A 42,887-nucleotide genomic window follows, 5' to 3' on the forward strand; every position below is an offset into this window, starting at 1 on the left:
CTGGCCTTCGAAGGCGTGATATTTCCTGCGCACCTCGCGGAAGTACGCCGCGATGTTCTCAAGCTTCAGGATATCCAGCCCGGTGTCATGTTTTGTGCCTGCCAGCGTCGCCACCAGGGCCTCGGTGGCCGGGTGGCCGTAGGTAGCGCTCATGGAAGAGATGGCGGTATCGACGCCGTCGACGCCGGCCTCGATGGCCTTCAGCAGGGCCATCTCCGCCATCCCGGTGGTGGCATGAGCATGCAGGTGCAGCCTGACGTCATAGCGTTTTTTGATTTCGCTCACCAGCTCGAAGGCCGCCATCGGGGTGAGAATGCCGGACATGTCCTTAATCGCGATGGAATCGACGCCGGTCTCCAGCAGCTGTTCGGTCAGGTCGAGCCAGGTCTGCAGGGTGTGGGCCGGACTGGTGGTGTAGGAGAGCGTGCCCTGGGCGTGGGCGCCGTGGCTGCGCACCGCCTGCAGGGCGGCCTGCATATTGCGCGGGTCGTTCATGGCGTCGAAGACGCGGAACACGTCCATGCCGTTTTTGACGGCGCGCTCGACGAAGCGCTGCACCACGTCATCGGCGTAGTGGCGGTAGCCGAGCAGGTTCTGGCCGCGGAGCAGCATCTGCAGCGGGGTCTTCGGCATGGCCTTTTTGAGCTCGCGCAGGCGGACCCAGGGGTCCTCGCCGAGGAAGCGGATGCAGGCGTCAAAGGTGGCGCCGCCCCAGCATTCAAGGGACCAGTAGCCCGCGTCATCGAGGGCGGCCGCAACGGGGAGCATATCGTCGAGGCGCAGGCGGGTGGCGAAAAGGGACTGGTGGGCGTCGCGCAGGACGACATCGGTAATGGCAACGGTCATGGATTCCTCCGTGAATTAAGGGTTAAGTCGGCGATGGTGGTGGATAGCGGCGGCAATCACCGGCGCCAGGCGGGCGAAGTCGTCAGCGGGCGCGGCGGCGGGTGCGGCCTTCGGCGCGGTAGCCGGTTCGGGGAAGAAGCGGTTGACGGCGGCGGACATGCCGCGGATGGCGAAAATCAGCAGAAACAGAAACGCCAGCACGAACCCCATGCCGAGAAACATCAGGGTGAAGCCTTCACCTAATAGCAGTGCTGCATCAGTCATAAAATAGCCTTCGGGCAGGAGGCACGATAATGATGTTATTTATCCCCGTCATCTTTCAAATTGCTTCTTTGTTGGCCAGCTTCGTTCCCCCCAGTCACTTACTTGCGTAAGCTCCCGGGGATGTAATGAGGGACATCCATGTCCCTCACCAGAGGCAGCCTTTGGCTGTTCAAATTCGTTCCAGACGAATTTGTCTCTCCCTTGCCGCCTCAAAGCAACTCGAAATCTTTTGGGTATATAACGAAAATAATAAGGGTGGATTTCCCTGGACCGCCCGGTCAGAGCCCTTGTTTATTATCGTCATAAACATCACGCCATCATTATCGTGCGAATGATATCATCCAGATTATTTGATAAAGCTTACGTTCTGGCATATTTCATCAGCGACTATCTCTTTACGCTGATTGAAAATAACTTTGTTCTGTTCAAACAGGTTATTACCATGAGTATCAATAGAAACAATTAACGGGCCAAACTCTTTCACCCGACATACCCACAGCGTTTCCGGCATACCGAGATCGCGCCACTGCGCATCTTCAATTTCTTCCACGCACACCGCGGCCACTACCGCGCAGCCGGCCGGGAATACGCAGTGCAGCGCTTTATGCTCCGCGCAGCCCTCTTCAGTGCCCTTGCCCATACCGCCTTTACCAACAATTAATTTCACGCCGGTCTTTGCAATAAATTCTTTTTCGAATTTTTCCATGCGCATGCTGGTCGTTGGTCCGACGGAGACCATTTCAAACTTATCGTCTTCGCCTTTAATCGGACGGACAATAGGCCCGGCGTGTAAAATAGCGCCGCCGCTAACATCAACGGGTAATTCGCGGCCACCTTCAATTAAGCGACGGTGCGCCACATCACGACAGGTAACAATATGGCCATTGAGATAAATAATATCGCCAGCCTTAATATCGGCTAAATCTTCATCTTTAATTGGCGTAGTAAGGATTTTTTTCGTCATCAGAAATTCACTCCGCTGTGAGACATAATGGTGTAGTTCAAGTCTTTATCAAAAACGATATGCCCTTTCCGGTGTGACCAGCAGCCCACGTTCACCGCCACCCCAATGGTAGAAGGATGACGCGCGGTGTTTTCAATATTCACGCCCATAACGGAGGTATTACCGGACATCCCCTGCGGCCCAAGGCCAATTTTGTTAATACCGTCTTCCAGCATTTTTTCCAGCGAGGCCGCACGTTCATTTTCATTATGCGAACCGATCGGACGCATCAGCGCTTTTTTCGACAACAGCGCCGCCGTTTCAACGGAGGTCGCCACGCCCACGCCGACCAGCAGCGGCGGACACGCGTTCAAACCGTAGCTGGTCATCACGTCGAGAACAAAGCGGGTAACGCCTTCATAACCCGCGCCCGGCATCAGCACCATCGCTTTCCCCGGCAGGGAACAGCCGCCGCCAGCCATATAGGTATAAATGCTGCACTGGTCAGAATTGGGGACAATCTCCCAGAACACCGTCGGCGTGCCTTTACCCACGTTTTTGCCGGTATTGTATTCATCAAAAGTCTCAACGCTGTTGTGGCGCAGCGGGGAATCCACGGTCGCTTTAATCACCGCTTCACGCAGCAGCGCTTCCAGCTCGCCGATCAGCGGGAAGTTCGCCCCGCACTCCACCAGAAACTGAATCACGCCGGTATCCTGGCAGGAAGGGCGATCCAGCTCCTTTGCCAGACGCTGGTTCTCAATCATGGTCATAAAGATGACGTCAGCCAGTTTACTGGTCTCTTTTTTATGCAAATCTTCCAGTTTTGCAGTGACGTCATCAGGTAAGACTTTGCCGGTATACCCCACAAATTTGGCCATCACATTGGTCATATGGGATATCTGTTCACTTTTGCTCATACAGGCTCCTTAGTCAGGACAGCTTCCGTTCATTACGGATGAAAAGGGAAAAGGATTGGCAGCAGAATCAGGCTGACAATGGTGGAAACGATAATCAGAGGGATGCCGGATTTGGCGTAGTCGACAAACTTATAGCCACCTGCCGACAGCACCATCATGTTGGCTGGCATACCGATTGGCGTAGCGTAGGCGCAAGAACTGCCGATAACCGTCGCCATTAGCACCGCACGAGGATCGGCGCCCATGCCCGCGGCAATCGACAGGCTCACCGGTACTAACAGCGCGACGGTCGCGGTGTTGGACATGAAGTTAGTCATAATGATGGACAGCGCAAAGACCACCACCAGCAGCATAAACGGCGAAGAGTTTTGTCCCAGCATGCCAATCACGTGATCCGCCACCAGTTTTCCCGCCCCGGTCATTTCCAGTGCTTTCGCCAGCGCCAGCGTGCCGCCGAAGATAAAAATGGTCTGAGAATCAATGGCTTTATAGGCCTGCTTTTCTGTAAGTACGCCGGTAACCACCAGCACCAGCGCGCCGATACAGCCTGCTACCGCCAGACTCACACCGGTCTGCTTTTCGAAAATCATGCCGAGGATCGTGGCGATCAGAACAACCAAAGAGAGGATCTGCTTCCAGCGCGGAACGTGGCTGTAATCGCGCTGTTCACCGATGCTGCCAACTGCACCGCTGTTCGGGTGATTGGGCAGGAATTTATAGCCGATGGTCAGGAAGTAAATAACGCCGCAAATCAGCATCGGTAAACCGACTTTGGCATATTCAAAAAAGCCAAAACCGCTACCAATATTCTGCAAAGCTGACTGCGCAATCAGGTTGCCCGGCGCGCCAATCAACGACAGGTTACCGCCGAGCGCGGCGGCAAAAACCAGCGGCATCAGCAACCGGGAACGGGCAAAGCCTGATTTCGCCGCCACGCCGATAACGACCGGGATCAGTACGGCTGCGGTACCGGTATTGGAGAGAAAACCGGACATCACGCCAACCACGACCATAATGGTAAAAATCAGCTGTTTTTCCGTTTTCGCGAAGCGCGTAATCACGCCCCCCACCTTATTCGCCATCCCGGTTTCAAATAGCGCCCCGCCGACGATAAACATGGCGACGAAGAGAATAACGTTGGTGTCGATAAAGCCGGCGAAAGCCTGCTTGAGATTGAGCACGCCGGTAAGCACCAGCGCGACGCAAACCACCATAGATGTGACCGCGAGGGGGATTTTTTCCCACACGAACATGGCGATAGCAAACACCAGCAAACATAGGGTAATGGTAATCGGTTCCATATTTATAGTTATCCCATCAATGATATATGATATTGTATCCAATATTGACGGGGGGGAAATTATTCCCATACAAAGAGTAAGTCAACGCGTTTTTTTCGAAAGCTTCAGGATTGAGATCTTTATCAAAATCTTGCGAAAGCAGTCACTTATCGAAACTTATTTATGAAATGAATAAGTAAGGCGCCTGCAGCGGTCCTACAGGCGATGCGATCAAGCGGAAGGTTCTTCGACGTAGCGCGTTAGCATGTTCTCCATCGAACGGATGATATGCTCGCGCATTCGCTGGCGCGCCAGCGCTTCATTATGCTGCTCCAGGGCCTGTAAAATCCCCTTGTGCTCGCGGATGGAAATGATCGCGTACTCTTCCTCAGTGACCTTATGCCCCATCGAAAGCCCGTTCCACATATTGCTGAGCAGCAGCTTCATTTTGCCATTTCCCGCCGCGTTCCATATCTCCATATGAAACGCCTGGTTCAGGTCTGAATATTCAGCTGAGTTATTTTCCGCCAGCGCTTTTTCCGCAGAGTAATGCACTTCGGCAATGCGCGAAATGTCCGTCCCGGGACGACACGCTTTAGCGACTGCTTCACTCTCCAGCAGCGCGCGAATCTCATAATGCTCGCGGATCGTTTGTTCGTTAATTCCCAGCACGACCGCCCCTTTATTGGGCCGGACTTTAATCAGCCCATCCGCAGCCAGTATCTGAAACGCTTCACGCACGGGCATACTGGACACGCCGACCATGGTGGCGATCCCTTCAAGGGTAATTTCTTGCCCTTCAACTAAATCTCGCGACAGTATAGCTTTACGTAATACTGCCGCGACCTGCTCTTTCGCTGAAAGAAGCTTAATTTTCCCTAATCGAGGCTTCTGCACTTTCCCAATCCTTCATGTGTTGACGCATTATTTCTGCCAGAGAGAGGAAATAACGCTGCGTTTCCTGCGCGATCTCGGCGCGATCGCCCTGACGAATAGCCTCCATCAGAGAGCTGAGTATTTGCGCCGACTCCTGATTATCCTCTTTCAGATACAGAATGACATAACCGATATAACCATCCAAAAACTGCTGATAAATCTTTTCCAGATAGCGATTATCAATATAAGAAATGAGCGTCTCGTGGAACGCCAGCTCTCGCGCTCGCTCACCGGAATGCCCCAGCGCGCGGGCGCTGGCCGCCAGCGATTCGCCCGCCGCTGCGGGTACCAATGAAAAAAGCTCCGTTGCCATCACCGCAATGGCCCGGAAAATATGGCTGACGTGGTCAGGCGCCAGCCTGGCGACCTGCATATGGCGGTTTGGCAAACGCACCAGAAACCCTTCCTGCTCAAGGGCCTGTAGCGCTTCCCGAACCGGCATACGAGAAAGCCCCAGCTGTTCGGCAATACTCTCCTGCGCGAGCTCATCCCCCGGTTTCATGCTACCGGAAAGGATCTCGTAACGGAGCATTTGCGTAATGTGGTCCCTGGTCTGCTTTCTTTCGATTTTTTTCACAACGTCCTCGTTTGTTACCGCTCAAGACGCGGGGAGTTTAGCAGATTTACCAGCAGGTTGAGTCATTCAGGGGTGGGCGAAAGCCATAAAAAAAGCCGGAACCCAGGCTCCGGCTTTTCTTTTCATGAAACGTTATTTATTCACAAAGTCTTCGCCAAGGGCGATATCTTTCTTCAACGTATCCAGCATCCCCTCCAGCGCCTGCTGCTCAAACGCGCTCAGCGTGCCGATAGACTGACGCTGCTCTACGCCATTTTTGCCTAACAGCAGCGGCTGTGAGAAGAAACGGGCATATTGACCATCACCTTCAACGTAGGCGCATTCCACTACCCCTTTCTCTCCCTGCATGGCGCGAACTAAGGAGAGACCGAATCGCGCGGCGGCCTGTCCCATCGAGAGCGTTGCTGAGCCGCCACCGGCTTTTGCTTCCACAACTTCAGTACCGGCGTTTTGAATGCGCTTAGTCAAATCGGCCACTTCCTGCTCGCTGAAGCTGACGCCCGGAATTTGTGACAATAAAGGAAGGATAGTCACGCCGGAGTGGCCGCCAATCACCGGAACCTCAACATCTAATGAAGATTTGCCTTTCAGTTCGGCAACAAAGGTATTCGAGCGGATAATATCCAGCGTTGTGACGCCAAAGAGCTTGTTCTTATCGTAAACACCGGCTTTTTTCAGCACTTCTGCGGCAATCGCCACGGTGGTGTTCACCGGGTTGGTAATCACCCCGACGCAGGCCTGCGGACAGGTTTTGGCGATTTGCTGTACCAGATTTTTCACAATACCGGCATTAACATTGAATAAATCGGAGCGATCCATGCCGGGCTTACGCGCTACGCCCGCGGATATCAGCACCACATCAGCGCCTTCCAGCGCAGGGGTGGCGTCTTCGCCGGAAAAACCTTTGATTTTTACATCGGTAGGGATATGGCTTAGATCAACCGCCACGCCCGGGGTTACCGGAGCAATGTCGTACAACGAGAGTTCTGAACCTGAAGGCAGTTGGGTCTTAAGTAGTAGGGCAAGCGCCTGGCCAATTCCACCAGCGGCGCCGAGGACTGCAACTTTCATCCTAAACTCCTTATTATGGTTAAAATAGTCTTTCGTTACTCCGTCGCCTGGACCTTAATTCACAAGATGAACAATTACAATAATTATGGCTGAAGAATGCGTGGTCGTGCGCAGCGATGCAGCAGCTTCGCATTTTCCTCCCTGAGACTGACCATCCAGCAAAGCGTAGTACCGGATCGACTGTTGGTTACAATACACCCAGCGCATTGAGCAGAACAACATCATTTAATAACATTTCATTTACTTTTGTGGCAATTTGCGCGCCGTGACGAAAGCATGTTCCTTATTAGGGTTTTTTGCTAAAATATGCGCCCTTCATAACATTATTTACGCTTCTCCCCTGCGGATTATTTGCATAAAAATGCATGTTTATGCATAATGATGTTGTTTTTACCACCATAATTGGGTGACTTATGCGTAGTTCGGCAAAACAAGAAGAACTGGTTAAAGCGTTTAAAGCGCTGCTTAAAGAAGAGAAATTCAGCTCTCAAGGTGAAATCGTTCAGGCCCTGCAAGAGGAAGGCTTCGATAATATCAACCAATCGAAAGTCTCACGTATGCTCACCAAGTTTGGCGCCGTACGCACGCGTAACGCCAAAATGGAAATGGTTTACTGCCTGCCCGCCGAGCTTGGCGTCCCGACGACCTCCAGCCCGCTAAAAAACCTGGTGCTGGATATCGATTATAACGATTCGGTCGTGGTTATTCATACCAGCCCAGGCGCAGCGCAGCTGATCGCCCGGCTTCTGGACTCCCTTGGCAAAGCCGAAGGGATTCTCGGCAGCATTGCGGGTGATGACACTATCTTTACCACCCCGGCCAGAGGTTTTACCGTTAAAGAGCTGCATGACGCCATTCTCGTCCTGTTTGAGCAGGAACTCTGATGCCCTTCCCTCTGGTTAGCGCCGGAGGGTATCCCTTCAAAAAATTATCATTTCTTTAACATTTTGTGTGTTTTTCCGCTTCTATACATTCATTTACGTGATGAAACCGGCTTAAGCGCACAAAAGATCAAATTCACCTATCCTTATGATTTTATTAGCCATAATGACCAAGCATGGCGAAGAAAAGACATTTCTAATTCTTATATGTTATAAAAAAGACATTTCTTTGTAATTATTTACATGAAAAACAATTAGCAAGGTATTAATATTTTCAGTGATTAGTGTATACTTGATTTTGTGATGAGGGTCACGAAACAAAGACCCCCAACAAAAAGATTCGACGAGGTGAATATCATGAAAATCAAAACCACTGTAGCAGCATTAAGCATCCTTTCCGTTCTGTCTTTCGGCGCCTTCGCCGCTGACTCTATCAACAGCGAACAGGCTCAAGGCCGTCAGGCAATCGGCACCGTTTCCGTCGGCGCGGTAAGTTCTTCCCCGATGGATATGCACGAAATGCTGAACAAAAAAGCACAAGAAGAAGGTGCTTCTTCATACCGCATTATTGAAGCACGTACCGGTGACCACTGGCACGCAACGGCTGAACTTTATAAATAAGATTTAACGATTGTCGGTCATTAACTGAAACAGAATCTCTCCAGCGGCCCCAGGTTCATTAAGCCTCCCGCCGCTGCAAATATTAAGGTTGGAGAAAAAATTATGAAAAGCGCAATTATCATCGCATCCCTGGGTCTGGCTTCCGTTCTCTCTTTCGGCGCAAACGCCGCCGTTAATCAAGTGAACGCCGAACAGGCGCAAAATCTGCAGTCCATGGGCACCGTTTCCGTTTCTCAGGTAGGCAGCGCGCCGATGGATATGCGTCAGGAACTGGCGGCTAAAGCTGAGAAAGAAGGCGCCAGCAGCTACCGTATTATTGAAGCCCGTACCGGCGATAACTGGCACGCTACGGCTGAGCTGTACAAATAAACCCTCGTCGTCTTATCCGACGACTTGCCCCCGCTCCGTCGGGGGCTTTTTTATGACTGCCGCACATTAAAACGCAGCTCCCCTTCCAGCTCCTCTTCCGCCTCATCAAAGAGCAGAATTAACGCGCCGAAACGCCGGCGCTGATTATCGCTTAAATGAATAAACTCAATCTCCAGCGGTAAGGGTAACAGCCCGGCGGTCACGGCTTCCCACAGAGAATCCAGGTTATTCACTTTCTCACGCGCTAAAGCAAAGGTACGAGAAAACTCACGATAAAAATCCTGCTGCTCAGCTATTTCATCAAAATCAAAGGTATAGGTAGTCATTGCCCGCATCCCGTCCACACCTGCAACTTTTCATAGCCCGGTCATCCCGGCGTGTAGTTCCACTCTGACGGCGGAATTCATACTCTGAGCGTTAAGTATAGCGATAAAAAAACCGACGCTTCGGCGTCGGTTCTGGCGGCTAGCTGTTGGTTAACACATGCTGGTACTTATGCAGCATCTCCACCAGCCTTCGTACCGGCTCGGTCACCTGTGGAGAGGCTTCCCAGTGCTGTAATTTTTGCTGGTAGATATCCAGTTCATCAAGCAAGCGGGCAAAATAGTAGCGGCGTTTATCATCACTACTGGCTGAAATGACGCGATCCGCGGTACGTCGCAGCTGCCGGTGAAAGGCCGACAGATCGTCATTTATCGGTACCGGCGCATCGCGCAGACGCTGATGCGCGATAATCAGGGTCAGCGCCAGACGAAAGCGGGCGATATCGCCAGGGAATTTATTCAGCAACAAAAAGAGCTGACGATACAGGGCCGGCAAGTGGTTCTCTTTACGTCGCGCCATATTGGTGGTCAGCGATGATACCGCCGCCGAGACAAACTGGTTGAGCAGCACGCGGCCGGTGCGGGCCTGCGAATTATCACGCACCAGCAGGATCACCATCAGCGCAAGGAAGCATCCGACAATCTGGCCCAGGGCACTATCAAGAAACTGGTTGAATTCAAACTTCATCGGATTGTCGAGCACCAGAATATTAATGGTGCTGGCCAGCGCCCCCAGCGAACCGAGCCGCCGCTTTTGTACCTCGATGCCGATAAAAAAGGCCATCACCGCCAGGCTGATACACAGCAGCAGCATACTTTGCTGCGTCGCGGGCATAATCACGAGGAAAAACAGCGCCCCCAGCGGTAACGCCGCCAGCGTGCCGTAGAGGAAATCGATAGCTACCATCCGCGGATTAGGTAAACGCATCGCTAAGGCCGTGACAACCGCAATCATGACCATCGCCCCGCTTCCTGAAGTCCAGCCGGTCCACAGCCAGAACAGCGTACCGAGGATACAGGAGATAGACGTACGCCAAAAGTTGACCATCGCATGGTGCCGCTCGGCGGATTCCGCCTTCACCACCACTTCGCCTTGCAGCACTTCCTCTTCAATACGGCTGATTTTGGTATTGCCGACCACGCCCCGCTTCAAAAGCAGATAGCGCGTCGCAGCGCCTACCCAGCTGTAGATCGTCACCGGCGTATTGTGCTCTCCCTTCCAGGTCAAGAAGCGGCGCATCCGCTTTAGCTGGCGGTGCACGTCCTGCACGGTCTCGACCGGTTCAGCAAACAGCTCGCGGTAATCATCCGTCACCATCTCAGGCCGGGTATTCTGAATCAAATAGGTTTCACAGGCCTGAGTAATTAAGGTCAGAGAGAGGGTATTGATCGCCTTCAGCCGCTGATTCACTTTTGCCCAGCGCGAGGACTCCATGATCAAGTTGCCGCGCATCCCTTCAAGCCCGTTGGTACGACGCACCAGCGCGCTCCATGCCTTATCGACGTCATCTTTATCACCATGCGCCACGCAAAGCTGCATCAGGCGATAGTGATCGATCAGCAGATTATCCAGTTCAAGGTCGATCTCTTTTTTAATCGAACGCGGAGAAAACAGCAGGTCGGCCACAATGGCGCTGACGATACCGATGACAATCTCACTGCATCGCTCAACGGCGAACTGCGGCGCCAGCATCGGCTCTTCATGAATAGTGATAATAATGATAAGCGCGGTATAGCCCGCCAGGCCCCAGGCATAGGAGTTCTCAACCCGCACCAGCGAGGAGATCCAGGTGCAGAATCCGGCCCACAGGCAGCATACCAGCACCATCAGCAGCGGGGCGCGGATCATCAGGATGATGATCGCCAGCGCGGCGATACAGCCGATAAAGGTGCCGGCGATACGCAGCATCCCGCGATAGCGGATCGCCCCGGAGTAAGGCTCCCCGCCTGCGGCAAACGCCGGGCCGGCAGCAACGATGGCGGCGGTAAGCACCGCCCAGCGCGGCGTTTCCAGCTGAAAATGAAAACCGACGAATAACGCCAGCACCACCGCGCAGGCTAACTTAACGGCGAAGCGGAGATGCCGGAGTTCGATGGTGAAGATCCCCATGGCGATTAACCGAACTCACGCAGGCGCATCGCCAGTTTCTGGAAGAAGTTTGCCTGGCGAGTATCGCGATCCTCTTTACCTGTAATCACCACCGTCGCGGTGGTACCCGCAGGCCAGAGATTGCCCTGCTGTTGATCGAGGCGAATACGTACCGGCACCCGCTGTGCCAGACGTACCCATTCAAGGTTAGAATCAATAGAGGCTAGCCCTTTTGAATCGCTGCTGCTGCTGGCATTGGTGACGCCTGCAGCAATGCTGTCGACGGTGCCCCTGAGGGTGTGTACGCTTCCCAGCGGGGTAATTTCAGCACGAAAACCGGGGCGCACGCCCTCAAGCTTGGTCTCTTCAAGATAGGCCATAACGTAGAAGGTATTCTGCTTCACCAGCGCAACCGCGGTGGAGCCTCGGGTGATAAACTCGCCGCGGTAAACGTTCAGGTTGGTCACCCAACCGTCGGCCGGGGCGCGAATCACCGTACGTTCAAGGTCAAGCTTCGCCAGGTCGCGACTTGCCGTCGCTTTGGCTAATTGATGCTCAACGGTTTGCAGAACGTTATTCGCCTGGTCTATCTCTTCCCGGGACATGGCCTGGACGCCAAGGCGGTTACGACGGCCGGCTTCGACGCGTTTCTCCTGCGCCAGAGTCTGATAGTAGGAGACATCGGCTTCAGCCTCGGCTAACGCCTTCTGGTAACGCGGCTGGTCAATGACGAACAAAACCTGGTCTTTCTTAACCAGTTGGTTATCCTTGATATTCACCTGCGAAATCAGGCCGGAGACATCGGGAGCGATGGCCACAATATCCGCACTAAAACGCGCATCGCGCGTCCAGGGCGAGGCGGTGTAATACACCCATGCGCGAAAAATCGCCATAAATGCAAGGATAACCAGTATCACAGTGATTGCGGTACGGAGGATATTTCTTGTTAGTGTTTTCACATCAACCTCAAACGAACAAACGTGATATCAGATAAAACAGGCAGCAATATAGCGCGGTATTAAACAGTGCCGGGTGCCAGACAAAATCATAGATGCCCGTTGGAACCAGCAGGCGGTGCACCAGCCAGAAGATGGCTAGCGACAATAGCAATTCAAAGAAGATCGGCGGAAACGACAAGCCGAAAATCACAATGACAGGAAACAGACTCATGATGACCTTGATAAGAAGCGTACAGGTGATATGCGCGATGCGTTTATTATTAAGCTAACTATATAGTAACGTAACAATTGCGGTCTTATCTATAATGTGTGATCTAAATCACTTTTAAGCCAGAGTGAATAATGGAACGATTAAAACGCATGTCCGTTTTTGCCAGAGTGGTCGAATTAGGTTCATTCACCGCCGCGGCCCGCCAGCTCCAGATGAGCGTTTCTTCCATCAGCCAGACGGTAGCCAAACTGGAAGATGAACTGCAGGTTAAGCTACTCAACCGCAGTACGCGCAGCCTTGGCTTAACAGAAGCGGGAAAAATATATTATCAAGGCTGTCGGCGAATGCTGTTCGAAGTCCAGGATGTCCATGAGCAGCTGTACGCGTTTAACAATACGCCCATCGGTACGCTGCGCATCGGCTGTTCTTCAACTATGGCACAGAATGTCCTGGCTCGCATAACCGCCGATATGCTCAAAGAGCACCCGGGTCTCTCAATCAATCTGGTCACAGGCATTCCCGCGCCGGACCTGATTGCGGACGGCCTGGATGTGGTTATTCGCGTGGGAGCGCTGCAGGATTCCAGCCTCTTTTCCCGCCGCCTGGGCTCCATGCCGATGGTGCTCTGCGCGGCAAAAAGCTACCTTCAGCACGCCGGATGTCCGGAAAAACCGGCGGATCTCGCCAGCCACTCGTGGCTGGAATACAGCGTCCGGCCGGATAACGAATTTGAAATCATCGCTCCGGAAGGGATTTCAACCAAGCTGATCCCTCAGGGCAGATTCGTCACCAACGATCCGATGACGCTGGTGCGCTGGCTGACGGCAGGCGTCGGCGTGGCTTACGTTCCGCTGATGTGGGCGATCGAAGAGATCAACCGCGGCGAACTGGAGATCCTGCTGCCGAGCTACCAGTCCGATCCGCGACCGGTATACGCGCTGTATACCGAGAAAGATAAGCTGCCGCTTAAGGTACAGGTATGCATTAATTACCTGACTGAGTATTTCGTCGGGGTGGCGAAGATTTACCAGGGGATGCACGGCCGGGGGATTGCCCGCTAGCGGCCCGAGCCCGCCACAGAGGGTAAGAACAGATTATCGGGCCCGGCATCGGAAATAATCTGCGTTACGTCGCGGAGATTGCCGATACGCACCTCGCCGGAACGATCAAATTTGCTTTTGTCGATTAATAATAGCGACTGTGCCGCCCGTTTCAGAAGCAGCGATTTGTAGGCGGCATTATTGGCGCTGGAATCCCAGAGTACGCCATCGTTATCGATCCCCTCGCAGGAAAAAATAAACAGATCGATCTCCAGCGATTTGACCTGAGAGAACAGCGCCGGATTAACGTAATAACCATACTGACGCAGGAGCTGCCCCCCGGCGCTGATCAGCTGGATCCGCTCACGGCGGCCCAGCTCTACGCAGACCGGATGGCTATTGGTAAACACCGTCAGGGTCATATTCGGTAGCTGACGCGCCAGAAACCAGCAGGTTGAGCTGGCATCCAGGGCGATCGTCATTCCTTCATCAATCCACGCCAGCGCCGTACGCGCGATATCAGATTTATGGGCATAATGGCTTTTCACGCGGCTATGAAAAGGCTTCTCGCCGTTGTGATTGTTACGCTGGAGAACGCGCGCCTGCCCGTGGCTACGCTGAAGACGCCCCTGCTTCTGCAGCTCGCTCAAATCGCGACGAATGGTCTCGATACTGACCTGCAGCAGATGGGACAACGCTTCGGTGGTTAAGGTGTGATGCTGGTTGAGTAGTTCGACTATCTGCTGCTGACGCGCGGCTTTCATCGCGACTCCGCGGAGGTGATTTGCGCTTTCGCCGCGGGCGAAAGCGCCTTGAGAAGTATCAGGCGGTACCGCCGACGGTGAGTTTATCCACTTTGAGCGTTGGCTGACCGACGCCAACCGGTACGCTCTGGCCCTCTTTGCCGCAAACGCCGACGCCGCTGTCCAGCTTCAGATCGTTCCCCACCATCGAAATCTGCTGCATCGCTTCGATACCTGAACCGATAAGCGTCGCGCCCTTCACCGCTTTGGTCACTTTACCTTTTTCAATCAGGTAGGCTTCAGACGTGGAGAAGACAAATTTCCCGGAGGTGATATCCACCTGACCGCCGCCGAAGTTCGGCGCGTAGATGCCGTAATCGACCGATTCGATAATCTCCTGCGGCGTAGATTTCCCCGCCAGCATGTAGGTGTTGGTCATACGCGGCATAGGCAGGTGCGCGTAGGATTCGCGACGACCGTTACCGGTTGGCGCCACGCCCATCAGCCTGGCGTTGAGCTTGTCCTGCATATAGCCTTTGAGAATGCCGTTTTCGATCAAAACGTTATACTGGCCCGGCGTGCCTTCATCATCAATGGCAAGGGAGCCGCGACGGTGAGCAATGGTGCCATCATCCACTACGGTGCACAGCTCAGAGGCCACCAGTTCGCCCATATGGCCGCTGAATACCGACGTCCCGCGACGGTTAAAGTCACCTTCCAGGCCGTGACCGACGGCTTCATGCAGCAGGACGCCAGGCCAGCCCGCGCCCAGCACAACCGGCAGCATCCCGGCAGGCGCCGCGACGGCGGTCAGGTTGACCAGCGCCATACGCACGGCTTCTCTCGCCCAAACATCCGCGCGAACGTCGCCATCCTGCGAGTCCAGGAAATAGTCGTAGCCAAAGCGGCCGCCGCCGCCGCTGGCGCCGCGCTCGCGTTTGCCATCCTCTTCCACCAGCACGCTGACGGAAAGGCGAACCAGCGGGCGAACGTCCGCCGCCAGCGTGCCGTCGGTGGCGGCGACAAGAATTAACTCGTAGACGCCGGTCAGGCTGGCGGAAACTTCCTGCACCCGCTTATCGGCCGCGCGGGCGGTTTTATCTACCCGGCGCAGAATATCCAGCTTATCTTCCCGGCTCATACTTTGCAGCGGATCGATGCTGGTATAGAGGGAACGATGTTCCACCCCACCAAGGGTATGCACTTTACCATCCCCATGGTCGCGTACAATGGTGCGGGCCGCCTGTGCGCTCTGTTCCAGCGCCAGTCGACTAATCTGGTCAGCATAGGCAAAGCCGGTTTTTTCCCCGCTCACCGCGCGGACGCCAACGCCCTGGTCGATATTGTACGAACCATCTTTAATGATGCTGTCTTCAAGAACCCAGGACTCGTGATAGCTCGACTGAAAATAGAGATCGCCGTAATCCAGACGGCGCTCGGCCAGCTGGCCAAGAATGGTAAACAGATCCTGATGATTCAGGCCGTTTGCCGACAGTAATTGTTCACTTACCAGGTTCAGACTCATCGTTTTGCTACTCGTTTGTTGCCGCCTCAGGGGCGGAAATAAAAAAGGCTATCTATTGAGAGTGCGGTAATTACGCACAATCGTCAAATCATTGCTTTTTGTCGCTCCGCGCCTGGCGCAGCACTTCGTTAATTTGCGGCTGATCGATAGGACCGGTGATGCGATAGCGCAAAATAGAGACCTTGTTCCACAGCGGCCCCAGTACCTTACTGGCCGCAAAGACCGCGGCGCCGATAATCGGGTTAACGGCAAAGGCCGCGGCGACGCCCACGGTCGCAGAAATCTCCGGCGCGACCACGGCCTGCATATCCAGCTGACGACGCACGAGATCCACCGACCCCTTCATGGCGATATCCGCTTCCAGACCATCGACCAGCGTATCGTCGGTATGCAGAACGCCGTCTTTAATCCACGCCGTACTGCGAATGGAATCAAAGTAGAACCCTTCGCTGAACGTATCGCTAAAGTCGAAGCGCAGCTTGCGCAGCAGCGCGTCAACGCTCAACAAACGCAGAAGCTGGCCGGCATGACCGGTGCTGAGGTCGGTAAATTCGCCTTTTCCAAGACGGCTTTTGAGGATCCCGTTAAGCGAGGCAACGTCGGGCTGCCACGGCGGCGCACGCCAGTGCAGGTCATAATCAATATCAAACGACGAACCTTTTACCGGCGTGGAGACGCCGAAGAAGTTCACGAAATCGTCGGTTTTATTGCCGTGCAGCTTACCTTTCAAAGAGGTTCGTACGCCCGCCGGCGCGCTCACCCATACGCCATCGGTCGTCAGACGGCCAAAACCGGTATCGACCAGTCCGTTCGCCAGCGTCAGGGTATCGCCGCGAATATCAAAATCCCCTTCGATACGGCCATATTTTTGCCCCCACAGCCAGCACTCGGCGCAGCGAAGCTGAAGGTCCGGCCAGCCGTGGAAATCAATGTTGGTATCGGCCAGCGGGGCGCTGCTTTTTTCTGTACCGCGGCTTTTCGCCGCCGTTGGGTTGTAGTAGAGATAGCGAACGGCCGCCAGCCACGGGGCGTTCTTCCGCATCGTCAGGGTTGCGTTGACTTCACGCCCCTGGGCTTCGATCTTCGTTCCCCCGGCATCGGGCCGGGAGACAAGGCTAACGTTATTCCAGCTCTGCCCCGCCATCGTTAACGCTGGCGTTCGCAGCGTGACCTGCTCCGGGAAGACGAGATTACTGCTGACGTCATTCGCCGCTCCGCCCTGGAACAGCGCCAGCCACTGCGCGCCATCCATCGGTGGCATATTCAGCTCCACGCCCGGCTGCTCGGGAAGCGGAGAAACGGCTTTACTGTCCGTGGTTAAAATAGCGCGGTCCAGGGTCAGCTTATGACCCAGCAGCCAGCGGCTATTAATATGATTCTTCGCCCCCATGGACCCGGCCAGATTAAAACTGCTTAAGCCGCCATCGACCTTAATTTTTACCGGCAACGGCTCCCCGGCCTGCTTATCTAACGGCGCAGGTAAGTGACTACTTACACTCTTCAGGTCAGCGTTGAGGTCAACCTTATAGGCCGCGCTACCGCGATACGGAAGCTCAATCGCGACTTTTCCGTCCCAGGGCACGCTGCCGCTCAGGGTGCCGTCCAGGGATTTCGGCAATAAACCGGTACGCGCAGGCTGCCAGCTGGCGTTCATCCCGACGTTCACGAGAAATGCTTTCGCGCCTTCGGTGGTCGAGAAATCAAGATTCAGCGGCTGATTAAACCAGCTCGCGCTCATCGGCTCGCTTTTCAGGTCGCCGTTTACAAAGCTGAATTTACCGCTCAGGTTCTGCAATGTGGTATCGATAGGCTTGATAAACAAGCTGTTATTGTTCAACCGGACATCACCTTTAGCGGTGGTCATCTCGCCATCCAGGGGGATATCAAGATGTAAGCGAGCGCTAACATTACCGTCCAGCTGGAGCTCATCCAGCGCCGCGCCCAGCGTCTCTTTCAGCGGCGTCTCGTTAAAATAAGGGCCAACCTCTTTACCCGGGCCGTTAACGTCGGCATCAATCAGCAGCTTTTCTCGCGAATAGTCGGGAATCACCGCATCGAGATTGCTGGCGGTCACATTGCCGAGCATCGCCTTATCGGCCTTCATCCATAGCCCATCATTGATAAAGTTAAGGTCGATATTAAGCCCGGTAAGCGCGGGCCAGTCAGGCTGAAAGGCAAAGGTGGCGTTCTTGAGCGGCACCGTGACCTGGAATTGCCCCTCATTATGCTTGTACGGGAAAAGATGCGGGTTACCGCCATAAGCCAGCGTAGCATCGGTGGCCTGACCGCCTTTAATGGCTCCGCTGAGGTAATCCACCAGCGCTTTGCCCATCAGATTTTCCGGGAAGTAGCGCCAGGCCTGTCCGCCATCGTTGGTACTGATACCGGCCAGAATACCGAGCCAGGGTTCGTCGCCCTGCGGCTGCAGATAGCGGAACCCACCGCGAGCGCGAACGCCGGTAGCCTGTACGTCAATATCGCGACCATCGAGCATAAAACCCTTGTCATTCTTCACCCAACTGAGGGTCGCATCGCCTTTGGCGATCTCCAGCGGCGCACGAAAGACCGTTTCATAGGGCATTTTCGCCTGCGTCATGCTGGCATGCAGAGTACCGTTTTCTACGCTCCCGGCAATGTTGCCGGAGAAATGCTCAGCCCCTGGCAGCAGCTTCCACTGCTTCCAGGACATGTCGCTCCAGTCCGCCCGGAAGCGCGTTTTTTCCGCCATTTGCAGCGGAATATCCAGCGCCAGAAGATTGATTTTGCCGTCCGGCTGCGTCGTACGCCAGATTTCGCCCAGCGACGGAGCCAGTTTATCCGCCATCGGCTGCAGCCCGGTCAGACCGCTAAGGTTAAGGTTGCTGGCGCGAATGCGCAGCTCATCGCTGCGTTGACCATTTTTTCCGCCCACATCCTGAGCCGGGATCCACGCCATCGACAGCGCGCCGCGCGGCCAGGGTTTGTCATCCATCGAGATGCGCGTATCAGGGATGTGAAAGCCCCAGCTTTGATTATCGCGATAGATGTGCGCCGTCAGATTATCAACCGACAGATGGTGCTTCTCTTTATCGCCCTGCCAGCTGGCGCCGCCTTTTTTAAGCCATACATCGCCGCTGGCGACATCGCCTTTGTCGATAGTCATCCAGCCTTCCAGGCTAAACCGCGCGCTCTGCAGGGCGATGTTGTCCTGCATCCAGCGCCCAAGCCACGGCTTAACGTCGATATCATCCGCCTGAAGCCAGACGCGCCCCTTATTGAGCAGGCCGTCTTCATCGCGCAGGTCCATTCGCACCTGCATCACGCCGTGCTGGCCGGTCAGGCTGCTGAGGCTAAGCTGCCCCTCCGCGCGATGGCGATTTTTACCGTTCAGCCAGGTAAGCTGCGGAATGGTGAGCTCCGCACGCTGGCCGGAGATGGTCAGAAAGCTCAGATGGCTATCGCGAAGAATAAAGTGATCGAACTGGCGGAGGAAAAGATCGCTGATACGGTCGGTTTTCAGCCCTTCACCGCTATTATTCGTTTGAATGGGGGTATTGGTATGAACCTGCAGCTGCCAGAAGGTCAGATCGCGAAACTGCCAGCGCATATGCAGCAGGCTTTGCCAGACGTCGAGCGCCAGGGTGACGCGTTTAGCGGAAAGCTCGCCGCCATCATTCAGGCCGGCCTTAACATCGCGGACATCAAGCGTCGGGCCAAAAGTCTGCCAGCTGGCGACAATATTTGAAGCATCGACCGGTACGCCGGCCATCGCGGAGACTTTTTCCAGCACCTGCGGACGCCAGCTGTTTAACTGCGGCAGAACGAGACGCAGACCGCTCACCAGCAGTGCGACGACAACAATCAATGTTGCCACGGTGAGCAGTAATATCCCGGGCAGTCGCCTCACGCATCTCTCCTTGTCAGCCTGTTACGCGTCATCCTTTTGCCCGCCTCTTTATCCCGACATCAGCAAGCAAAACGGATGATTACATCATTACTACATCAAACTGCTCTTGATTATAGAGCGGTTCAATTTGCACTTTGACCTGCTTACCGACAAAGATCTCGACTTCTGCCAGCGCGTGCGACTCTTCCCCTTTCAGCGTTTCCGCTACCGCAGGAGAAGCATAGACCAGGAACCGGTCGGAATCGTAGGCATGGTGCACGCGCACGATTTCGCGCATGATTTCATAGCACACCGTTTCCACCGTTTTCACCGTACCGCGACCGTGGCAGGTAGGGCACTCATTACACAGCACATGCTCCACGCTTTCGCGAGTACGCTTGCGGGTCATCTCTACCAGCCCAAGCTGGGAGAAGCCGTTGATGCTGGTTTTAACCCGGTCTTTGCTCAGCGCCTGCTCAAGAGAGTGCAGCACCCGACGGCGGTGATCTTCATTGTTCATATCAATGAAATCGATGATGATAATCCCACCGAGATTGCGCAGCCGCAGCTGGCGGGCAATCGCCTGGGTCGCCTCAATATTGGTATTAAAGATAGTATCGTCAAGATTACGGTGACCGACGAATGCCCCGGTGTTGATATCAACGGTGGTCATCGCTTCCGTTTGGTCAATGATCAGATAGCCGCCTGATTTCAGTTCAACTTTGCGTTCCAGAGCGCGCTGGATTTCATTTTCCACGTCAAAGAGATCGAAAATCGGCTGACGGCCGCTGTAGTGCTCCAGCTTGCTGGTCATCTCCGGAATATATTCGGCGGTAAACTCCAGCAGCGATTCGTAAGTCAGACGAGAGTCAACGCGAATCCGGTCAAGATGCGCATCGGCGAAATCACGCAGCACGCGCTGCGCCAGCGCCAGTTCGCCGTACATTTGATATCGGGTCTGCTGGCGCTTTTTGCGTTCCATCACTTTTGTCCAGACGCGCTTGAGATAGGCGGCATCTGCTGCCATCTCCTGCTCATGAACGCCTTCCGCCGCGGTACGGATAATGAATCCGCCCTGCTCGTCACAGTATTCAGAGACCACTTTTTTCAGGCGTTCACGTTCCGCTTCGCTTTCAATACGCTGAGAGACGCCGACGTGCGAAGCGCCGGGCATAAAGACCAGATAGCGAGAGGGAATGGTGATATCGGTGGTCAGGCGGGCGCCTTTGGTACCGAGGGGGTCTTTCACCACCTGCACCATTAAATCCTGCCCCTGGCGCACCAGCTCGGAGATATCGCGGACGGCGAACTGTTTTTGCTCTTCGCCCGCCACGCACTCGGTGTGCGGCATAATATCGGAAGCGTGCAGAAACGCGGCCTTATCCAGGCCAATATCTACAAAAGCCGCCTGCATTCCCGGCAGCACCCGACTGACACGACCCTTGTAGATATTGCCTACTATTCCGCGTCGCGCTTCACGCTCAATATGAATTTCCTGAAGTATACCGCCATCAATATAAGCGACGCGCGTTTCTGATGGCGTTACGTTAACTAATAATTCAGCAGTCATCTTTATCCCTTTTCTTCACGCAGTGAGTTAAAGTTACTTAGCAACTCATACGTTTCCACCAGCGGTAAGCCAACGACGGCGTGATAGCTGCCATTTATCTTCCTGACGAAACAGCCACCCAACCCCTGAATACCGTATGCACCTGCTTTATCTAAAGGTTCGCCGCTGGCGACATAATCGGCGATATCCTGCCCTGAGAGCACGCGGAAAGTGACCTCCGTGACCACCAGGCAATCCAGCGTCTGCCGCTTATCAGCCAGCGCCACGGCGGTCATCACCTGATGAGTCTTTCCGGAAAGCATGCGTAGCATCTCGGCGGCGTGCCCGCCATCGCGCGGTTTTTCCAGCACTTCACCGTTAAGGATGACAATGGTATCCGCGCCTAAAACCGGGAGATCGCGCGGTGCCAGCGCGACGCCAGCCTGGGCCTTTTCGCGCGCCAGCCGGACCACATACTGCTGGGCGCTCTCCTGCGGGCGGCGCTGTTCCTCAATACCGGGAACCACGCGCTCAAAAGCGAGGCCAAGCTGTGTCAGCAGTTCCTGCCGACGCGGAGAACCTGAAGCAAGATACAGAGTCGTCATATCAACCTTATTGCACCGCAAACTGCTGGCGCACTTTACGCATCAGCAGGAAAATCCATGGCCAGAGCACACCGTTTACTACACTACTCCAGAACACTTCCGGACGGAAAGAGACGTTGATCACTAAAAACTCTGCCCAGAAAACAATGATATCCACGGAGAGGGATAACATGACCACCACCAGCGCCTGTTGCCAAAGCGCCAGGTTGCGGAACAGTTGATACTTCAGCGCAACCAGATAAGCCACAATACTTAATGATAGTGCGCGAACGCCAAGCGTCGACCCGCTGATGAGATCGAGGATCGCGCCCATCACAAAGCCTGTGCCAACGTTAACCCGGTGGGGTAGCGCGAGGATCCAGTACAACAGGATAAGCAATACCCAGTTTGGCCGGTAGACGCTAATGTCCGCCGGCCAGGGCATAATCTGCAGCAATAGTGCGATAAGAAACGAGAGCCAGATAACCCAGCGTCCCTGGCTACGGTAACTTGCCACTATTGCCCTCCTGCTGGCAGAGGCTGCTGTGGCATACCGGTTGCCGGCGCGGGCATCTGCGGCCCCATCGCATCCGGCGCAGGCAGAACCTGCGGCATCATCTGCATCAGGCGTTCATTCGCTACGCGATGAACCTCTTCCGGCGTCATCGGATTCGCGCCGTTGCGATCGGCTCCCCACAGCAGCAGCAGATAACGCAAGCGCTGCAGACCGGCAGTCGGACGCGCCTGAATCACCGTATACGCACGCTGCGTATCCAGCTTAACGGACGAAACCACCCCGACCGGATACCCTTCAGGGAAGCGGCCGCCGAGACCCGAAGTGACCAGCACGTCGCCGACGCGAATATCGGTATTGGCCGGCAGATGTTCCAGCTGTAAATCGTCAGTACAACCGTTGCCTGCGGCAATGACGCGAATATCGTTACGCAGTACCTGAATCGGTAACGCATGCGTGGCATCGCAAATCAGCAGCACGCGGCTGGTCAGCTTCGCGACCGCGACCACCTGACCCACAACGCCTTTATCACTGATAACCGGCTGGCCTTCGTAGACGCCGTTAACGCTGCCTTTATCGATAACCACCTGATCGCTATAGGGGTCGTTAACCGTTGAGATGACCTGGGTCACCATTTTTTGCTCGTCCTGGCGCAGCGGAGAGCCCAGCAGCTCGCGTAGACGCGCGTTCTCCTGTTTGTACTGACCCAGCATCAGTAAGTCGCTGTTCTTGAGCAGCAATTCCTGACGCAGCGCGCGATTTTCCAGTTCGAGCTGATCGCGGGTGGCCAGCGTTTGCGAAACGCTATCCAGCAGCTCCCGGGGACCATTAGAGACAAAGTAGAAAGGGCTGACGGCTGTATCCATATACGTTCGAATTTGGCTGAACGTACCCAGGCGGCTGTCGGCGATTATCACGCCAAGCGCCACCAAAACCGCCAGAATAAGGCGAATCTGTAGCGACGGGCCACGGCTAAAAATTGGCTTCATAGGCTATGCGTATTCTCGTGTCAGTTAAGATCGGGGCAGCCGTAGGCCAGCTACCCGGATCTCAGGCTGACTACTCTTCGCTGAACAAGTCGCCGCCGTGCATATCGATCATTTCCAGTGCCTTACCGCCGCCACGAGCGACGCAGGTCAGTGGATCTTCTGCAACTACGACAGGGATTCCTGTCTCTTCCATTAACAGACGGTCAAGGTTGCGAAGCAGAGCACCGCCGCCGGTCAGAACCATCCCGCGTTCGGAGATATCGGAAGCCAGCTCCGGTGGGCACTGTTCCAGCGCGACCATCACCGCGCTGACGATACCGGTCAACGGTTCCTGCAGCGCTTCGAGGATTTCGTTGGAGTTCAGAGTAAAGCCGCGCGGAACGCCTTCAGCAAGGTTACGCCCGCGAACTTCGATTTCGCGGACTTCATCACCCGGATAAGCGGAGCCGATTTCGTGCTTAATGCGTTCTGCGGTCGCTTCGCCAATCAGGGAGCCATAGTTACGACGGACATAATTAATGACGGCTTCGTCAAAACGGTCGCCGCCGATACGGACAGAAGAGGAGTAAACCACGCCGTTAAGGGAGATGACCGCCACTTCAGTGGTACCGCCGCCGATGTCCACAACCATTGAACCGGTTGCTTCGGAGACCGGCAGGCCTGCGCCGATCGCAGCCGCCATCGGCTCTTCAATCAGGAAGACTTCACGGGCGCCAGCGCCCTGTGCGGACTCACGAATCGCGCGACGTTCAACCTGGGTCGCACCAACCGGCACGCAGACCAGCACGCGCGGGCTCGGACGCATAAAGCTATTGCTGTGCACCTGTTTAATAAAGTGCTGGAGCATTTTTTCGGTAACGAAGAAGTCGGCGATAACGCCGTCTTTCATTGGGCGAATAGCTGCAATGTTGCCCGGTGTACGCCCAAGCATCTGCTTCGCTTCATGACCCACAGCGGCGACGCTTTTCGGCGATCCGGCACGATCCTGACGAATGGCCACAACGGAAGGCTCATTCAATACGATGCCTTGTCCTTTTACATAAATCAGGGTATTCGCGGTACCCAGGTCAATGGACAGGTCATTGGAAAACATGCCACGAAATTTTTTTAACATACTAAGGGATAATCCTGAAAGCTGGGGCGGAAAACAAAATCCGCTTACTTTACCAACCACGCGCAGCAGCGACAAGGCGCAAAAATCATCTGCTGCGGTGAAAATTAGTGCAGTTCGTTACCTTTGTTACAAATTTGACTGAGTCCGTCCAACGCAGAAATCTTCAGCAGCGCTCCGCGCTTGAATCTGCAACCTGTCAAAGGTCATTCACTGGCATTTACATTGCGACAATCCGGCAGGTAGACAAGCACACCCCCATCACTATGGCGCGCATTATTCTACGTGAAATCACGCTAAACGGCAGATCAAACAGAGTATCTTTGCGAATATTTTTTCACATTTGTGTCAAGTGGCTGTGAGGCGGCAAAAAATTCCCCCTGGCCACCGGTAACACCGCATTGAGACAGCACCTGCCACTCGCTTCGGCTGAGTACGCCGGTTGCGAAAACCTGAACCGGCATTCCTTTACAGGCTTCTACCAGGCTCTGCACCAGCAGCTGATTTTCACTGCGTTTTTCTATATTGCGCGATAACCCCGAATGCAGCTTAATCACTTCAACATCGAGCTGCTTGATCCAGCTGGTTCCAACCAGCGTCAAACCGGCCTGAACCACGGCAATTCGAATACCTAAAGCGTTAACCAACCGCATAACCGGCTGCAGGCGGCCGATATATTGACAAACATCCGCCTCTGCAAGTTCAAAAATAATACGTCGACGGTGCGATTTTTCGCATTGCATCAAAGTATCGCGCAGCCAGCGCTGGAATCGAGGGCGGATCAAGGACTCGACCGTCACCTGCAGCGCGAGGTTTTCTTCCGGCCAAAAGCCTAAAAACGGCAGCAATCGCGTAATTTGCAAACGGTCATACTCCTCCGCCAGGCCAAACTGCAGCACCATCGGCATATATTCGGCCGCAATCACCTCTTCCTTACCATCATAAAGACGGCACATTAGCTCACGATGATGTACGCGACCATCACGAGTGACGGCGGGTTTCTGGTAAAGTCGCGGGCCGCCGCGGCTAAGCATTTGCTCGATAAGCGTACGCCAGCGCACGTTGCCACGCCCTTTCTCCGGCAGAGAATCGTCATAGACGGCCCAGCTGTTGCTGCCCTGCAGCACCGCATTACGCGTGGCCGCTTCCGCATGCTCCATTACCTGGGCCGCCGTTTGTCCGCTGCGGAAAGCGCAGATCCCAATATGCATCATATCGTCACGATCGAGAATTCGCGTCGGCGGCAGGGCATCCATGGCTTTCAGGAGTAACCCGGCAATGCTGTCCGCCTCTTTCAACGTGCGATGCGGAAGCAGGACGGCAAAATCGCTGCGGTGGTAGCGAGCCAGCAGTGCGCCAGGGTAGCGCATAATAAAAGTGGAAAGCATATTGATCAGCGTAAAGTAGTGCTCTTCGGTCGCTGCGCGTCCCCAGTTATCGCGCAGCAGGTCGAAATCCGGCAGGCGGATCATCATTACGATGCCGTATGACCCCACTTTCTCCTGATCTTCAAGCAGCGTCGACAGCTGATTATCAAAAAATAATCGGTTACTCAGCCCGGTTTTTGAATCCTGCGCGACATAGGAACGGATCAGGGTATCCATACGGCTTCGCTGATCGCTGGCGAACTGAAGTTCGGATAGCAGCATATCCAGCGCGCTACTGGTATTCGCTGGCCACTCGTGTACCGACCCTCGCACCTGCGGTCCGCGTTCGCCATTAAGAATACGCGCAGTGCGGAGTTCCAGTAGCTCCTGGCCCGCCAGCTGGCGACGGATCCAGCGTACGGAAAAAAAGATAATCAGCACCATAAAACCAATGGCGATGGAGAGCGGCGCGGTGATGTGCAGTGAACGGAAGTAATTGGCCATCGGATCCAGGTACACCAGATGGATTGCCATACCGGGCTGCTTGAGCGACGGTACCGTGATATCGCGAAACTGATTGCTGCTACCTAAAGGACGATAGTTATCGGTGCGGGAATGGCTATAGACCGATTTGCCATTAAGCTGAAAGTCAACGCGCGTCGCGTCGATCGGCGTCATCAGCTCATCCATCTGCGGTTCAATCTGGTCAAAAGACATAGAGACCAGACGGTTATCCAGCATGGTCGCCACCGCCTGAACGCGGTTGGTCATTTTTAGCTGAATGCCGTTGTAAAAACTCAGCGAAGCGCCAATCAGCGTGACAAAGATCGTCAGGCTGGTGAGTAACGTGACAAACGCTGAGAATTTCGTCGTTAATCGCATCCCTGTGTTAACTCCGCGTGTGAATGACTACCCGATAAACATCCGGGCTCCTGTGCTGGCGCCTAAACTAAAGTAAGCACTAACTTTCTAAAGAGCGACGCATACTATCAAAGCTGGCGCATCTGGCAATTTATTGCGTTACATCGGTGTAATAATGCCGTTAGCGAGTATAGTCTGCAGAAAAAATTTTCCAATCATCCAACCTATGAGGACCGGCGCATGCAGGCTTTAATCTTAGAACAGCAGGATGGCAAAACTCTCTCTTCGGTGCAAACCATTGACGCCAGCCAGCTGCCGCAGGGGGATGTGACAGTGGATATCCACTGGTCCAGCCTCAACTATAAAGATGCGCTGGCCATCACCGGTAAAGGAAAAATTATCCGCAACTTTCCGATGATTCCTGGCATCGATTTTGCCGGTTTTGTCCACAGCAGCGAGGATCCGCGTTTCCACGCCGGCCAGCAAGTCCTGCTGACCGGATGGGGCGTGGGGGAAAACCACTGGGGCGGACTGGCGGAGCGCGCTCGCGTTAAAGGCGACTGGCTGGTGGCGATGCCGCAAGGCCTGGATGGTCGTAAAGCCATGGTCATTGGGACCGCCGGTTTCACCGCGATGCTGTGCGTGATGGCGCTGGAAGACGCCGGGGTTCGTCCGGAAGATGGCGAAGTCGTGGTCACCGGGGCCAGCGGCGGCGTCGGCAGCACCGCGGTCGCTTTGCTGCATCATCTCGGGTACAAGGTGGCGGCGGTTTCCGGGCGCGAAAGCACCCATGAATATCTTAAAAACCTCGGCGCGCAGCGCATTCTTAGCCGCGATGAGTTCGCCGAAACCCGCCCGCTGGAAAAACAGCTGTGGGCCGGTGCCGTTGATACCGTTGGCGATAAGGTGCTGGCAAAAGTGCTGGCGCAGATGAACTACGGCGGCTGCGTGGCGGCCTGCGGTCTGGCAGGCGGCTTTGCCCTGCCCACGACCGTGATGCCGTTTATTCTGCGTAACGTGCGCCTGCAGGGCGTTGATTCGGTGATGACGCCAGCCGCGCGCCGGGCCGAGGCCTGGCAGCGTCTGGTGCGCGATCTGCCGGAATCCTTCTATGCGCAAAGCGCGACGGAAATCTCCCTCGCCGAAGCCCCTGAATTTGCCGATAAGATCATGACCAATAAGATTCAGGGGCGCACGCTGGTTAAAATCGCCTAATCTGCAATTTTTCGTGACATATTCGCAATAACGCTCCGCCTCCGTCATGCTAAGAAAAACGCACGACGGAGGATGCCATGAAATCCAAAAAACTGACGGAAGCCGACGTAACGGCAGAATCCGTTTTTATGCTGCAGCGTCGCCAGATCCTGAAAATGTTGGGAATTAGCGCCACCGCTCTTTCCCTCTCACCCTCCGCGCAAGCTGACCTGCTGGATTGGTTTAAAGGCAACGACCGCCCGCCGGCGCCGGCAGGTAAAGCGCTGACGTTCGATAAACCGGCGCAATGGCAAAACACTCTCACGCTCACGCCGGAAGATAAGGTATCAGGCTACAACAACTTTTATGAGTTCGGCCTGGATAAAGCCGATCCGGCGGCCAATGCCGGAAGCCTGCGCACTGACCCCTGGACGCTGACAATTGGCGGCGAGGTGGCAAAACCCCTTACGCTCGATCATGACGACCTGACCAGCCGATTTCCGCTGGAAGAGCGAATTTACCGGATGCGCTGCGTCGAAGCCTGGTCGATGGTGATTCCCTGGGTCGGCTTCCCGCTGCATAAATTGTTATCGCTGGTCGAGCCCACCAGCAATGCGCGCTACGTCGCGTTTAAAACGCTTTATGCGCCTGAGCAGATGCCGGGTCAAAAAGACCGTTTTATCGGCGGCGGGCTGGCGTATCCCTATGTCGAAGGGCTGCGGCTCGACGAGGCCATGCATCCTCTGACGCTGCTTAGCGTAGGCGTGTATGGCAAAGCGCTGCCTCCGCAAAACGGTGCGCCGGTCCGACTCACCGTGCCCTGGAAGTACGGTTTCAAAGGGATTAAGTCTATCGTCAGTATCGAGCTGACGCGTGAACGTCCCCCCACGACCTGGAACCTCGCCGGACCTGAGGAGTATGGCTTCTACGCCAACGTCAATCCGCATGTCGATCACCCCCGCTGGTCGCAGGCAACTGAGCGCTTTATCGGCGCAGGCGGCGTACTCGACGTCAAACGCCAGCCAACACTGCTCTTCAACGGCTATGCTGACGAAGTGGCTTCGCTCTACCGGGGCCTGAATTTGCGGGAGAATTACTAGTGCGCCTGACTGTAAAGCAGATTACCTCGCTGAAAGTGCTTCTCCATCTGGCCGGATTTTTGCCTTTTGTCTGGCTCTTCTGGGCCGGACATCAGGGGTATTTCAGCGCCGACCCGGCAAAGGATATCCAGCACTTTACCGGTAGGATGGCTCTTAAATTCCTGCTGGCTACCTTGCTTGTTTCGCCGCTGGCGCGCTACGCTAAACAGCCGTTATTGATACGCACCCGGCGCTTACTTGGTTTATGGTGCTTTGCCTGGGCTACGCTGCATTTGACCAGCTATACGCTGCTCGAACTTGGGATTAACAATCTGGCGCTATTGGGTACAGAAGTCCTCACCCGCCCTTATCTGACGCTGGGGTTAATCAGCTGGCTGATTCTGCTGGCGCTGGCGGCGACGTCAACGCAAGCGATGCAGCGAAGATTGGGTCGTCGCTGGCAAACATTGCATAACTTCGTCTATGTTGTCGCGATCCTCGCCCCCATTCACTACCTATGGTCGGTGAAGATTTTATCCCCCCAACCGCTCATTTATGCGCTGCTGGCGATCCTGCTTTTAGCATGGCGATACAAGAAGTTCCGCCAGTGGTGGCGCTAATTCCGGATATGTGCAGTTTCCCGCAGTTCTTTTATCAACCGCCACTCTTTACACGATAGCGGTTGATAATCTTCCCTGATAAGACCAGTATTTAGCTGCCAAATGCTACGAAATCGTTATAATGTGCGACTTTGGTTTTCCTGACGGGCTTTTTGAGTCCCGAAAAGGTGACAATCGCGCATCGAAGGTATATTTTGTTTTTTACCCGAGAATGGCAGAAGATAGCCGCATATTGGCCGATAAGTTTCGTTTTTTGCTTTCGAGCATCGGAGGCTTAACCTGTCGGCTTCTGAAGAAGCGCGGCGTCTTGCAACAGCAGTAATTCATATGCTTTACAGACGGTGCTAACACGCCTGTCACAATCACACTAAACAAAGAGTACGGAACCCACTCATGGATATTCGTAAGATTAAAAAACTGATCGAGCTGGTTGAAGAATCAGGCATCTCCGAACTGGAAATTTCTGAAGGCGAAGAGTCTGTACGCATCAGCCGTGCCGCGCCAAACGCAGGTTTCCCGGTGATGCAACAGGCTTACGCCGCACCGATGATGCAGCAACAGCCAGCGCTGTCTAACGCAGTCGCCTCTGCGGCAACGCCAGCAATGGAAGCCCCTGCGGCAGCGGAAATCAGTGGCCACATCGTACGTTCCCCAATGGTTGGTACTTTCTACCGCACCCCGAGCCCGGACGCGAAAGCCTTCATCGAAATCGGTCAGAAAGTTAACGCGGGCGATACCCTGTGCATCGTTGAAGCCATGAAAATGATGAACCAGATCGAAGCCGATAAATCCGGCGTGGTGAAAGCCATTCTGGTCGAAAGTGGTCAACCGGTAGAATTTGACGAGCCACTGGTCGTCATCGAATAACGAGGCGAACATGCTGGATAAAATTGTTATCGCCAACCGCGGCGAGATTGCATTGCGTATCCTGCGTGCCTGTAAAGAACTGGGCATCAAGACCGTTGCTGTGCACTCAACGGCGGATCGCGATTTAAAACACGTATTGTTAGCGGATGAGACGGTCTGTATCGGCCCGGCTCCGTCCGTAAAAAGCTACCTCAATATCCCGGCGATTATCAGCGCTGCTGAAATCACCGGCGCGGTGGCTATTCACCCGGGTTACGGATTTTTGTCCGAAAACGCAAACTTCGCTGAGCAGGTTGAGCGTTCCGGCTTTATCTTTATCGGCCCGAAAGCTGACACAATCCGCCTGATGGGCGACAAAGTGTCTGCGATCACCGCGATGAAGAAAGCGGGTGTTCCGACCGTACCGGGCTCTGATGGGCCGCTGGGCGAAGATATGGACGTTAACCGCGCCCATGCAAAACGCATTGGCTACCCGGTGATTATCAAAGCCTCCGGCGGCGGCGGCGGTCGCGGTATGCGCGTTGTGCGCAGCGATGCTGAGCTGGCGCAATCCATCTCCATGACCAAAGCGGAAGCCAAAGCCGCGTTTAACAACGACATGGTGTATATGGAGAAATACCTGGAGAATCCTCGTCACATCGAGATCCAGGTACTGGCTGACGGTCAGGGTAACGCTATCTATCTGGCTGAGCGCGACTGCTCCATGCAGCGTCGTCACCAGAAAGTGGTCGAAGAGGCGCCAGCGCCGGGCATTACGCCGGAACTGCGTCGCTATATCGGCGAGCGTTGCTCCAAAGCGTGCGTCGATATCGGCTATCGCGGCGCGGGTACTTTTGAGTTCCTGTTCGAAAACGGCGAGTTCTATTTCATCGAAATGAACACCCGTATTCAGGTTGAACACCCGGTAACCGAAATGATCACCGGCGTCGACCTGATTAAAGAGCAGCTGCGCATCGCAGCCGGCCAGCCGCTGTCCATCAAGCAGGAAGAAGTTGTGGTTAAAGGCCATGCGGTGGAATGCCGTATCAACGCCGAAGACCCGAACACTTTCCTGCCGAGCCCGGGTAAAATTACCCGCTTCCACGCGCCGGGCGGTTTTGGCGTGCGCTGGGAGTCTCATATCTACGCGGGCTACACCGTGCCTCCGTACTATGACTCAATGATCGGTAAGCTGATCTGCTATGGCGAAAACCGTGATGTCGCGATTGCCCGCATGAAAAATGCGCTGCAGGAGCTGATTATCGATGGCATCAAAACCAACGTTGATCTGCAGATTCGCATCATGAACGACGAGCATTTCCAGAATGGTGGCACCAATATCCACTATCTGGAGAAAAAACTCGGATTGCAGGAGAAGTAATTCTGCCATCGCTGCAAAAGGCCGGATAATCCGGCCTTTTTTCTTTTTCTCTCCTCTCCTCTTTTCCATGCGGTACAATCCCCGCTTTCTTTATCCTCAAGGGACAAAAAATGGACAAACGCTTTGTTCAGGCCCATAAAGAGGCGCGCTGGGCGCTGTGGCTAACCCTTCTCTATCTTGCGGCTTGGCTGGCTGCCGCCTATCTGCCGGGCGTCGGTATTGGCCTAACCGGCCTGCCGCACTGGTTCGAAATGGCCTGCCTGCTGGTACCGCTGGTGTTTATTCTGCTGTGCTGGGCGATGGTAAAAGTTATCTATCGCGATATTCCTCTGGAGGATGACGATGCAGCTTGAAGTCATACTGCCGCTTATCGCCTACCTGCTGGTGGTGTTTGCTCTCTCCATCTATGCAATGCGTAAGCGCGCAACGGGTTCCTTCCTGAACGAATATTTTCTCGGCAGCCGCTCGATGGGCGGCATTGTATTAGCCATGACGCTTACCGCTACCTATATCAGCGCCAGTTCGTTTATAGGCGGCCCCGGCGCGGCCTATAAATATGGCCTCGGCTGGGTGCTTCTGGCGATGATCCAACTTCCGGCGATCTGGCTTTCTTTGGGGATTTTGGGTAAGAAATTCGCCATTCTGGCGCGCCGCTATAATGCCGTAACCCTGAACGATATGCTCTTTGCCCGCTACCAAAGCCGTCTGCTGGTCTGGCTCGCGAGCCTGAGCCTTCTGGTGGCGTTTGTCGGGGCAATGACGGTGCAGTTCATCGGCGGGGCGCGGTTGCTGGAAACCGCAGCGGGTATTCCCTACGAAACCGGTCTGCTGATTTTTGGCGTGAGTATCGCGCTCTATAGCGCGTTCGGCGGTTTTCGTGCCAGCGTCCTCAACGACACGCTCCAGGGAATGGTGATGCTGGTCGGCACTATCGTCCTGCTGGTTGGCGTCGTTCATGCGGCGGGCGGGCTACATAATGCGGTAGAAACCCTGCAAACCATCGATCCTAAGCTGGTTTCCCCGCAGGGGGCTGATGACATTCTTTCCCCCACCTTTATGACCTCCTTCTGGGTGCTGGTCTGCTTCGGGGTGATTGGCCTCCCGCACACCGCCGTTCGCTGCATCTCCTATAAAGACAGCAAAGCGGTGCACCGGGGAATTATCATTGGCACCATCGTGGTGGCGATCCTGATGTTTGGGATGCATCTTGCGGGTGCGTTAGGCCGGGCGGTGATCCCGGATCTGACGGTGCCGGATCTGGTCATCCCGACGCTCATGGTGAAAGTCTTGCCGCCCTTTGCCGCCGGGATCTTCCTCGCCGCGCCGATGGCCGCCATTATGTCGACGATCAACGCCCAGCTGCTGCAAAGTTCCGCTACGATCATTAAAGATCTGTATCTGAATCTGCGCCCCGAGCAGATAACAAATGAAGCCCGGTTGAAGCGGATGTCGGCAACGATCACCTTGCTGCTGGGCGCTTTACTGCTGCTGGCAGCCTGGCGTCCGCCTGAGATGATTATCTGGCTCAACCTGCTGGCGTTCGGCGGCCTGGAGGCCGTGTTCTTATGGCCGCTGGTGCTGGGCCTGTACTGGGAACGCGCGAACGCGAAAGGGGCGTTGAGCGCGATGATCGTCGGCGGCGTACTCTATGCCATACTCGCCACTTTTAATCTGCAGTACCTGGGCTTCCATCCGATAGTGCCCGCGTTGCTGTTAAGCTTATTGGCTTTCCTGGTCGGAAACCGGTTCGGTACCTCCGCCCCGCAAGCCGCCGTATTGACTACTGATAAATAAAGAGTTTTGCCATGCCATGGATCCAACTGAAACTGAACACTACCGGCGCGAACGCGGAAGAGCTGAGCGATGCGTTAATGGAAGCGGGTTCCGTTTCCATTACTTTCCAGGATACGCACGACACGCCGGTATTCGAACCTCTGCCGGGCGAAACCCGTCTGTGGGGCGATACTGACGTTATCGGCCTGTTTGACGCCGAGACCGATATGAAAGAAGTGATTGCGATGCTGGAGCAGAATCCGCTGCTGGGCGCCGGTTTCGTGCATAAAATCGAACAACTGGAAGACAAGGACTGGGAGCGCGAATGGATGGATAACTTCCACCCTATGTGCTTCGGTAAACGCCTGTGGATCTGCCCGAGCTGGCGCGATGTGCCGGATGAAAACGCCGTTAACGTGATGCTCGACCCGGGCCTGGCGTTTGGTACCGGTACACATCCCACCACGGCAATGTGCCTGCAGTGGCTGGATGGCCTCGATCTCGCGGGCAAAACGATTATCGATTTTGGCTGCGGCTCAGGCATTCTGGCCATTGCGGCATTAAAGCTGGGCGCCGCGAAAGCTATCGGTATTGATATCGACCCGCAGGCCATTCAGGCCAGCCGCGATAATGCCGAGCGTAACGGGGTTTCTGAACGCCTGGAACTCTTTCTGCCTAAAGATCAGCCAGAGGCGATGAAAGCCGATGTGGTGGTCGCAAACATTCTGGCCGGCCCATTACGCGAACTGGCTCCGCTTATCAGCGTGCTGCCGGTTACAGGCGGTCTGCTGGGGCTTTCCGGCATCCTTGCCAGCCAGGCGGAAAGCGTTTGTGAAGCGTACGCCGATCTCTTTAACCTCGATCCCGTCGTGGAGAAAGAGGAGTGGTGCCGGATCACCGGTTATAAAAAGTAATCTCCCTGTGGCCTCATCGCAGGCCACCGCTTTTCGCGTTTTCTGTACAAAATCATTCGCTCAATGAGAATAAGATGATGCGGTAACGTATTGTAGTTACCAATAAAATCATAAATTTATTCATTGGACGAATGATATGAAAACAACTTTAGGCAAGGCGGCATTACTGGCGTTAAGCATGATGCCCGTTACGGTTTTCGCTTCCCACTGGAGCTATGAAGGCGAAGGTTCGCCGGAACACTGGGGGGCGCTCAATGAGGAGTACAAAACCTGTCAAAATGGCATGAATCAATCCCCTATCAACATCGATACCACGTTTAAGACACACCTTTCACCGCTGGATACGCACTACATCGATGGCCCCATTACGCTCATCAACAATGGTCACACTATCCAGGCGGGGTTAAAGACCACAACAGCGGATACCGTTACGATTGACGGTACGCCATTTACCCTTCAGCAGTTCCATTTTCATGCCCCGAGCGAAAACACCGTTCACGGTAAGCACTATGCGATGGAGATGCATCTGGTACATAAAAGCGCTCAAGGCGCCGTTGCCGTCGTGGCGGTGATGTTCGACCAGGGCGCGGAAAATAGCGAACTGAACAAACTGTGGGCCACCATGCCCGAGAAAGCCGATCAGACGGCTAAAATCGTCACCCAAATGGATCTCAACGCCCTTCTTCCCGCAGACAAGACATACTGGCGTTTCAGCGGCTCCCTGACCACGCCGCCTTGCTCCGAGGGGGTAACCTGGATTGTGCTTAAACATCCCCTGACACTTTCATCAGCGCAGCTGGCAAAATTTAGCCACGCTATGCATCACGATAACAATCGTCCGATACAGCCGCTGAATGGTCGCGTGGTCATAGAATAAACATCAGCTGTGCTTCACGATCATGTTCTGAAATGAGAGCCAACTCACATAAAGCCAAGGTAATTTGCTGATTTCTTCAGCAGATTATCTTGCCCGTTCCCTGTGCCGGGAAGAAAAAATGAGAAGTTAGACAAAATTATATGTGTAGATAAATTCATCACATGTTTTTAATGCAATGATTTATATAGCTAATTATTCATGCACACTGACCTGCAAGGCGATTCTTTGATCCACCGCAGAGGATTGCTCAAAGTTTGGCCTTTCATCTCGTGCAAAAAATGCGTAATATACGCCGCCTTGCAGTCACAGTATGGTCATTTCTTAACTCATGCGCATCGGACACTACCAGCTCAGGAATCGACTCATCGCAGCGCCTATGGCTGGCATTACTGACAGGCCATTCCGCACGTTGTGTTACGAGATGGGAGCAGGATTGACCGTATCCGAGATGATGTCCTCCAACCCGCAGGTTTGGGAGAGCGACAAGTCACGCTTACGGATGGTGCACGTTGATGAGCCCGGTATTCGTACCGTGCAAATCGCCGGTAGCGTACCGGAAGAGATGGCTGCAGCCGCCCGTATTAACGTGGAAAGCGGCGCCCAAATTATTGATATCAATATGGGATGCCCGGCTAAAAAAGTGAATCGAAAGCTTGCAGGTTCAGCCCTCTTGCAGTACCCCGAGCAGGTGAAGTCTATCCTGACGGCGGTCGTCAAAGCAGTGGACGTTCCCGTAACTCTCAAGATTCGCACCGGTTGGGAACCGGAACACCGTAACTGTGTAGAAATTGCCCAACTGGCTGAAGAATGTGGCATTCAGGCTCTGACTATTCACGGACGCACGCGCGCCTGTTTGTTTAACGGAGATGCTGAGTACGACAGTATTCGGGCAGTTAAGCAGAAAGTTTCCATTCCGGTTATCGCGAATGGTGACATTACTGACCCGCTTAAAGCCAGAGCTGTGCTCGACTATACGGGGGCAGATGCCCTTATGATAGGCCGTGCAGCTCAGGGAAGACCCTGGATCTTTCGGGAAATCCAGCACTATCTGGACACTGGAGAGCTGCTGCCGCCGCTGCCGTTGGCAGAGGTTAAGCGCTTGCTTTGTGCACACGTTCGGGAACTGCATGGCTTTTATGGCCAGGCAAAAGGGTACCGAATCGCACGCAAACACGTATCCTGGTATCTGCAGGAACACGCTCCAGATGACCAGTTTCGGCGCACATTCAACGCCATAGAAGATTCCAGCGAACAGCTGGAGGCGTTGGAGGCATACTTCGAAAATTTTGCGTAATAGAAATAAAGAGCTGACAGAACTATGTTCGAACAACGCGTAAATTCTGACGTACTGACCGTTTCTACCGTTAACTCTCAGGATCAGGTAACTCAAAAGCCCCTGCGTGACTCGGTTAAACAGGCACTGAAGAACTATTTTGCTCAACTGAACGGTCAGGATGTTAATGACCTGTATGAGCTGGTACTGGCTGAAGTAGAACAGCCCCTGTTGGACATGGTGATGCAATACACCCGCGGTAACCAGACCCGTGCTGCTCTGATGATGGGCATCAACCGTGGTACTCTGCGTAAAAAATTGAAAAAATACGGCATGAACTGATACTAATCAGTTAAATGTTTGATATAAAAGGCGCTCTTCGGCATGGGGAAGCGCCTTTTTTATTACATGAATTTTAATGGCTGGCTATCGTCTGCCGCCCATTAGCCCCGCAAAGGATTGACATAATATTATCAACCAGGGCGGGTGCCTGGCGATACAGATCGAATTGCCCGGGCTCCACCAGCCAGTTTTTAATAATACCGGTAAATGCGCTGTGTAATACAATTAATGAAATTTCAACATTGGTTTCCGCTGGCAATAATCCGTTACGAATACAGAGCTGCAAAATGCTGCGAATAATCGGATAGCTAAAACCAATTCTCTTGCGAATCTCAGCTTCCGGCATCATGTCGCTGGAAAACTCACACTTCTGATACAGGATTTGCATTAAGGCACGTTGACGGGGATTATTGGCGATATATTGTAAGCCAATAATAAATTTCTCTCGTAGCGTGCTGAGCGGATCCTGATCGTCTTTAAGGTTAAATTCATGCTGAAGCAGGTCGCGTAGCGGCAGCTGCTGTTGCCACATTTCATTAAATAGCTCAGCTTTGCTTGCAAAGTGCCAGTACACCGCTCCGCGCGTCACGCCAGCAGCATCAGCGATATCGGCTAAGGTCGTGCTGGTCACGCCACGTAAGGCAAACTGCTGAATGGCAGACTCAATCAGAAGCTGCCGCGTCTTTAACGCATCTTCTTTCGTTCTTCTGGGCATACGGTGCTCCACTCAATGCCAGATTGAGAGTGTGGGGAAATCGCTGGATACCTATAAACCTAACATCTGACAATCAATATTGTTTAGCAAAAATACAGATGAGTTAAATCTCAAACGCTCTCCAATAAATACACCGCAAGAATAATTAAGATAAATACATTCATATATTAAATATCAATGTAAGCAAATTTTAATTTAAGTTCATTCTAAAAACATTATTCCTGATATTTTGTTTTTACGTGCCTTGCTGATGGCTAAAAAATAACTATGTCTTACATCCATCGTTTTTTATTTGTAGGATAACAAACCGCATTTTAATTCATTATTTCTTGCACAGATTCGTGGCCATGCCTGGCTCATAATCTATAAGGAACAGCAATGACACCTCATGTCAGGGTTACACTTTTATCCAGCCTTATCATCCCGGCCATCCTGCTCAGCGGTTGCGATAATTCAGGCGATCGGCAACCGCATGCGCAGATACCTCAGGTCTCCGTTTATGTCGTACACAGCGCGCCGCTGTCCGTCACCACGGAGCTACCTGGCCGCACATCTGCCTACCGCGTCGCGGAAGTCCGCCCGCAGGTCAGCGGGATTATCCTGCAACGTAACTTTGTCGAAGGTAGCGATGTCACCGCTGGACAGTCTCTTTATCAAATCGATCCGGCGACCTATCAGGCGGCTTACAACAGCACAAAAGGTGATGAAGCGAAAGCAGAAGCCGCGGCGGCTATCGCCCACTTAACGGTAAAACGCTACGCGCCTCTTCTCGGCACAAAATATATCAGCCAGCAAGAATACGATCAGGCGGTGGCGACCGCGCGCCAGGCCGATGCCGATGTTATTGCCGCAAAGGCAGCCGTGGAAAGCGCGCGTATTAACCTGGCGTACACAAAAGTGACGTCGCCAATCAGCGGCCGCATCGGCAAATCCAGCGTGACCGAAGGTGCCCTGGTGACAAATGGTCAGGCTGACGCGATGGCGACGGTACAGCAGCTCGATCCCATTTATGTGGATGTCACTGAATCCAGTAATGATTTCATGCGCCTGAAACAGGAAAGCCTGCAGCACGGCAGTGACACCAAAAGCGTGCAGTTGATTATGGAAAACGGAAAACCTTATGCGCTTCAGGGCACGCTGCAGTTCTCTGACGTCACGGTAGATGAGAGCACCGGCTCTATTACGCTTCGCGCCATCTTCCCCAACCCACAGCACGCTCTGCTGCCAGGGATGTTTGTTCGCGCCCGCATTGATGAGGGCGTTTCACCGGATGCCATTCTCGTTCCTCAGCAGGGAGTCACCCGAACGCCGCGCGGCGATGCCAGCGTGATGCTCGTTAATGATAAAAACCAGGTGGAAACACGAGCCGTCACAGCCTCACAGGCGATTGGCGATAAGTGGTTAATCACGAGCGGTCTGAAAGCCGGTGAAAAGGTTATCGTCAGCGGTCTGCAGAAAGTACGTCCCGGCGTCACCGTGAAGGCCGAAGAGGATACCGCGACGTCCGTCGCGCAATAAGGTACGAATCCCTATGTCTAAGTTTTTTATCCATCGACCGGTCTTCGCCTGGGTGCTGGCGATCATCATGATGATTGCCGGTGGCCTCGCAATTATGCAGCTACCGATTGCACAATACCCGACTATCGCGCCGCCAGCGGTGGCCATCTCCGCAACCTATCCAGGTGCGGACGCACAAACCGTTCAGGATACGGTGACTCAGGTTATCGAACAGAACATGAACGGTATCGATAATCTGATGTACATGTCCTCAACCAGCGATTCCGCAGGCGGCGTTACCATCACCCTGACCTTTAAATCAGGTACGGATCCGGATATTGCGCAAGTTCAGGTGCAGAATAAACTGCAGCTGGCGACGCCGCTTCTTCCTCAGGAAGTACAGCAGCAGGGGATTAGCGTCGAGAAATCAAGCAGTAGTTTCCTGATGGTTGCCGGATTCATCTCCGATAACACGAGCACCACTCAGGATGATATATCCGACTACGTTGCATCGAACGTCAAAGATACCATCAGCCGCCTTAACGGCGTCGGCGATGTACAGCTCTTCGGCGCGCAGTATGCCATGCGCGTCTGGCTGGACGGTAATCTCCTGAATAAGTACAACCTCACGCCTGTCGACGTCATTAACCAACTGCAGGTACAGAACGATCAGATTGCAGCAGGCCAGCTTGGCGGTACGCCGGCCCTTAAAGGCCAGCAGCTAAATGCATCCATTATTGCTCAGACGCGACTGAAAGATCCGGCAGAGTTTGGCAAAGTGACTTTGCGCGTGAACGCGGATGGCTCAGTGGTGCACCTGAAAGATGTGGCACGTATTGAGCTGGGAGGTGAAAACTACAACGTTGTCGCAAAAATCAATGGAAAACCGGCTTCAGGACTGGGAATTAAGCTCGCTACCGGCGCCAATGCCCTCGATACCGCCGCCGCGATTAAAGCGAAGCTTGCCGAACTGCAGCCGTACTTCCCGCAGGGGATGAAGGTCGTCTATCCCTACGACACTACGCCGTTTGTGAAAATCTCTATTCATGAGGTTGTGAAGACGCTGTTTGAAGCGATTATCCTCGTCTTCCTGGTGATGTATCTGTTCTTACAGAATATCCGGGCCACGCTGATCCCCACCATTGCGGTTCCGGTCGTCCTGCTCGGGACCTTTGCCGTACTGGCGATGTTCGGTTACTCCATCAATACGCTAACGATGTTTGGCATGGTGCTGGCAATAGGCCTTCTGGTCGACGATGCTATCGTGGTGGTGGAAAACGTCGAACGCGTCATGGTAGAAGAGAAGCTTCCCCCCAAAGAAGCGACGGAAAAATCAATGTCGCAAATTCAGGGGGCGCTGGTCGGCATTGCCATGGTGCTATCGGCAGTGTTTGTCCCGATGGCCTTCTTTGGCGGCTCTACGGGGGCGATCTATCGGCAATTTTCTATCACCATCGTCTCCGCCATGGCGCTGTCCGTACTGGTCGCGCTGATCCTGACCCCCGCGCTTTGTGCCACATTACTGAAACCTGCATCAGCCGATCATCATGAGAAAAAAGGATTTTTTGGCTGGTTTAATGCGAAATTCGATCGTAGCGTGAACCACTACACTAACAGCGTCAGCGGGATCCTGCGCTGTACCGGACGCTACCTGATCATCTATTTGCTGATCGTTGTGGGTATGGCCGTCCTGTTTATGCGCCTGCCCACCTCCTTCTTGCCGGATGAGGATCAGGGGGTATTTATGACCATGATCCAGCTTCCTTCAGGCGCAACGCAGGAACGCACGCAAAAGGTTCTTGATACGGTTACCGATTACTATCTACATAAAGAGAAGGCGAATGTTGAAAGCGTCTTTACCGTTAACGGCTTTAGCTTTAGCGGTCAGGGTCAAAACTCCGGTATGGCGTTTGTCAGCCTGAAGCCATGGGAAGAACGCAGTGGCGCAGAGAATGGCGTTGAGGCAATCATCAAACGTGCGACCGTTGCCTTCAGTCAGATTAAAGATGCTATGGTCTTTCCTTTCAATCTGCCGGCAATTATCGAACTGGGTACGGCGACCGGTTTTGACTTTGAGCTTATCGATCAGGGTAACCTTGGCCATAGCGCGTTAACCCTGGCCCGTAATCAACTTCTGGGTATGGTGAGAGAGCATCCCGACCAGCTGGTACGCGTTCGCCCCAACGGGCTCGAAGACACGCCGCAATTCAAGCTGGATGTTGATCAGGAGAAAGCTCAGGCTCTGGGGATTTCGCTATCCGATATCAATGAAACCATTTCCGCGGCGCTAGGGGGTTACTACGTCAACGACTTTATTGACCATGGACGAGTGAAAAAAGTCTACGTTCAGGCCGATGCAAAATTCCGTATGCTGCCGAGCGATATCAATAATATGTACGTCCGCAGCGCGAATGGCGAAATGGTTCCGTTCTCCGCCTTTGTCACCTCACGCTGGGTTTATGGTTCACCGCGCCTGGAGCGCTATAATGGCTTACCCTCTATGGAAGTTTTGGGTGAAGCTGCTCCGGGGAAAAGTACCGGCGATGCGATGATTTTAATGGAGCAGTTAGCCAGCAAGCTTCCTGCCGGTATTGGTTACGACTGGACGGGAATGTCCTATCAAGAACGTTTATCCGGTAATCAGGCGCCCGCGCTCTACGCCATTTCGCTTATTGTTGTCTTTCTGTGTCTTGCGGCGCTTTATGAAAGTTGGTCTATTCCCTTCTCCGTCATGCTCGTCGTTCCATTAGGGGTAGTTGGTGCATTACTGGCGGCGTCGTTACGCGGGCTTAATAATGACGTTTATTTCCAGGTGGGCTTATTAACAACTATCGGCCTCTCTGCGAAAAACGCGATTCTTATCGTGGAGTTTGCGAAAGACCTGATGGATAAAGAAGGCAAAGGAATTATCGAAGCCACACTTGAAGCATCGCGTATGCGTTTACGCCCTATCCTGATGACTTCGCTGGCCTTTATCCTCGGGGTTCTGCCTCTGGTTATTAGCCATGGAGCCGGCAGCGGCGCCCAAAACGCGGTCGGTACCGGCGTTATGGGCGGAATGCTGACGGCAACATTACTGGCGATCTTCTTTGTTCCTGTCTTCTTCGTCGTGGTAAGACGCCGCTTTACGAAACACGCAGAGTAAATATGTTTTTCTAAAGGCACCTTTCAGGTGCCTTTTTTTCGTCTGCGTTTCGATAACTATCCTGATGATATTAAATATATTTATTGCTGCGGTAACCAATACACATTATTTCCCCATAGTTATCTGGTTTTCTTCATGATATTTACGTTACTCATAAATTGAGATTATTTACTCTAGCGGCACCCCATATTGCTGATGATAAAATAAACCGTTCCGCGCAGGTATGGGTTCTCCAATACAGCGAAGCGGATTATTTAGAGGTAATATCATGAATAAAGTTATTCTAGTGGCATTGCTGGCAACGCTACTCGCCGGCTGTGCACATGACTCTCCGTGTGTACCGGTCTATGATTCTGAAGGCAGATTAGTGCACACCAATACCTGTATGAAAGGAACGACCCAGGATAACTGGGAAACCGCCGGCGCGATTGCCGGGGGCGCAGCTGCCGTCGCTGGCCTGACGCTCGGCATCGTGGCGTTGACTCGTTAATTCCTTTCTTTTCTCTGCCATGACAGGTGCCGGAGCGAGCTCCGGCACTGCTTTTCCCCGAAGGTAAGCTCCACAATGCTTAAACTGCAATACCGGCAGCTGAAGCTCGGGAAACGATCCTTTAGATAAGATCAAATGGGCAAATTGTCATTGCCAGGTCTGGTATAAATGGATATTTTCTCAGCCGCATAAACGCAAAAAGCCCATCCGTCAGGATGGGCTTTTCACTTATTTGATGCCTGGCAATGCCCTACTCTCACATGGGGAGACCCCACACTACCATCGGCGCTACGGCGTTTCACT

Annotated in this window: 39 protein-coding genes and 1 pseudogene; 18 read left to right on the forward strand and 22 right to left on the reverse strand. The window is 53.9% G+C overall.

Features of this window, described 5'->3' with window-relative positions; all coding sequences use genetic code 11:
* The 8 genes from ABLV30_RS24845 to mdh form a co-directional block, all read right to left on the reverse strand.
* On the reverse strand, positions 1-846 hold an 846-nt coding region (locus tag ABLV30_RS24845), incomplete at its 3' end, for a pyruvate carboxylase subunit B (RefSeq protein WP_348865686.1).
* Between the two features lie 15 nt (positions 847-861).
* Positions 862-1,110, reverse strand: coding sequence for an oxaloacetate decarboxylase subunit gamma (locus ABLV30_RS24850; RefSeq protein ID WP_265802150.1), 249 nt, complete (start codon positions 1,108-1,110; stop codon positions 862-864).
* 346 nt (positions 1,111-1,456) lie between these two features.
* Positions 1,457-2,074 (reverse strand): L(+)-tartrate dehydratase subunit beta, encoded by a 618-nt coding sequence (gene ttdB / locus ABLV30_RS24855; protein ID WP_014227006.1) that lies wholly within the window; start codon positions 2,072-2,074, stop codon positions 1,457-1,459.
* Positions 2,074-2,973: a L(+)-tartrate dehydratase subunit alpha gene (gene ttdA, locus ABLV30_RS24860; RefSeq protein ID WP_025108481.1), complete on the reverse strand. Its 900-nt coding sequence runs from the start codon at positions 2,971-2,973 to the stop codon at positions 2,074-2,076. Before ttdA ends, ttdB begins: the two co-directional genes overlap by 1 nt.
* Positions 2,974-3,005: 32 nt before the next feature.
* Positions 3,006-4,274: an SLC13 family permease gene (locus ABLV30_RS24865; protein ID WP_014839648.1), complete on the reverse strand. Its 1,269-nt coding sequence runs from the start codon at positions 4,272-4,274 to the stop codon at positions 3,006-3,008.
* Positions 4,275-4,484: 210 nt separating this feature from the next.
* On the reverse strand, positions 4,485-5,150 hold the full coding sequence (locus tag ABLV30_RS24870; protein WP_014227009.1) for a GntR family transcriptional regulator: 666 nt from the start codon (positions 5,148-5,150) through the stop codon (positions 4,485-4,487).
* Positions 5,122-5,766, reverse strand: a complete 645-nt coding sequence (locus ABLV30_RS24875) for a GntR family transcriptional regulator (protein ID WP_048263770.1) — start codon at positions 5,764-5,766, stop codon at positions 5,122-5,124. Before ABLV30_RS24875 ends, ABLV30_RS24870 begins: the two co-directional genes overlap by 29 nt.
* Positions 5,767-5,898: 132 nt before the next feature.
* Positions 5,899-6,837: a malate dehydrogenase gene (gene mdh / locus ABLV30_RS24880; protein ID WP_160743493.1), complete on the reverse strand. Its 939-nt coding sequence runs from the start codon at positions 6,835-6,837 to the stop codon at positions 5,899-5,901.
* A gap of 413 nt (positions 6,838-7,250) precedes the next feature.
* On the opposite strand from mdh, the gene argR reads away from it, so the two are divergent.
* The 3 genes from argR to yhcN-B all read left to right on the forward strand — a co-directional run bounded on the left by argR (position 7,251) and on the right by yhcN-B (position 8,708).
* Positions 7,251-7,721, forward strand: coding sequence for a transcriptional regulator ArgR (gene argR / locus ABLV30_RS24885; RefSeq protein WP_004106225.1), 471 nt, complete (start codon positions 7,251-7,253; stop codon positions 7,719-7,721).
* Between the two features lie 354 nt (positions 7,722-8,075).
* Positions 8,076-8,339, forward strand: coding sequence for a peroxide/acid stress response protein YhcN (yhcN, locus tag ABLV30_RS24890; protein WP_004106226.1), 264 nt, complete (start codon positions 8,076-8,078; stop codon positions 8,337-8,339).
* Positions 8,340-8,441: 102 nt separating this feature from the next.
* Positions 8,442-8,708, forward strand: a complete 267-nt coding sequence (gene yhcN-B, locus ABLV30_RS24895; protein WP_004106229.1) for a DUF1471 family stress response protein YhcN-B — start codon at positions 8,442-8,444, stop codon at positions 8,706-8,708.
* 50 nt (positions 8,709-8,758) lie between these two features.
* Here the strand turns inward: yhcN-B and ABLV30_RS24900 are convergent, their stop codons facing one another.
* From ABLV30_RS24900 to aaeX, 4 genes are all read right to left on the reverse strand, one after another.
* Positions 8,759-9,034: a barstar family protein gene (locus ABLV30_RS24900; RefSeq protein ID WP_004854654.1), complete on the reverse strand. Its 276-nt coding sequence runs from the start codon at positions 9,032-9,034 to the stop codon at positions 8,759-8,761.
* A 139-nt stretch (positions 9,035-9,173) separates the two neighbouring features.
* Positions 9,174-11,141, reverse strand: coding sequence for a p-hydroxybenzoic acid efflux pump subunit AaeB (aaeB, locus tag ABLV30_RS24905; RefSeq protein ID WP_014227012.1), 1,968 nt, complete (start codon positions 11,139-11,141; stop codon positions 9,174-9,176).
* Positions 11,142-11,146: 5 nt separating this feature from the next.
* Positions 11,147-12,079, reverse strand: coding sequence for a p-hydroxybenzoic acid efflux pump subunit AaeA (gene aaeA / locus ABLV30_RS24910; protein WP_004854657.1), 933 nt, complete (start codon positions 12,077-12,079; stop codon positions 11,147-11,149).
* 7 nt (positions 12,080-12,086) lie between these two features.
* Positions 12,087-12,290, reverse strand: a complete 204-nt coding sequence (gene aaeX, locus ABLV30_RS24915) for a p-hydroxybenzoic acid efflux pump operon protein AaeX (RefSeq protein ID WP_002918640.1) — start codon at positions 12,288-12,290, stop codon at positions 12,087-12,089.
* Positions 12,291-12,421: 131 nt separating this feature from the next.
* Between aaeX and aaeR the strand changes: the two genes are divergently transcribed.
* Positions 12,422-13,351, forward strand: a complete 930-nt coding sequence (gene aaeR / locus ABLV30_RS24920) for an HTH-type transcriptional activator AaeR (protein WP_004854659.1) — start codon at positions 12,422-12,424, stop codon at positions 13,349-13,351.
* Here aaeR and fucR read toward each other — a convergent pair.
* From fucR to csrD, 9 genes are all read right to left on the reverse strand, one after another.
* A complete protein-coding gene (gene fucR / locus ABLV30_RS24925) occupies positions 13,348-14,094 on the reverse strand; it encodes an L-fucose operon activator (protein WP_025108485.1) in 747 nt (248 codons plus the stop codon). The genes aaeR and fucR overlap by 4 nt on opposite strands.
* 58 nt (positions 14,095-14,152) lie before the next feature.
* Positions 14,153-15,598: a metalloprotease TldD gene (gene tldD, locus ABLV30_RS24930; RefSeq protein ID WP_202019403.1), complete on the reverse strand. Its 1,446-nt coding sequence runs from the start codon at positions 15,596-15,598 to the stop codon at positions 14,153-14,155.
* 88 nt (positions 15,599-15,686) lie between these two features.
* Positions 15,687-19,484 (reverse strand): AsmA2 domain-containing protein YhdP, encoded by a 3,798-nt coding sequence (gene yhdP, locus ABLV30_RS24935; RefSeq protein ID WP_265802148.1) that lies wholly within the window; start codon positions 19,482-19,484, stop codon positions 15,687-15,689.
* Positions 19,485-19,563: 79 nt separating this feature from the next.
* Entirely contained in the window at positions 19,564-21,033 is a 1,470-nt protein-coding gene (gene rng / locus ABLV30_RS24940; RefSeq protein WP_004125826.1) for a ribonuclease G, read from the reverse strand.
* 2 nt (positions 21,034-21,035) lie between these two features.
* Complete coding sequence (locus ABLV30_RS24945) at positions 21,036-21,617, reverse strand: nucleoside triphosphate pyrophosphatase (protein ID WP_014839653.1); 582 nt, start codon at positions 21,615-21,617, stop codon at positions 21,036-21,038.
* A gap of 7 nt (positions 21,618-21,624) precedes the next feature.
* On the reverse strand, positions 21,625-22,113 hold the full coding sequence (gene mreD / locus ABLV30_RS24950) for a rod shape-determining protein MreD (protein WP_004125830.1): 489 nt from the start codon (positions 22,111-22,113) through the stop codon (positions 21,625-21,627).
* Positions 22,113-23,099, reverse strand: a complete 987-nt coding sequence (gene mreC / locus ABLV30_RS24955; RefSeq protein WP_004106252.1) for a rod shape-determining protein MreC — start codon at positions 23,097-23,099, stop codon at positions 22,113-22,115. The genes mreD and mreC overlap by 1 nt, the downstream gene beginning before the upstream one ends.
* Positions 23,100-23,169: 70 nt before the next feature.
* The gene (mreB, locus tag ABLV30_RS24960) at positions 23,170-24,213 is read right to left on the reverse strand and encodes a rod shape-determining protein MreB (protein ID WP_002918653.1); all 1,044 of its coding nucleotides are present in this window, start codon (positions 24,211-24,213) and stop codon (positions 23,170-23,172) included.
* A gap of 305 nt (positions 24,214-24,518) precedes the next feature.
* On the reverse strand, positions 24,519-26,459 hold the full coding sequence (gene csrD / locus ABLV30_RS24965; protein ID WP_025108487.1) for an RNase E specificity factor CsrD: 1,941 nt from the start codon (positions 26,457-26,459) through the stop codon (positions 24,519-24,521).
* 219 nt (positions 26,460-26,678) lie between these two features.
* Here csrD and ABLV30_RS24970 point away from each other — a divergent pair, with 219 nt between their 5' ends.
* The 11 genes and pseudogenes from ABLV30_RS24970 to fis all read left to right on the forward strand — a co-directional run bounded on the left by ABLV30_RS24970 (position 26,679) and on the right by fis (position 36,737).
* Complete coding sequence (locus ABLV30_RS24970) at positions 26,679-27,653, forward strand: MDR family oxidoreductase (protein ID WP_025108488.1); 975 nt, start codon at positions 26,679-26,681, stop codon at positions 27,651-27,653.
* A 77-nt stretch (positions 27,654-27,730) separates the two neighbouring features.
* Complete coding sequence (gene msrP, locus ABLV30_RS24975; protein ID WP_014227018.1) at positions 27,731-28,732, forward strand: protein-methionine-sulfoxide reductase catalytic subunit MsrP; 1,002 nt, start codon at positions 27,731-27,733, stop codon at positions 28,730-28,732.
* Positions 28,732-29,331 carry a protein-methionine-sulfoxide reductase heme-binding subunit MsrQ gene (gene msrQ, locus ABLV30_RS24980; protein ID WP_064406587.1) on the forward strand — a complete coding sequence of 200 codons (600 nt, stop codon included), beginning with the start codon at positions 28,732-28,734 and terminating at the stop codon, positions 29,329-29,331. Before msrP ends, msrQ begins: the two co-directional genes overlap by 1 nt.
* 393 nt (positions 29,332-29,724) lie before the next feature.
* A complete protein-coding gene (gene accB / locus ABLV30_RS24985) occupies positions 29,725-30,198 on the forward strand; it encodes an acetyl-CoA carboxylase biotin carboxyl carrier protein (RefSeq protein ID WP_004125844.1) in 474 nt (157 codons plus the stop codon).
* A 10-nt stretch (positions 30,199-30,208) separates the two neighbouring features.
* Positions 30,209-31,558, forward strand: a complete 1,350-nt coding sequence (gene accC / locus ABLV30_RS24990) for an acetyl-CoA carboxylase biotin carboxylase subunit (RefSeq protein WP_004125846.1) — start codon at positions 30,209-30,211, stop codon at positions 31,556-31,558.
* Positions 31,559-31,668: 110 nt separating this feature from the next.
* Positions 31,669-31,911 (forward strand): YhdT family protein, encoded by a 243-nt coding sequence (locus ABLV30_RS24995; RefSeq protein WP_004125848.1) that lies wholly within the window; start codon positions 31,669-31,671, stop codon positions 31,909-31,911.
* Entirely contained in the window at positions 31,901-33,352 is a 1,452-nt protein-coding gene (gene panF, locus ABLV30_RS25000) for a sodium/pantothenate symporter (protein WP_348865687.1), read from the forward strand. The genes ABLV30_RS24995 and panF overlap by 11 nt, the downstream gene beginning before the upstream one ends.
* Before the next feature lie 11 nt (positions 33,353-33,363).
* Complete coding sequence (gene prmA / locus ABLV30_RS25005) at positions 33,364-34,245, forward strand: 50S ribosomal protein L11 methyltransferase (protein ID WP_348865688.1); 882 nt, start codon at positions 33,364-33,366, stop codon at positions 34,243-34,245.
* A gap of 136 nt (positions 34,246-34,381) precedes the next feature.
* Positions 34,382-35,122 carry a carbonic anhydrase family protein gene (locus ABLV30_RS25010; protein ID WP_004854712.1) on the forward strand — a complete coding sequence of 247 codons (741 nt, stop codon included), beginning with the start codon at positions 34,382-34,384 and terminating at the stop codon, positions 35,120-35,122.
* A 328-nt stretch (positions 35,123-35,450) separates the two neighbouring features.
* Positions 35,451-36,459: pseudogene (dusB, locus tag ABLV30_RS25015) on the forward strand (tRNA dihydrouridine synthase DusB).
* Entirely contained in the window at positions 36,441-36,737 is a 297-nt protein-coding gene (gene fis / locus ABLV30_RS25020; RefSeq protein WP_000462905.1) for a DNA-binding transcriptional regulator Fis, read from the forward strand. Before dusB ends, fis begins: the two are co-directional and overlap by 19 nt.
* Before the next feature lie 73 nt (positions 36,738-36,810).
* Here the strand turns inward: fis and envR are convergent, their stop codons facing one another.
* Positions 36,811-37,452 (reverse strand): acrEF/envCD operon transcriptional regulator, encoded by a 642-nt coding sequence (gene envR, locus ABLV30_RS25025; RefSeq protein WP_004854718.1) that lies wholly within the window; start codon positions 37,450-37,452, stop codon positions 36,811-36,813.
* A 378-nt stretch (positions 37,453-37,830) separates the two neighbouring features.
* Here envR and ABLV30_RS25030 point away from each other — a divergent pair, with 378 nt between their 5' ends.
* The 3 genes from ABLV30_RS25030 to ABLV30_RS25040 all read left to right on the forward strand — a co-directional run bounded on the left by ABLV30_RS25030 (position 37,831) and on the right by ABLV30_RS25040 (position 42,584).
* Complete coding sequence (locus ABLV30_RS25030) at positions 37,831-38,970, forward strand: efflux RND transporter periplasmic adaptor subunit (RefSeq protein ID WP_032751519.1); 1,140 nt, start codon at positions 37,831-37,833, stop codon at positions 38,968-38,970.
* A 13-nt stretch (positions 38,971-38,983) separates the two neighbouring features.
* Complete coding sequence (locus ABLV30_RS25035) at positions 38,984-42,094, forward strand: efflux RND transporter permease subunit (RefSeq protein ID WP_014227025.1); 3,111 nt, start codon at positions 38,984-38,986, stop codon at positions 42,092-42,094.
* Between the two features lie 268 nt (positions 42,095-42,362).
* Positions 42,363-42,584 (forward strand): hypothetical protein, encoded by a 222-nt coding sequence (locus ABLV30_RS25040; RefSeq protein ID WP_032751522.1) that lies wholly within the window; start codon positions 42,363-42,365, stop codon positions 42,582-42,584.
* Positions 42,585-42,887: the final 303 nt, after the last annotated feature.

The sequence above is a fragment of the Klebsiella sp. CN_Kp113 genome, assembly GCF_040064585.1.
Classification (GTDB): domain Bacteria; phylum Pseudomonadota; class Gammaproteobacteria; order Enterobacterales; family Enterobacteriaceae; genus Klebsiella; species Klebsiella michiganensis.

Coding starts and splice junctions, on each gene's coding strand:
- ABLV30_RS24850 (WP_265802150.1), bottom strand. CDS start 1,110: ATGACTGATGCAGCACTGCTATTAGGTGAAGGCTTCACCCTGATGTTT.
- ttdB (WP_014227006.1), bottom strand. CDS start 2,074: ATGACGAAAAAAATCCTTACTACGCCAATTAAAGATGAAGATTTAGCC.
- ttdA (WP_025108481.1), bottom strand. CDS start 2,973: ATGAGCAAAAGTGAACAGATATCCCATATGACCAATGTGATGGCCAAA.
- ABLV30_RS24865 (WP_014839648.1), bottom strand. CDS start 4,274: ATGGAACCGATTACCATTACCCTATGTTTGCTGGTGTTTGCTATCGCC.
- mdh (WP_160743493.1), bottom strand. CDS start 6,837: ATGAAAGTTGCAGTCCTCGGCGCCGCTGGTGGAATTGGCCAGGCGCTT.
- argR (WP_004106225.1), top strand. CDS start 7,251: ATGCGTAGTTCGGCAAAACAAGAAGAACTGGTTAAAGCGTTTAAAGCG.
- yhcN (WP_004106226.1), top strand. CDS start 8,076: ATGAAAATCAAAACCACTGTAGCAGCATTAAGCATCCTTTCCGTTCTG.
- yhcN-B (WP_004106229.1), top strand. CDS start 8,442: ATGAAAAGCGCAATTATCATCGCATCCCTGGGTCTGGCTTCCGTTCTC.
- ABLV30_RS24900 (WP_004854654.1), bottom strand. CDS start 9,034: ATGACTACCTATACCTTTGATTTTGATGAAATAGCTGAGCAGCAGGAT.
- aaeB (WP_014227012.1), bottom strand. CDS start 11,141: ATGGGGATCTTCACCATCGAACTCCGGCATCTCCGCTTCGCCGTTAAG.
- aaeX (WP_002918640.1), bottom strand. CDS start 12,290: ATGAGTCTGTTTCCTGTCATTGTGATTTTCGGCTTGTCGTTTCCGCCG.
- aaeR (WP_004854659.1), top strand. CDS start 12,422: ATGGAACGATTAAAACGCATGTCCGTTTTTGCCAGAGTGGTCGAATTA.
- fucR (WP_025108485.1), bottom strand. CDS start 14,094: ATGAAAGCCGCGCGTCAGCAGCAGATAGTCGAACTACTCAACCAGCAT.
- tldD (WP_202019403.1), bottom strand. CDS start 15,598: ATGAGTCTGAACCTGGTAAGTGAACAATTACTGTCGGCAAACGGCCTG.
- rng (WP_004125826.1), bottom strand. CDS start 21,033: ATGACTGCTGAATTATTAGTTAACGTAACGCCATCAGAAACGCGCGTC.
- ABLV30_RS24945 (WP_014839653.1), bottom strand. CDS start 21,617: ATGACGACTCTGTATCTTGCTTCAGGTTCTCCGCGTCGGCAGGAACTG.
- mreC (WP_004106252.1), bottom strand. CDS start 23,099: ATGAAGCCAATTTTTAGCCGTGGCCCGTCGCTACAGATTCGCCTTATT.
- mreB (WP_002918653.1), bottom strand. CDS start 24,213: ATGTTAAAAAAATTTCGTGGCATGTTTTCCAATGACCTGTCCATTGAC.
- csrD (WP_025108487.1), bottom strand. CDS start 26,459: ATGCGATTAACGACGAAATTCTCAGCGTTTGTCACGTTACTCACCAGC.
- ABLV30_RS24970 (WP_025108488.1), top strand. CDS start 26,679: ATGCAGGCTTTAATCTTAGAACAGCAGGATGGCAAAACTCTCTCTTCG.
- msrP (WP_014227018.1), top strand. CDS start 27,731: ATGAAATCCAAAAAACTGACGGAAGCCGACGTAACGGCAGAATCCGTT.
- accB (WP_004125844.1), top strand. CDS start 29,725: ATGGATATTCGTAAGATTAAAAAACTGATCGAGCTGGTTGAAGAATCA.
- accC (WP_004125846.1), top strand. CDS start 30,209: ATGCTGGATAAAATTGTTATCGCCAACCGCGGCGAGATTGCATTGCGT.
- ABLV30_RS24995 (WP_004125848.1), top strand. CDS start 31,669: ATGGACAAACGCTTTGTTCAGGCCCATAAAGAGGCGCGCTGGGCGCTG.
- panF (WP_348865687.1), top strand. CDS start 31,901: ATGCAGCTTGAAGTCATACTGCCGCTTATCGCCTACCTGCTGGTGGTG.
- prmA (WP_348865688.1), top strand. CDS start 33,364: ATGCCATGGATCCAACTGAAACTGAACACTACCGGCGCGAACGCGGAA.
- ABLV30_RS25010 (WP_004854712.1), top strand. CDS start 34,382: ATGAAAACAACTTTAGGCAAGGCGGCATTACTGGCGTTAAGCATGATG.
- fis (WP_000462905.1), top strand. CDS start 36,441: ATGTTCGAACAACGCGTAAATTCTGACGTACTGACCGTTTCTACCGTT.
- envR (WP_004854718.1), bottom strand. CDS start 37,452: ATGCCCAGAAGAACGAAAGAAGATGCGTTAAAGACGCGGCAGCTTCTG.
- ABLV30_RS25030 (WP_032751519.1), top strand. CDS start 37,831: ATGACACCTCATGTCAGGGTTACACTTTTATCCAGCCTTATCATCCCG.
- ABLV30_RS25035 (WP_014227025.1), top strand. CDS start 38,984: ATGTCTAAGTTTTTTATCCATCGACCGGTCTTCGCCTGGGTGCTGGCG.
- ABLV30_RS25040 (WP_032751522.1), top strand. CDS start 42,363: ATGAATAAAGTTATTCTAGTGGCATTGCTGGCAACGCTACTCGCCGGC.